The organism is Agrobacterium sp. 22-3639C2 (genome assembly GCF_053522105.1).
Genome location: NZ_JBNWDB010000002.1, coordinates 746488 through 802343, shown reverse-complemented (window position 1 = coordinate 802343; position 55856 = coordinate 746488). Strand labels below are relative to the sequence as shown.

Below are 55856 nucleotides of genomic sequence, written 5' to 3'. Positions count from 1 at the left end.
CAAAAGTAGCGGTTTGTTCGGTTTGCTTGGAATGTTGGGCGGAACTGCCCTCGAAATCACGCGTGCTTCCGTTACGGGGAAGGATTGCTGCTGCATCGCTTCCTGATAACGCTGCAGGAAGGTCTGATACATGTTCTTGTAAGTTTCCGCCTCACGCTGCAATTCGCGGAGCTGAACCTGGGTCTGGCTGGCCGAGTTGCTGACGCTGGTAGCCTTGGCAACGCTCTCCGCAAGTGATTTCTCTCTTGCTTCCGAAACCTCCAAATCGCTCTTGTAACTTTGCGCAATACGGCTGATTTCCTGGAACATCAGCCGGCGGTATTCCTGCATTTCGTTGCGCAGACGCACCGCCTGAACATGGTTGCTGCCAAGCCTGCGGGTGATTTCCGTTTCGATCTTCGAGGATTCGAGATATTTCTTGCGCAGATCGTTTGCAACCGAGCTCTCGAGAATGTCGGTGACGACGGCGTCGACATCGTCTGTGGCAAGGATATGTTCGATGCGTTGTACCCGCGCTCGCGACCTGGCTGTTTCCGACTGCGCCAGAATAAGCGCACTGTTGGACTCGGCCAGTTGCTGATCGGAAAGCAGGCCGTTATTGCCGGTCTCGATCAAGCCGTGTTCGGCGCGAAATTTCTGTACGGCAAGGTCGGTGTCGAGTGCCCGCTGACGCAACTCGGCAATACGGTCGGACAGCCAGTCGCTGGCCCGCTTCGTCGCCTCGTATTTGGAGTTCAGCTTGTCCACCAGATAGGCCGACGCCACCGCATTGACGATCTGGGCGGCTAGAACCGGTGATGTCGAGTTGTAGGTCAGTTCCAGCGCGTAGGTACGGCCGATACGCTTGACGCTGAGACCGTCCAGCAGCCGGTCCGACAGCGCCCGCTTCAGGGTGCCGTCATCGATGACGGTCTCTTTTGCCGGCGAGAACCACTGCGAAACGTTAACGAGCGAACGGATGGTGCCGAATATCGAACTCAGAAGCGAGGCACGGTTTGCCCTGAATTCCTGATTTTCCGTGAGGTTCAAACTGTCGACGACGGCAATCCCGATGGTTTCCGATTGCAGGACCTCGACCTGGCTGAGAATGGAAGCCTCGTCCTCCACGACGCCGCCGATCGTCGATAGCTGCTCGACGACCTGGCTGTTGTTGCGGTCGATCAAAAGGGTAGCCGAAGCTGAATAGATCGGAACGGCCGTCGCGGCATAAGCGAGACCGATTGTCCCGGCAATGGCGACTGCCGCGAGAACGACGCGCCACTGTCGGCGGACCGTGGCAAGAACGGCGTCTATATCGATAAAGTCGGCTGTAAATCCGCTTTTGTCGATATCGGCCATAGTCAGGGGATCGTGCCTTTGCAACAACTGTCAGCCTCGCTCTTTTTGGCGGGCGTGGCACCCGCCAAGTCTCGGTTGCATGGTAGGACAGGCGGCCGCCATTCCCGCAGGAAGGGCGGCAAAACCGGGTTCAAACGGGACTTGTGCTGACTGGCGTGCTGGTGCTGCCGGTTGAAAGGGGCGCGGCAAAGAAGTTGTTGGTTGTGGTGGTTCCGCCGCTGCCGGTGCTGCCACCGCTGCCGCCACCGCCAACCGGTGCGGCTCCGCCGCCGGCCTGTGCCGTACCGGCTGGTGAGCCCGCCGCTCCCGAGCCGCCAATGCTGTTGCCGCTTGCAGGTGAAGAGCCTGCGCCACCGATCGGTGAGGCAGCAGCTGCAGCTGCCGCAGGCGCTGCCGGACCGGCAGCCGTTCCCTGAATATTTTCGCTAAAGGCGATCAGAAGATCGGAGGGCACGCCGACACCCTTGGTCTGCAACTGGATTGCGGCGGCAAGTATCGTGTTGCCCCTCTGCATCGCCGTAGAATAGGCGAGTGCCAGACCTTCGCCGACAACTTCGGAGAAGTCCTTGTTGCCGACCTTCTGGGCCAGTGCGACGATGGTGGGCAACTGGCTGGAGTCGCTCAGGATCAGGCCAGAAAGCTGTTCGGAGAACTGCGCCGCGCTGGTGGAAACGGCAATGATCGGAAAGCCGTTCGTCACCTTTCCCGCCATGTCGGCGTTTGCCGCATCGGTGCTGGAAGCGATGCCGGCCAGATCCTTGACCGTTGCCTGCGTCGGAGACTGCTTGAACAGTTCCGCGGCAGCAAGGGAAACCGTGTCCGGATTGGAGCTGTTAACGCGAGCCAGAAATGCGGCGTTGGTTTCGTCGGCGGCCTTTACGGGTGCGCCAGTTGTCGCAATCTGTACCGGCGGCGTCTGCTGCCCGGCAGCTGGCGGCGCTGGTTCCACGTTCTGGGCGTTGGCGACTGCGGAAAAAAGACCGAGGCTGGTGATCAATACCGCACCAGTGAGCGCCGAGCCAATACGAAGGCGGGACATCACAACTCTCCAAAATTTTTAAAAAATACGATTTTAAGTAAGCTGAAATGCTGGATATGGTTATCCAACATCTAAAATTTTCTTTTTAAATCGCACAGCCCTAGCTAACGATCAAGTGCTAAAATAAACTTGTGAACGGAACTTCGGGGTATACTTAATAGTAGACACTAGGACTTCTCTCTGGGCGTCAGGACACGGCGACTTTTCGCCGGGGTGTTATCAGCCGGTCACGAAGCCAGATATTTGCGGGCGTTTCGACAAGGACGTGAAATGCGTGGGCGATGACGATGGTGCTGGCGACGACGATGAGATAGACGACATTTTTCCACTCCTGCGGCCAGGTGATGCCGCCGGAAGCAACCAGGAATGCCCGAAAGATGAATGGGTGCAGAAGGTAAAGCGCGTAGGAGGAATCGCCCAGTTTCGCCAGTGGCTGCGCAAAACGGGGCAGGGAGATGCCCCTGGTCAGGGTTGCCGCGGCCATCAGGAAAATCGCGCCACCGCCAAAAACGAGCAGCCGGGTATAGGAATAACAGCCCGGATTGCATTGGAATTCGAACCTTTTCAGATCGATAAGCGTCCAGATCGCCACGCCGCAAAGGGCCACCGCAATCCCCAGCAAGGGCGGCAGGCGCACGCCGCGCAGGAAAAGCACGGCGAGCAACATTCCCGCCACGAACTCCAGAATGATGGGCTGAAACCAGAAACTAAACGGCAAGGCGAGACTGAAGTTGGAGCCGATGAGCACTGCGGCGAGCAGCACAGCCGCTGTTGTCAGCACGGCGCGTTCCAGCGGCAGGAAGATAAAAACCGCGAATACGACATAAAAAAACATCTCGTAATTCAGCGTCCAGCCCAGATCGATGATTGGAAACGGATAGGCGTCACCATAACCCATGCTATCATAGGGAATGAAGAGGTAGGAGGTTAGGACTGCCTGCAAGGACGGTAAGGTTTTGGCGCTGAGAAGAACGGCGACCGCGGCCATGGCGAGCCGCATGGTCAACACGAACCAGTAAAGAGGAAGGATGCGGAGAAGCCGGCGCACAAGAAAGGCCGAGCGCCCTCCCTCCGCTGCGAAATACGGCCGGGAGGCATAAACGATGACAAAGCCGGAAATGACGAAAAACAGATCGACGCCCGCACCCAGCCTCAGGAGATGGAGGTTGACGAGCGAGAACTCCCAGTTCACCTGCGCGTGCAGCGCAACAATCATGATTGCAGCCAGGGCGCGCATCATTTGAAGAATATCGAGACGCTGCGCCCCGGAAACAGGCGCTTTTTCAATTTTTTGCATCGTCATCATCTATAAAAAGAAAAAATTTATACAGTAATATTTTGCGCTCGCAGCAGCGAGCAAAAGTGCTCTATTTCAGAAGGCTATCATGCAATAGGCTGACACGATATATAAAATTTGTCGGCCGGAAATTTTCGCCCGCACGCCGTTCAGAAAACCTCCAGCACCGTAAGCTGGTCGCTGACGGAAAGCCGGTATTGCCCACCTTCCCTTGCGATCACCCGCTGGCTTACGGAACCGTCATCGCCGAACCGGTGCGCGATGACTTGGCTATGCGGGCCGGTTACCGAAAAGGCCGTTACATGTTCGGCTGGCGGATTTTCGATCCGCGCCGGCCATTGCCAGCCGCGTATGCCAAGCCACACCGGAGCGAGCAGCGCGCCGTCTGGTCTTGTCAGGCGCAGGGAAAACCTTTCGGAATCATCGTTGAGGAAAGCGAGGCTGCGTTCCGCTGGCTCTGTTTGTCGACTTGCCTTGCAAAGCGCAAGAAGGGCACGAACGGCCCCGTACGCAGGGGTCCGGCTCAGATCGTGGCGTAGCAGGCCGAAGGACGATTCCGGATTTGTCTCGTCTTCGGCAAAGCTGGAGACCATTTCATAGATGTAAGCCCGGCGGATGCCGCTGATGAAGGACCACAGGAGCGTGCGCGGCATGTAGCGCGCCTTGATGCCTTCGGTGACGGGAAAATGGGAGGTCTTCGGTTGCAGTGAGGTGTGGTACCCGATCTCAGTGGCGAGCACCGGCCGGCCGGCTGCTATATGCGCCGAGGCCGCGACAGATTTGGAGAGCGCCCCCGGCCCAGTCGTTTCGGGATGTTCCATTCCGGCGTAGGGGTGAATATTGCCGAAGTCGCATACGTTCTGCAGGTTTAGCGCCAGCGCCGTATTCGCCTGGATATAGCTTGGCGCGACAAGCGGTACGTTGCTCACGGCCGGAGTTGAGCGGATCGTTGCAAAAAGTGCAGCCTGATGCTCTGCCGAAATGCGCGGCGCATTGGCCGGGTCTTTCGTCAGCGTCGGTTCATTGCTGCCTTCGAAAACTTCGATGCCGCCGTCGCACCAGTTGTAGAAATCGGCAATCCTGTTCAGTGGCGTTGAGACGTAGGGGTTGAGATTGTCGTAACAGATGATCGTGAGGCGAACGTTGGCCGCCACAATCCTGCGCAGGCGCTGGAAAGCCGGGCTGTTGCGGCTGTCCCTTGCGGTAATCAGTCCCTCGTCACGCAGGTGGCCCACACCAAGCGCTTCCAGTTCAGGCAGGATGCGCTCGAAGCTTTCCGGATAAATGCCGTTCGTGCGGGCGAAATGGCCACACACGCCCACACTGTCCACAAAGGCTTCCGTGCTGGCCGAAAAAACGGATTGAGTCTGCGCGAAAGCGGGGCGCACACCCGTGGCGGCAACCAGTGCGAAAGGTGCGGCTGAAAGCAGGCCGCGCCGTGTCAGGTGGCCCATGGTGACCGGCTGTTTTCCGTTCATCTGCGTCTCCTGGTCCGGCGAGATTATAAAAAGCAGCCGCGATCATATCGGCGGCGCCTCTCAAGATGTCAGATTGTCCTGGAAGTTTTTGGCATCTTCATTCGCCATCAAATCCATGTTTCTGAAATGAAATAAATATATAAATTAATGATATTATATGCGGACGAAACAGAATTCACCGCTTCCGCCCGTACGTTTTTTCATATGAGAATGAAGCTAACACGGGACAGGTTCTTTTCGCAACACGGCATGACTTTTGTCGCGCCGCGAAAAAAAGCACTTGAAATGCCGTCAGTTCCCGTGCTTTTTGAAAGTGGATTTTTGGTTATTCATATTTTCAAGCGTTAAATCTGCTCTGCCTTTTGTGTTTTTTGCACATGTCTCATTGGTCCCGGAGTATCCGGCAACATGGGCGAGGCCAAGCGGAAGTCATAAATTTTCGATAAGGAAATAGAGCGTATCCGTATGCGAATTCTCCATCTTAGCAGCCTTTATCCGCCGCATATCGTTGGCGGGTGCGAACGCTCGGTCGAACATCTTGCCGAGGAACTCGTCTCCATGGGACATGAGGTCGGTGCCGCCTGCATAGAGCGGCAGGCGGAACCCAAAACGGTGCGCAATGGCGTCAGCGTCTACCGCATGTTCCACAATAACGATTTCTGGCTGGAGGACTGGCCACAATATACGCCGCAGCAAAGGCGTATGCAGAAGATCAAGCAGCAATGGAATTTCAACGTCGAGAAGCAGTTCGAAGCCGTTCTTGACGATTTCAAGCCGGATGTTCTCAATACGCACTCGCTGCTGGATGTGACGACGCTGGTGTGGCGGGCGGCGCATAAACGCAACATTCCGATCGTCCACACGATCTGCGAATATGATCTTCTGTGCGGTAACGCCGCCATGTTCAAGGGCGGCAAGCCCTGCGAACACATCCATCTCGGCTGTCAGGTGGTGAATTTCACCAAGAAATTCACGCAGCGTTACATCGGTGCGGTCGCAAGCGTCGGCACGGAAATCCTTAAAACCCATGTCGATCACGGGCTTTTCCATCACCTCCCGGAAAGCATGCGCCGCGTCATCTTTTATTCCTGCACGGTTCCGGAAGGCGACCCGGTCGCACGCAGGCAGATCGACCGAACCGGCAAGCCGATGACCTTCGGTTATATCGGCCGCATCAACACGGAAAAGGGCGTCGGCAACATGGTCGATGCCTTCAGGGAAATCGGCCACGGTAACTGGCGCTGTCTTGTTGCCGGCCACGCGATGGACGATTCCATCGAACGCTTCAAGGCACAGTCCGGCGACCTGCCGATCGAGTTCGTCGGCTGGGCAAAGCCGAAGGAATTTTTCGAAGAGATCGATGTGCTCATCGTTCCCTCCTTCTGGGCTGAACCTTCGCCGCGCACCATCTACGAGGCTTACGCGATGGGGGTGCCGGTCATCGGCGCGGCCTCGGGCGGCATTCCGGAACTGATCGGCGAGACCAACCACGACTGGCTGTTCGAACCGGGCAACGCCACGGACCTTGCCGCACGCATTCGCCGGGTGTTGACGCTTTCGCGCGAGCAATTGCCGACGGAGGCCGATTTCGGAAATATCGTCGAGGAATCCACCTCGCGCCGGGTGGGTGAGAACTATGTGAAGCTCTACGAGGACGTGCTGGCGAAAAGCAGGGAAAGCCGAACCTTACGCGCATCTTAGACCGGCAACGGACCGGGTCCGTTGCAAGCGTTTCTTCCAAGGAAAGAGCACATGGTAGAAAGCAATATCGGCAAAGTCCGTTTCCCCAAGCTGGACTTCGATCGTTTTCTGGCCGCTGCGGTGGTCGGGCTGTCACGACCGGCTTTGCAGGCGGCAGGTTGATGGCGGAGCAAAGTTCGATAGGCAGCGCCGCGATAACAGGCGTTTTCTGGTCCATCGTCCAGAACTGGGGTGGAAAGCTTTTTACCTCCATTCTTTTCATCGTTCTTGCCCGGTTCCTCAGCCCCACCGACTACGGCATGGTCGCCACGGCGGGCCTGGTTCTGATGCTCATCCAGATGCTGTCGGAGTTCGGTTTCGCAGATGCGATCGTGCAGAAACGAAATCTGGAGCCAAGCGACGTCAATCTGCCATTTTATGTGTCCGTTGCGCTGGCAACGGTGTTTGTCATCGTTGTTTGTCTGCTGTCGCCCAGACTGGAAAGCTGGTTCGAGGTGGAAGGGCTGGCACCGATCATCGTGGCAATCTGCATATTGCTGCCGCTGAATACCGCCTCGCTTTTTCAGGAAGTCAATTATCGGCGTGCGCTCGCGTTCAGGCCGCTGGCAATAAGAACCTTCATTTCGAATATTATCGGCGGTGGCGTTGCGATTGCTTTCGCCATCATGGGCCTGGGCGTCTGGAGCCTCGTCGTTCAGACTTATGTTGCAACCATTGTGACGCTGATCTGGCTCTGGCGCAAACCGCACTGGCTTCCGGGCACCACGCTCAAGCCCGACACTTTTTTCGAATTGCTTCGCTTCGGCTCGTCGGCTCTCGGTCTGCGCATCGTGGATTTCGGAGCCACGCGGCTTATCGACGTCATGATCCTGGGGCGTTACGGGGTTGCTCTCTTTGGGCTCTACACCGTCGGCAGCAGGCTCTATCAGCTTCTCATGCAGCTGCTTCAGGCGGCGCTATATGATGTTTCGTTGACGGTGCTGTCCCGCATATCGCACGAGCGGGAGCGCATGGCGGAACTGTACAAGCAATCCATCACCATATCTTCGATCTTTTCGACACCGATCTTCGTGCTCTCCGCTGCGTTGGCGCCAGAGATCTGCAACGTCCTGTTCGGCGCGCAATGGCAGGGTGCCGACGCGGTTGCGCGGCCGCTGCTGCTGCTGGGTGCATTGCAATGCGTCCAGTTTCAAAACGGCCCGTTTCTGTCCGCACGCGGCAGGCCGGATAAGGTGCTGATTGCCGGGACGGTCAAGGCAATCTCTACCATCCTGTTGATATTGCTTGTCCCGACGGAAAACATCCGGGAAATCGTCATCGTGTTTGTCTTCGGGCAGCTCACTTCGACGCCTTTCACATTTTATTTTGTCGCCCGGGAACTCGGCATCAAGCTGTGGAGAATTCTCCTCCTGCTTTTGCCAAGCTTCGGTTCCAGCGGTCTCTGCTTCCTGCTCGTTCAGTGGATGCGACCTGAAGTTAAAATGCTGGGTGCGGGCGACCTCGTATCCGGCATCCTGCTCGGTGGTATGTTTGGCGTCGCATATCTGTTGCTTTTGGCTCTGACCGCGAGAAGCGAGGCCCGGTCCGCCATCGCCCTCATCATGAGCAAAATAGGTTCTCGAAAGGAAAGAAAATGCGCAAGCTCGTGAAAAAAATACTCCCTGCACCACTGCGTCGGAAGCTGGTGCAATATAACGAGCGGCGCAATCTGGATAATGCGGTCCAGCAACTCTTCAATGATCTGCAAGCGCTGAAGCACAGTATCAAGCCTATCAACGTCGGAGATCGGCTGAACCGGCTTTTGATCGTGGCTGGTGATCCCATCACGCTGTTCGGTTCCGCCGGCGATGACGCGATGATCACGGCGACCGTGCAGAATGCCCGTGCGAGCAATCCCAGTGTCGAGATAGACATCCTCGTCGACGGAACGAATTTTGGCGACTCTGCTTTGCAGAGAGGCTTTGTTACCGTCGATATCTTTGGAAAGCCTGACTTCATCCAGGCCCTTGCCCAGCAATTCGCGATGCGGAAGTACGATTGCATCGTCGTTGTCGGCGCCGACGTGATGGATGGCTATTATCATCCGCTGGTCAGCGCAAAACTTCTGGCAAGCGCTGATCTGGCTGCCGCTGCCGGGATCAAAAACGTTATCCTCGGTTTCAGTTTTAATGAAACGCCGCACCCCGCTTTGGCGAAGTTCTACAGCTCCCTTCATCCGGGGGTGTCGCTCAATGTGCGTGACGTTGTTTCCCTCGAGCGTCTGAACGCCTTTGCCACGGCCAAGGCGGCACTGGTTTCCGATTCTGCATTTAGTCTTGTCCCATCGGAACCCGATGAAGATACGATCTCGTGGATCGCGCGAAAGCGCGCCGAGGGATACAGGGTCATGGGCTTCAATCTGCATCCCATGCTGTTCAAGAATGCGGATAGCGCGCAGATCGCGGCGATCATCAGGCGCGGGGCAGAAGCACTGGAGTTCGTTGCCGATGCAAGACCGGTCTGCTGGCTGGTCATTCCGCATGACTACAGGAAAGACGTGGGCGATCAGGCCTGCCTCAAGGCCATTACCGAGCTTGCTCCATCTTCACAGACGGACAGGGTTCGATATCTGGATGGCAGATGGCCAGCCCCGGTTTTAAAAGGCGTTGCCGGTAAACTCGATGGCCTCGTCAGCGGACGCATGCATCTTGCGATCGCTGCGCTGGGCAAGGGCGTTCCTGTGATATGCATTGCGTATCAAGGCAAGTTCGAAGGGTTGTACCAGCATTTCGGTCTCTCCGCGGCTGAGCTGCTTTCGCCCGCCAAGTTCCATACGGATGATGGCATCAAGAATGCCTTGATCAATTTCGTGGATCAGGCCGATGAGATTCGCGAAAAAGTCGGGAAAAAGCTGCCTGAAATTCTGGACCTTTCCAAAAGGAATTTTCAGGTGTTCGAGACCTTCGCCAAGCAGCCTTGAGTCATTTTCATGAAAGTCGCTTTTGTTTCCGTATTCCCTGCCGTTCCCGCCAACGAGGGTGCGCGGAACAGGATTCTCCAGCTGACACGCGCCGTGCGTAGCCTCGGACATGAAGTGCATTTCGTCTATGTCGATACTCCGATGATAGCTGATTTCGATCCCGCGGCCCATGAGGTCGAGTTTGGGGCCGGACATATGCACGTCGTGTCCAGGGAAACATGCGGGTTTGCAGCACGGCTCATCGACGACTTCAGGTTCGAGATTGGGTTGACCGCATTTCGAACCCGTCGGAAAATTCAACGGCTCCTTGGCCGCGACAGCGGTTTCTACAATTACCTCGACGAGTTCTATTATCCGGAAATAGGCAGGCAGGTCCTGGATCTTCAGCGTCGACTCGGGATTAACGCCGTTATCGTCGAATATGCCTTTCATTCGAGAGCTTTTCTTGGGCTGCCGGATGATGTGCTTCGCATTCTCGACACGCACGATTCCTTCGCCGATCGTCACAAGGCGTTCGTGAACACGGCCAACAGATTTGGGTACTGGTTCTCGGTTCCGCCGGACGTGGAATGCAAGGCATTCCGCCGCGCCGATGTCGTTGTCGCCATACAGGAAGAAGAGGAACGTTCGTTCAAGCAGCGGCTGGCAGGAGAGCCGCCGGCGGTTGAAACGGTGAGCCATATTCTGGATCTCGGCCAGAGAGTGGAAGACTTCACTTCCGCTGATTTTCTGTTTCTCGGTTCAGGCAACGACGCGAACGTCATTTCTCTCAATAGTTTCCTTCACAATGTCCTGCCTTTGGTCAGGGCGGCCCGTCCGGACATTCGCCTGGTGCTGGCGGGCAGCATATGTGGCAAGGTCGAGGACATTGAGGGGGTTCTCAAGCTTGGCCGGGTGGAGAACTTGAAGGATGCGTTCACACGCGCGCCACTTTCTATCAATCCTATCACGCTTGGCACGGGCATCAATATAAAACTGCTTGATGCTCTGGCTGCGGGTGTCCCAACGATCAGCACCCAGACGGGTGTGAGGGGGCTTTCAGAAGGATATCGTGGTGGCGTAATTGTCGTTGAAGATGGAGATCATCAGGCCTTTGCCAATGCCATTATGAGGCTCTCTTCCAGTCGGGAGCAGCGGCAGGAATTGGGAAACAATGCGTTCCTTGACGCTGTCGAATGGAACCGCCGGCAAATGACGGTGCTCGGCAATATTCTGAAGGGCAAATAAATCGCGATTGTGATGCGTCTGGCTGGTGCAACCTGATCCAACGATGGCAAGCCATCAGGCAATAAGTCGCGGCCCCGCATCCGTGAGCTTTAGAATGGTAAGCCTGCCCGTCGTAAACGCGCCGGTGTCGATGCCGATCCGTTGCGGACCTGTCTGTGGTTCCGGCGCCGGCGTATGGCCGTGGATGATGAGAAGGTCCAGTCCCGCCCCTTCCGACAGGAAGGGTTCCCTGATCCACAACATGTCCTCATCGGTCTGCGCCTCAAGCGGCACCCCGGGTTTGAGGCCGGCATGAACGAAAAAATAGGGTCCCATGCGGACGCAGATAGGCAGGCTGACTAGAAGTTGCCGATGGGCCTGCGGGATCGCGCCAATCAGCGCATCCCTGAACGGCTGAAGCCGCAGACGGCCGTTGTTCATGAAGTAGCTGATATCGACCCCGTAGGACAAAAGCGTCTGGCGGCCGCCGAAATCCAGCCAGTGCATGTTGTCTTGCGGATTTTCGAGGAAATCGCTGAAGAGCTGTTCGTGATTGCCGCAAAGCGAGATGCGGCGCAGGGGCGCCGGCGGTGGTTGCAGCAGATGCTGGAGAACACCGCAGGAATCCCGGCCACGATCGACATAGTCGCCCAGAAGAATAACCAGAGCGGGGGATGGATTGCTTGCGAGATCGGCAAGGATTTTCTGTTCCGCCTGCAAAAGCAGATCGAGGCTGCCATGGACGTCGCCAATGGCATAGATCGGAAAAGACGGAGATTTGTCGCCGAGGTCTATTCTGCGCCGCCTCCGGTCGTCGCGGGGGGCTGGCTGTTTACGACCGCGAATCCAGTTGAGCACTTTAGGCATAGATGCCGATACTGTCTCTCTTGCACGAGGTCAAGAGTGTTGAAAGCCAACGCCACAGAGCCCGTAAATCCTGGGTCCATGCAACGGCTGCGGCATCCGCCAAAGCCCTGCCGACAAAGCTATCCGGGGCAGGGAATTGCGAAAGCCGGTGTCGATTTTCGCAAGGCGCGCCGCGGCAATTGAAGAGGAACGGATCGCCCCTTTCCTGTTCGAAAATGACTATCCTGTGCGCGATAGACCTAGAGTTTCAGCCAGACACGCGGGTTTTCGTGTGACTGGATCTTGATCCATTTCAGGTCAACCGCTTTCCAAGGCTTGACGACGTTGGTGCGGTTGTCCAGCACCAGATCGCCCTGGCTGGTGCTGACGACCAGAACGGCGTGGCCTATGCCGGTGGGGGTGCGGGCGGTGGCAATGCGCAGGGCGCCCGAGGGCCAGCCGGCGCGCAGAAGGCGTTGCCGCTTGGTCACCGCGTAGTCGTCACAGTCACCGCTTGCGGGGTTCAGATTCCATTCGTCCTGTCCGTCCGCTTCGCTTGTATAGATTATCGATGTGTTGATCTCGGCGTTGATGCGCTGGAGTTCCGTGCGCTTCTGCTTGGTCAGTTCAACCGTGTCGCGATCGCCAATCCGGACACATTGGTCGGCGGCGTCGTCGCAAAATTTTGCGAAGGCGATGGGTGCAATTGTCGGGCGGCTTGTCGTCATGAACAGGCCGGGGCGCGATGCGGTCGGGTTCTGCGCCAGGCCCGCAAGCGGGGCGGCCGATGCCATTGTCGCGATGCTTGCCGCCACGCTGACGGCAACTGCCAAAGTCTTTGCCAGACGGATTTGTCTCTTCGCCATGTCTCTGCCTCTGCCTCTGCCCGGTTGTTGTCTCTTGTGCATGGCAACATAGCGACCCTTCGTTGCGGGCCGTTTAAGTCGATAGATAGCTTTTTAGCGAAATCCAATTTTATTAAAGCGAGATAGAACAGCGGGGAAACCGGTGCGATTGCGCTTACTTGCAGCGGGTGCGGCCCTCGGCATCTATAATACATGTCTGCTGTGGCACAGCGTTTCGGTACTCACGCCGCGTATCGGTTGAGTTGCTGCGACTTGCCGGCGGCCGGTCGTAATTGCGGTAGACCTCGAAATTGCGCCCGCCGATCGTTCCCTGCGCACCGCCACGGCCATCCGGCGTGACTTCGAAATTCTGATATTGCTGGGCAGAAGCGGAAGCGGGCAGGACCATCAGCACGCCAAAGGCGCCAGCCGCCAGGCCCTTCCATAACGCTGCCGTTTGGTGCCTGCGCAAGATCATGGCCGTTTCCTTCCCTCGACAGAACGACAGATACGCATTCTGCTTTCCCAATCGTTCGTCGCGTTGACTATATCACTGATCTCGCATTGAGGGTGAGAACGAATATAGCGTTCATCGGCAGGCGAATCGCTTCGGTACCGCTGGGGGCATCACCAGATAGTGGCCAGACGACTATCTCGCCGCCCGATTGTCCGGAACGCAAAAAAGACGTTTTTAGAGCTGAAAAATTAAGCTCTTCTCCGCTGCATTTATGGGCTTCACAATCCTGTAACAACGGACCTAATATACAAGTGCAGATGCCGAATCGATCAGGAGAAGCCCTTGACGATTGCAGTTTCACCACAGGCCCTGCCGGCGCTCGTTCTGAACGCAGACTACAGGCCACTGAGTTATTATCCCTTGTCGTTATGGTCCTGGCAGGACGCGATCAAGGCCGTCTTTCTAGACCGTGTGAACATCATTGCAGAATATGATCACGCGGTGTCGTCACCCAGCTTTTCCATGCGGTTGCCGAGCGTCGTCAGCCTCAAGACCTATGTCCAGCCCACCCGCAACCCCGCCTTCACACGCTTCAACGTGTTCCTTCGGGACAAGTTCGAATGCCAGTATTGCGGCACGCGGGACGACCTGACCTTCGATCACGTTATTCCCCGCGCCCATGGCGGCGAAACCACGTGGCACAATGTCGTGGCGGCCTGCTCTCCCTGCAATCTTAGAAAAGGCAGCAAGCTTCCCAAGCAGGCGGGCATGTTCCCTGCGCAGAAGCCCTTCCAGCCGACGGTTCAGGACTTGCACAATAACGGGCGGCTGTTCCCGCCCAACTACCTGCACGAAAGCTGGATGGACTATCTTTACTGGGATACCGAGCTGCAGCCCTGATCCTGAGGACTGCAACGCGGCTTTTCCGTTTAACGGCTTTTCCGGCTCGCGCCAAAAAAGGCAACGGCCGCAAGCGCAACGCTTGCAATGACATTCCAACCGGCAAACGAAAGGCCGAGCACCCGAAGTGCAGCGTCGTTGCAGGAGGGTGCCTTGATGGCATTCAGATTGCCAAGCAGGTCACCGGCATTGGTGGTGATGGATGGCGCACCCGTGGCGCAGGTGATAGGCCCCGCCCAGAAACCCCATTCCACACCAGCGTGATAAACACCAAGCCCGGCGCCGATCAGCATCGCCACGCCAATGAGGGCTAGAAGCAGCCGCGTGATCTGAACCGGCAGCTTGAAGATGCTGGTCGCTATGGCCAGAATACCCAACGGAATGGCGTAGTAATAGGGATCGCGCTGCAAAAGGCACAATGCGCAGGGCGTATAACCGCCAATATGCTGGAAACCGAGGGCGGAGCCGACAGTAAAGATCATTCCCGCCGTTACGCCAAGAGCGGCGAGCGTGCGGCTGTTGTCGGCGGTTGTTGCAGTGGCCATGATGTTTTCCCCAAACTTCACGAAGAAGCAGATATCCCGAACGGGCTTTCAAAAAGGCGGGCGTGATGGCGAAATTAAGTCGCCGGTTCAACGGTGTATTCCCGGATTCGTCTAATCCAGTCCTTTGCATCTGGCAAATGAAAGCCCGGTAATATTCGAGGGGCGAATGAGCAAAGTTTCGTGAGTGTCTTGATGGCCGCGAAGCAATCGACCGGTCTTTTTGAAAGACCGGAATAAAACGAAGAAAATCAATGCGGTTTTGGAAATGGTACCCCAAGCCGGGATCGAACCAGCACTCCTTGCGGAACCGCATTTTGAGTGCGGCGCGTCTACCAATTCCGCCATTGGGGCAACGGTGGTAATGCCACGGCGTCTATCACGGCCAATGGCATGCGTGCAACCCCAAAGCTGATTTTTCCTGTCTAATGAGGTGCGTTTGCAGCCTTCATTTCAGAGCTTTTACCGGGCGGGAATGAAAGGAGAGTGGCGTTTGTCCGTCCCGTATCGGTACACCGACGGTTGTGGCGTTAAAGCAATATTAGATACCACTAATAAATTAGAATATACACAATTGCTAATTGAATTATGATGTTTGCGTGGAGTTTCCACGCGGGGCGGGAGAAGCCAGAACTCATAGGAGGAAATTATGAGGGCGCTTTCTCGCAATTTGTTACTGTCTGCCTGTCTGATTTTACCGGTCAACGCCCACGCGCTGGATATCGGGATTGGCGGTGAGAACGGGGTGAATGCCAGTGTGGGCGGCAATGGCAGCGGTGGGCTCGGTGTCGATGCTTCCGTTGGTGGCAGCAATGGCGTCAATGCCAGCGCTGATGTCGGTGGCAGAAGCAGTGGCGGACTGGGCGCGGATGTCAACGCGTCGGTCGGTGGCAGCAGCGGGGTCAATGCGGATGTCAACGCATCCGTCGGCGGCTCGAGCGGTGTCAGTGCGGGCGCCAATGCTTCGGTTGGCGGCTCCAGCGGCATCAATGCCAATGTTGGTGCGAATGTGGGCGGATCGAGCGGTCTTGGCCTTGGTGTCGGGCTTGGCATCGGCGGCTCCAGCTCACCAGGCAATCCGGGGAACCCCGGTAATCCGGGCAATCCTGGAAACCCCGGCAACACGGGGCCGGTATCGCCCGGTGGCATGCGCAATGCCATACAGGCCTATAACGACATGTCGCGAAACGAGCAGATCAAGCTTGCCCGTCGTTGTGTCGATATTCTCGGCGGCGGATATGACGCCGCACTGACCCAATTGTGCAAGATGATCCGGACGGCCTCGCGCTGACGCAGCGTCAGCCCCGTGGATAGTCCGATACCAAACCGAAGGATGCAGCGGCATCCTTCGGGATTAGCTGTTCTTGCGCCCGAAGGAGAGGATTTTCTGGCGCAGGCTGCGGGCGAGGTTGCGGGTGTTGCGATACATGTCCACCTGCGTGGAAACCTGTCGCACGTCACGGTCGCTGTTCTGCGCAAGCCCGACGACAAGAGTGCCCATTTCCTGCCGTTCCTGCCAGAAGCGGCTCATGATCGGATGATCGGGCACTGCGCAGCTGTCGCTGCGCAGAATATTGGCGTCGTCCAACTGCCAGTCGGTCAGTTTCTGCACCAAAAGTTTGCCGGGTGAAAACCGCGAATAGGATTCGTCAAAGGCGGTCTTCCACGTATAGGCCTCGCCAGCCGTCATGAAGACGATCATGGAGGCGATGGCGCTGCCATTGAGATCGATGGTGTGAATGCGCACCGCATCCGCTTCAGCCAGATTTGTGATTGCCTCACGGGCGAAGGCGGCGCGATAGCGGTCGTTCACCAGCGCGCTGCGTTTGCGGCCTTTCCAGCCACTCGCTTCCAGCGCCAGGAATTCCTCCATGCGGTAGCGTATGTCCTTCGGTTGCCGGGTAACGGTGTAGGAAAGGGCCCCGAGTTTTTCGAGCTGTCGCCACTGCCTGCGCATCTCCCGCAAATGATGCGGCGCAAGTGAATTACGCAGATAGGCTTCGCCGTCCAGAAGGCTCTCCAGCATCGGCCGCTGATAGTTACCAGTCGTCGTCACCGGCAGGTTGCGGCTGATTGCTATGGCCTTGAACATCCGGGCAAAAGGCCCTTCAAGCCGTACATCCGGCAGTACCAGAACATTCGGCAGGCGCATTTCCCGGTCGGAAAGCGCATCGAAAAGATTGTCGAGCGTCTCTGCGGCACCTTCGGTGTCGACCAGCGGCGTGCCGAGAGGGCCGAAGGGGTTGGCCCAGCCACGGATGATGGAGGGACCGATGGAAAAACCCGGCTTTTCCACGGTGAAGGGCATCAGAAAGCGCATGCGGCTTCTAGCGCCGTTCTCGTCGCGAATAAGGGCGAAGCGCACGGACTTGTCATCGATACGTGGCATGGCGGGTGCAAGAAGCCGCCCTGTGAAGAAGACATTTGCCTCCATGACGCGGTTGGACAGGAAGTCGAGTTCTTCCTGCATGTCGTAACCGAGCCGGCCAGGATAGATGCAGAATTCGCGGCCGTCGCGTCCCACGCGCCGGCTGCTGTCGGCCACGGGGCGGTCACGCTCCGTAGACGCCATCAGCGCAGCGATGCGCGGGTCCTGAAAATCCGGATTCTTTGGGTCGCTGGACATGCTTATCGTTACACCGCCTTCCCAGTGTCTTGACCCGCCCGGGGATCGTTGAAGGCAAAAAGGACGATCCCGAGTGTGCGGCGAATGGCAATATGCAATAGCACAGCTTCTATGCACATTGCTATCGCGACAGCTGCCGCAGCGCCTGTCAGACCATAGACCGGAATCAACACCATGTTGAGTATAATGTTACAACCGAAGATAATAATATAAAGAGCTACGCACAATTTTTGTTTGCCGGCCATATTCAGCAGCGTTTCTCCCGGGCCGATCAGTGCTTTTGCGAGGAAGCCGGCAAAGAGGAAGAACATCAGCTTGTAACCCTGTACGAAGCCGGGACCGAACAGGGACAGCAGAAACGGCCCTGCCAGAAGCACGAGACAGCCAACGGCAAGCGATGGCCAGAAGGCCCAGCGCGCCGCCTGGCTGGCGAACCCGGCCAGCCCCTGCCTGTCATTGGCAGCAATGAGCGCGGCCAGACGTGGGGCCGCAGCCGCCTGCACGGAAAAAAACACGAATTGCATCAGCACGATGGTTTTTGCCGCGGCAAAATAGATGCCGACCTGATCCGGCGGCAGATATAGACCGACGATTACCACATCTGAATTGGTCATCAAAAAACCGATGCCGTCGATCAGGAACATCGGAAAGGCAAACCGTATCCACGGACGGAAATGCACCCTGCGGGCAACGCTGCGGAAATGCCGGTTGAGCCGGCGGTTCATGAACACGAAGTGGAAAAGCGTGGTGACATAGGTGGCCAAAAGGGCCGCAAGCATCGCTGTCGTTGCGGTTTTTTCCGCGCCGAGAAGGATCGCCACCAGCATGAACAGCAGGATCAGCACCGGGCGGATGATATAGGTGGGGCTGAGGGCTGAAACCGCCCAGCCGTTGGCACGCGCGGTTCCGTTCAGCACATCGCCAAGCGCCACCATCGGCAGGGTGAAAAGCGCCAGCGAAACCGGAATGAGGTAATAGGCAGAGATGCGCTCGCCGAAGAAATACAGGAAGACGAAACCGAAAAATGCAAGCGCGCTGGCCGAAAGCATGGCGAAGAGGCGCGCTGTCGAGGTCAGACCCATGATCTTGTCATGGGCATCCTCCAGGCGGTAGCCGGGCAGAAAGCGGATGACGGTGGTGTGAAAGCCGAGACAGGAGAGGTTGCCGAACAGGATGACCAGAACCCAGACAAAGGCGAACAGGCCATATTCGAATTCGCCCATCAGGCGGGCAAGGATGATCTGGGAGATGAAAGCGATACCGGCGCTGATGATGCGCACCGCAAAGGCGACGAGCGCCATGCGCTGGGCCCGGGAGACATCGTCTCTGCCGGAAACGACGACGGCGATTTTTGCCCCCAGCGGCGCCAGTTTAGCGCGCAGGCCTGCGGGTAAGGCTTTTTCCGCCGTGTTGAGGATAGCCATAATCCACACGCCATCATTTCCAGTTGAGTAGGCAACTGGATTATAAGCACCTTATCATTAACGAAGGGTTTGGGAGACAGGCACCTGTGTGCCGATATTGGCCACCTGCCTCGGTTTGCGGATCCCGTTGAAGAGAAAAAGGGCAAGCGGACTACGGCGTATCGCCTGATGCAGCAGATAGGCCGTTATCGTGGTGGCGACGACGATGATGGTGAATTCCAGGATCGGCGGCAGCGAGATCAGGATGAAGAGGGTGCCGAAGGCATAAATCAGCGGGTGGTGAAACAGGTAGATGGTGAAGGAAGCGTCGGTCATTCTCTTGGCATGCCGGCTTGGCCGGTCGAAAAAGCGGCAGGCGATGTCGATCAGCAGGCGGCTTGCCGCCACGGCGGCGATTGTGGAGACGAGTACCAGCAGGGCCGAGTTCGAAAAAGGATATTCCAACCGCAGCGTAACCGCTGCCGCGATCGCGGCAAACGCGATGACGCCCGTGAGGATGCCCGTCTGGCGGAAGCGGTGAAAAAGAGCCCGATCGCGATGAAGCAAAGCCCCGATAAGGAAGAACGGTACGTAACGTGCGTAAGGGTCGGAGGCTCGTTCATAGAGAACGAGAAGGCTGTTCCCATTTTTGCCAGCAAGCAGGCCCGAACCGTAAACCGTCAGCTCCCATAAAACAGGGAAGGCGCAGAGCGCTGCGAAAAACGCGGCTGGATATTGACCCCGCATCCTGCCGAACCAGTCTCTTGCATAGGCGAGGGGCGGGCGCCCCGCCAGAAATAGCAGGCCGGCAAGCAGACCCGAATAGGCGATAAGGGCGGGTAGGAACCATAGATGCATGATCCATTGCTCACCCGGAAGCAGCAAATCCGGCAGGTTCGCGAGCAGCCGGTCGGCGGGAATATTACCTTTGGCGATACCTGCCAGTTTCAGCAGGAAAAGCTGCGATGGCCCAAGCAGGAGCACGGCCACGATGAAAGGGACGCCAAGGCGAAGGAAGCGCTGTCTGAGCCATGGCATCTTGCCCTTCCTGCCGATGACCATGGTGGAAAAATAGCCGGCCACCAGAAAAAACGAAGGCATGCGGAAGGTGACGAGCGCTGCCCCAAGCGCGGTCAGGACTGGGCTGGTCTCGAAATCCTTGATGTCCCAGGGCAAAGCATAGCTGTAGAGCAGGGAGGCGTGATAGGGTATGCCGAGCAGCATGAGGAGTGCCCGCAACGGGTCCCAATAATGCTCATAGTCTGATTTGCCCGGTTGCATTTTCCCCTCGCGTGACGAACGCGATCCCGCCTGATCCGTAACGATCAACACGACTATTGGTGGAAAACGCTAATAAACCCTTCATGCACCCGACGGGGTGGGCGGGGCCTTTTTCTTGGGCATGAGGTCAAGCACCAGTGCGCAGCCCAGAATGATGATGCCGGCACCGAACAGCTGGGGAAGCGACAGCGGTTCGTCGAGCACCAGGGCGCCAACAAGCACCGCCACAACGGTGACGGCAAATTCCACGCTGATCGCCTTCGTTGCGCCGATCGAGGAGACCAGCTTGAAATAGGTGATGTAGGTCAGGCCGCTCATGACGACCGCCTGTATCAGAAGATAACCGTAATCGACGAGATCGGGCGTTCCGGGCAAGGGCACCGCGAAAAGAAGCGGCAAGGTCATCAGGCCGCCTGTCAGGAAGGAACCGATGGTTATTTCCCAGGATCCAACCCCCTTGAGGTGCAGGCTCGCAAAATTGCTGCCATAGGCGGCACAGATGCAGGCGGCGACAGCGGCAGCACAGCCAATGACAAAGCCGTATGTGACAGGAACAGCGGGAAAACCAACGAGCAGGACGATGCCGGCAAAGCCGATGACGAGACCTGCAATACCCTGCCGCGTCAGGCGTTCCAGACCCCAAATCTGCGAGATTAGCATTGAAAAAAGCGGGATGGTCGCCACCAATATGGCTGCCATCGCAGTGCCGATCTGAGGCGTCGCATAGGACAGGCCGATGAGTTGCCCGGCGACCGTCGTTGCGCCGACGATTGCGAAAGCGCGCCAGCTTGCGGAGAATGCCAGCTTCCGGCGTGCCGCACGCGCAATGAGAAAGAGTGCTACAGCGGTTATGAGCGAGCGAAGCGTGACTGCGCCAATCCAGCCGAAGGCTGAGACGACATGTAGAAGCAGCAGGAAAGACACGCCCCACGTAATCGCGAGAAAAATATAGGCGGCAAGATCGCGAGGGGCCATGAAAGCAGTTTCCGCAGGATGATCCGGCTCCCATATGGAAAGTGCCGATACCAGTCAACACCCCGACCAGCAGCAATGATCCTGCCCAAACAAAATCGCCCGTAACGCAGGTTACGGGCGATCGATTGCTGGCATAAAGCCCTGGCCTTTTACGCCTGTTCGTAAACGCCGTGGCAGTGCTTGTACTTCTTGCCCGAGCCGCAGGGGCACATTTCGTTGCGGCCGATACGGCCCCAGGTGGCGGGGTTGTTCGGGTCGCGGTCCTCGGCCGGTACGAAAGCGACCGGCACGCCCTGCGCCATCTCATCTTCCCCGGTGACGGGGTCGAGGTGATGCGCGGTCATTTCCGGCAGCTCCGGCTGCTGCGGTTCCTGCTGCACCAGTTCCACGCGCATCAGCTGGGCGGTGACGGCTTCACGCAGGTTGGTAAGCAGCGACTGGAACAGCTCGAAGGCTTCCGCCTTGTATTCCTGCAATGGATCGCGCTGGGCGTAACCGCGGAAACCGACGACGGAACGAAGGTGATCGAGGTTGACGATGTGTTCGCGCCACAGATGGTCGATTGTCTGAAGCACGACCGAGCGCTCGACATAGGTCATGATCTCCGGGCCGAAACGTTCCGCACGTTCAGCGGCGTACTTGTCCGCGGCCTCGGTAACGCGCTGAAGAATGTCGTCCTCGGCGATGCCTTCTTCCTTCGCCCATTCCTCCACCGGCAGGTCGAGGTTCAGGAACTGGGCGATACCGGCCTTGAGACCGGCGATATCCCACTGTTCGGCATAGGCATTTTCAGGAATATGCTTGGTGACGAGCGCTTCGATCACTTCGTGGCGCATGTCGGCTGCGGTTTCACCGATATTGTCGGATTCCATCAGCTCAAGGCGCTGCTCGAAGATGACCTTGCGCTGGTCGTTCAGCACGTCGTCATATTTCAGCAGGTTCTTGCGGGTCTCGAAGTTACGGGCTTCGACCTTCTTCTGGGCGCGTTCCAGCGCCTTGTTGATCCACGGATGGACAATGGCCTCGCCGTCCTTCAGGCCGAGCTTCTGCAGCATGCTGTCCATGCGCTCGGAACCGAAGATGCGCATCAGGTCGTCCTGAAGCGACAGATAGAATTTCGAGCGGCCGGGGTCGCCCTGACGGCCGGAACGGCCACGCAGCTGGTTGTCGATACGGCGGCTTTCGTGGCGCTCGGTCGCGATGACGTAGAGACCGCCAGCGGCAAGCGCCTTTTCCTTGAGAACCTTGATCTCTGCGCGGATGGCCGCTTCCTTCGCATCACGCTCCGGACCCGGCTCCATGCCTTCCAGCTCGCGCTCCAGACGCATCTCGACGTTGCCGCCGAGCTGGATGTCCGTACCACGACCGGCCATGTTGGTGGCGATGGTGACCGCACCGGGAACACCGGCCTGCGAAACGATATAGGCTTCCTGCTCGTGGTAACGGGCGTTCAGAACCTGGAAATCGGTAAAGCCGGACTGGCGCAGCATGTGGGCCAGAAGCTCGGATTTCTCGATGGAGGTCGTGCCGACGAGAACCGGCTGACCACGATCATGCGCCGCCTTGATCTCGGCGATGATGGCGAGGAACTTCTCTTCGCCGGTACGATAAACCTCGTCGTCCTCGTCGATACGCTGGATCGGCAGGTTGGTCGGCACCTCGATGACATCGAGACCGTAGATGTTGCCGAACTCTTCCGCTTCCGTCGACGCCGTACCGGTCATGCCGGCAAGCTTTGCATACATGCGGAAGTAGTTCTGGAAGGTGACGGAAGACAGCGTCTGGTTTTCCGGCTGGATCTGCACCTTTTCCTTGGCTTCCAGCGCCTGGTGCTGGCCTTCGGAATAACGGCGGCCCGGCATCATGCGGCCGGTGAATTCGTCGATGATGACGATTTCGTCGTTGCGGACGATGTAGTCCTTGTCGCGGGTGAAGAGCTTGTGGGCCTTCAGCGCATTGTTGATGTGGTGAACGATGGCGACGTTTTCGATGTCGTAAAGCGATTCGCCCTTGAGCAGGCCCGCCTGCCGCAGCAGGTTTTCGAGCTTCTCGGTGCCGTCTTCGGAGAAGTTGGCCGAACGCTGCTTCTCATCGATTTCGTAATCTTCCGGCGACAGAAGCGGAATGAAAGCGTCGATGGTGTTATAGAGATCGGAGCGGTCGTCCAGCGGGCCGGAGATGATAAGCGGCGTGCGCGCCTCATCGACCAGAATGCTGTCCACTTCGTCGACGATTGCGTAGTTGTGGCCGCGCTGCACCATCTGGGCGCGATCATATTTCATGTTGTCGCGCAGATAATCGAAGCCAAGCTCGTTATTCGTGGCGTAGGTGATGTCGCAGCCATAGGCCTCGCGGCGCTGGTCGTCATCTAGCCCGTGCACGATCACACCGGTCGTCAGACCGAGGAAACGGTAGAGCTTGCTCATCGTGGCCGCGTCGCGCTGGGCGAGGTAGTCGTTGACGGTTACGACATGCACGCCCTTGCCGGCCAGCGCATTGAGGTAGACCGCAAGGGTCGCCACCAGCGTCTTGCCTTCACCGGTCTTCATTTCAGCGATGGCGCCCTGGTGCAGGATCATGGCACCGGTCAGCTGCACATCAAAGGGTCGCATGTGCAGAACGCGGCGCGACGCCTCGCGGGCGACGGCAAAAGCCGGGATCAGCAGATCGTCCAGCGATTTGCCGTCCGCAAGCTGCTGGCGGAACTCCGCCGTCTTTGCCGCCAGCGCGTCGTCGGAAAGAGCCTTGGTGGCTTCCTCCAGCGCATTGATGGCTGCGATCTTGCTTTTATAGGAGCGGACGCGGCGTTCATTTGCCGAACCGAACAATTTGCGGGCTATTCCGCCGAGGCTGACCATCTTACTGGCCCTTTCTGAAATTCCGTTTTCGCAGGCGGTTTTTTCCATCACGCCGATTTCGGCAACAAATGACGGACTTCGCCCTTCAACGTATCTGGACGCGAGGTTGCGTGACAGATAAGAGGGGGGGCAAATGATGTCAACGGTTCTGCCCGTTACAGAATGGCCACAATCCGGTGTTTGGAAGTTTTTTCAGAGCCGGAAACCATGTCTGGAGCCGGCATTGTCCCCGAAAGGTTCAAAATGTTGCGCTATAATAAAATTGCGGCTGCGGTGATTGTGGCCACGCTCGGCCTCCAGTTTCCTGCCTTTGCACAGGAAGACAAGGTTGTCGCCAAGGTTGGCGATCTGGAAATCCACCAGTCCGAACTCGACCTTGCCATGGGCAATCTCGATCCGCAGCTCGCACAGCTTCCCGACGAGCAGAAGAAGGTCGCAGCCCTTTCCGGCGCGATCGACGTCAAGCTTCTCGTGAAGAATGCCAGCGCCGAAGGTCTGGAAAAGACCGAAGACTTCAAGAAGCGCATGGAGTTCATTCAGGACCGTGAGCTGCACAACGCCTATTTCCGCAAGCATGTGGTTGACGCTGTCACCAATGAAGAGGTGAAGGCGCGCTACGACAAGGAAGTCGCAGCCTTGCCGAAGGAAGAAGAAATCAAGGCAGCCCATATTCTGGTTGCAAGCGAAGACGAAGCCAAGGACGTCATCAAGCAGCTTGATGCGGGCAAGGATTTCGCAGCACTTGCCAAGGAAAAGTCGACCGACTCCAACAAGGATGATGGCGGCGATCTCGGCTGGTTCGGTAAGGGCCGCATGGTTCCGGAATTCGAAGAGGCCGCTTTCGGTCTCGAAAAGGGCGCCTACACCAAGACGCCTGTCAAGACGCAGTTCGGCTTCCACGTCATCAAGCTGGAAGACAAGCGCATCGCACCGCCGCCGGCTTTCGAGCAGGTCGAGCCGCAGGTTCGTCAGCTTGTCATGCGTGACAAGTACGTTGCCCTCATCGAGAAGGCAAAGGCTGACCAGAAGATCGAAATCATGGATGAGACGCTGAAGAAGGGCTACGACGAAGCCACGAAGGAACAGCAGGCACAGCCGCAGCAGTAATAAAACCATGTTACGGGGCGGCCACAGGCCGCCCCGCTTCATCTCAGGCACTTCCAAACCTTCCCCGTTTCCAGAATCTCAGGCGCTTTCCCATGTCCGTTGCCGTTTCCCCGCTCGCTCCGAAATCCTATCCCGACATGCCCGCGCTGCGTGGTGTTCGCATGGCGACGGCTGCCGCCGGCATCAAGTACAAGAACCGGACCGACGTTCTGTTGATGGTGTTCGACAAGCCGGCAAGCGTGGCTGGCGTTTTCACAAAATCGAAATGCCCCTCGGCCCCCGTTGATTTCTGCCGCGCCAATCTCGGCGGCGGCGTGGCACGTGCCGTGGTGGTCAATTCCGGTAACGCAAACGCCTTTACCGGCGTCAAAGGCAAGGCCGCGACCGAATTGACGGCGAAATCCGCAGCCGCTGCCGTCGGCTGCTCTGAAAATGAAGTGTTTCTGGCATCGACCGGCGTAATCGGCGAACCGCTTGATGCCACCAAGTTCGCCGGGGTTCTGGGCGACATGCAGGGCATGGCCGAAGCCGATTTCTGGCAGGAAGCCGCCAAGGCAATCATGACGACCGACACTTATCCCAAGGTCGCGACCCGCACGGCCGAAATCGGCGGTGTCGTGGTCACCATCAACGGTATCGCCAAGGGTGCCGGCATGATCGCGCCCGATATGGCGACGATGCTTTCTTTCGTGGTTACGGATGCCGATATTGATCCGGCCGCGCTGCAATCACTGCTTTCCGCCGGTGTCGGCCCGACCTTCAATTCCGTGACTGTTGACAGCGACACCTCCACCTCCGATACGCTGATGTTGTTTGCGACAGGTGCGGCGGCTGAGGACGGTCAGGTCAAGGTGACGCGCACCGATGACGAGCGGCTTTCCTCCTTCCGCGCCGCCTTGAACGATCTCCTGAAAGATCTGGCCCTGCAGGTGGTTCGCGATGGCGAAGGCGCACGCAAGATGGTCGAAGTCACCGTTACCGGCGCGGAAAACGATGTCGCTGCCAAGAAGATCGCCCTTTCGATTGCCAACTCACCGCTGGTGAAGACCGCGGTTGCCGGCGAAGATGCAAATTGGGGTCGCGTCGTCATGGCTGTGGGCAAATCCGGTGAAATGGCCGACCGTGATCGCCTTGCCATCTGGTTCGGCGGCGTGCGCGTTGCCGTCAATGGCGAACGCGATCCGGATTATTCGGAAGCGGAAACCACCGCCGTGATGCGGCTGGAAGACATCCCGGTGAAGGTTGACATCGGTCTCGGTGAGGGCAAGGCCACCGTATGGACGTGCGACCTGACCAAGGAATATGTTGCGATCAACGGCGACTACCGGAGCTGACCGTTGGAGCCGAAGAGAATGCAGGACAATAAAATCGTCAATCTGCCGCTGGTTCGCCGTCTGGAAGCAGTCAGCTTTCGGGCATGGCCGGCCTCGTCGGTGATTTATGACGGTAGCTGGCAAATCCGCCTGACGGGGTCGCATCCATCCAAACGCATCAATTGCGTGGTGCCGCTCGATCCTTCCGATTATGGAAACTGCGCGGTGCGGCTGGAAAAGGCGCGCAAGCGCTTCGAGGATTTCGGCCGTCCGCTGGTGGTGCGCGAAACGACGCTGATGCCGCCGCAGCTCAAGGATTTTCTGGTAAAGGACGGCTGGTCCATGGTTGAGGAGGTCAAGGTCATGACGGCCGATCTCGCTGGCATGGAACTGCCGGAAACGCTGGTCAGCCTGCCGAGCCACGATATTGGCCGTTTTGTCGAGGCGAGCATCAAGGTCAGCGATGGCGACCCGACCCTGCGCCCGGCGATCGCTGAAATCCTCAGTTCGATCAAGCCGACCCTTGGCCTGTTCATCAACGAAGAAGCAGGGGGCAGCGCACTTGCCACCGTTATCTGCGTGCAGGATAACGATCTTGCCGGCATTCTTTCCCTCGATGTCGAGAAGTCGCAGCGGAAAAAGGGCCTCGGCACGCAGCTGCTGGCGTCAGCACTGCGCTGGGCCCGCATCAGCGGCGCCAAAAGCGCCTGGTTGCAGGTCGTCTCCACAAATGCGCCCGCGATTGCACTTTATGAAAAATTCGGCTTCACCGAGGCCTATTCCTATCGCTACTGGCGCAAGGCTGGTGAAGAATGAGCGAAGCGGGCAAAAAAATCCTGCTGGTTGCCGCCTGCGCCCTTCTCGATCAGGACGGCCGTATTCTTCTGGCGCAACGACCTGAGGGCAAGTCGCTTGCCGGCCTGTGGGAATTTCCAGGCGGCAAGGTGGAACAAGGCGAAACACCGGAGGAGACCCTTGTCCGCGAGCTGGACGAGGAGCTGGGTATCAAGACCAAGATAGCCTGCCTTGCGCCGCTGACGTTCGCCAGCCATACCTACGAGACTTTTCACCTGCTGATGCCGCTTTACGTGTGCCGTCGTTATGAAGGCATGGCCCATGGGCGCGAAGGACAGGCAATTAAATGGGTAAAGCCGCAGGCTCTGCGTGATTATCCGATGCCGCCGGCCGACGAGCCGCTCATCCCCTTCCTTCAGGATTTGATTTAAAGCGACCTACCTGGCGGGTTCCATCCCCTCGCGCAGCCTGTTGAAAACATCCCGTAACTCCGCTTTACCGTGCCAAAACGAGGCTGTGTTAACAGATCGTTCAGCACCCTCTGGCAGATTGTTAAGCTAAAGAAGCGGTAAACTGCGCGTATGAGGTTGGCTATGAACGAGGATTTCTGGAAGACGGTGGAAGGTCGTCAGTCTTACTCCAACAAATCCCGTCGCACCGGCGTTCTTAATGTCGCGCTGCTTTTCGGGACGGCTGTGATTGCTCTTTCCTTGATAGTCACCCCCATGCTTGCCGGAAAATCATCAACGCGCGTCGCGCAGTTCTCCGACAATTACGACATGATAAGCACCGGCTCCATCAAGAAGACCGATGCCGGCAAGACCTATTCCATCCGCCGCAGCATAACCCAGCCGATGCCCGAGATGCCCTGTGTCGTGACGGGCTATAGCAGCGAGAGCGGTTGCTGATCGTTTACCATCATCGGTAACGGATTCCTCATGCCCGTGGCATAGTATAAATTCGATTTTAGCAATATATAATGCCGGTTAGCGTAATCACCGGATGGCGGATGGCGGATGGAGAATATCCCGTGCTGCATTGTTTTATTCGTTTCTTTAAAGACGAAAACGGCGCGACCGCAGTCGAATACGGCCTGATCGTCGGCGTTATTTCCGCCACCATCATCGGTGGCGGAGCCACCATCGGCAGCAACATCAATGCTGTATTCCAGTTCCTCGCCGATACTTTTGCCAACATCTGAGGCCTGCGCTACGCCTATCAGGAAAGCTTGACTTCGGTCGTCTTCAAGGCATCGGCAAGGCGCATTTTGGCGGAACCAGGTTTCAGCGGTTTCTGCTGGCTCTCGTGCGGTGCCCAGCCTGAGACATAGATGATGGAAAACGTGGCTCTGATCCGCCCGTCCGGATCGGAATAACGTTCGGCGTAAAGCTCCGCTGCCCGCAGGAAAAAAGCGCGATTGAGCGGTTTTCTGCTGCGGCTTGCCAGCGGATTGGCCATGCCCATGGCGCGCAGATCGCGCATCAGCGGAAAAATCGAGTCGTAACGCACCGTATAAGTTTCCGCGTCGGTGACGGGAAGCGCAAAACCGGCACGCTGCAACAGTGCGCCAACATCGCGCACATCGGCAAAGGGAATGACGCGCGGGCTGGCGCCGCCGGTCAACTCGGCTTCTGCCGTCAACAGCACGTCGCGCAGTTCCTGCAATGTGCCGCTGCCGGGAATGGCTCCGAGAAACAGCCCGTCCGGCTTTAACGCCCGCCTTATCTGGATCAACGCACCGGGGGTGTCGTTGGTGAGGTGGAGGGCAAGCGGGGAAACAATGAGATTGGCGGAGGCTTCTTCGAGCGGCAGATGCTCCATGGAGGCCACCTGCGGCAGATTCCCATCCGTCGCAAAGGAGGTATCCGTCTCGATACGGCGGATAGCATCCACCTTGCCCGTCTCAGTCACACGCCGGGCGGTGATGCCCGTCCCGCCGTGCAGTTCGATTGCGGTCTCGAAACGGCGCTCGACGATGGCGAGCCTGTCGGCAAACTCGTCGGCGGCCATGTCGAGAAGAAACAGGGCCTTGTCGTCACGCCGGTTCCACGCCCGGCGGCGATTTTGTTCGATCAGGGCCTGGTCAAAGAGAATATCCATCGTCGTGCCTGCTCGGCCTGTAGCGCCTTTGGGATCGGCGGGCCGCATCGTTGCTGTCATGCCGCTTCGGGCATTGTTTTTCCGGTCAGAGGCCGAAACATATCTCTCTCGCAAAGGCACCCGTTCGGCGCTAAAGTCAACCTCATGGGCGCTGGTGAAGATTTGTTTTCGGGATTGCTGTCGAAGTCCGCGACGGTGTCGATGGCGGCACGCAGCGTGTTGCACTCGGCCTTCCGCATGGTCTATCCTCCCACTTGCGCAGGGTGTTCCCGCATGACCGGCGGCGAGGGTGCCCTGTGTGCGGATTGCTGGCGGGATGTGGCCTTTATCGATCGGCCTTTTTGCGAGGTTCTGGGTATCCCCTTCGCCCGGGATCACGGCGCGGGTATTGTGAGCGCACAAGCCATCGCCGACCCACCGCCTTTCGACCGTTTGCGTGCTGTTGCCAGCCATGAGGGAACCGCGCGTAAACTCGTACACCGGCTGAAATATCAGGACCGGACCGATCTTGCGCGTTTCATGGCGCTGTGGATGCTGCGGGCAAGCGACGGAACGGTTGATAGCTGCGACTGTATCTTGCCGGTTCCGCTGCATCGCCACCGCTTCTGGCGTCGCCGTTTCAACCAGTCCGCTGAGCTCGCACGGCATCTGGCCAAGGCCACCGGCAAACCGCTGCTTGCCGGCACGCTGTTGCGCGTGAAGCCGACCGAGCGGCAGGTGGGGCTTTCAGCGCTTGCCCGGCAGGACAATGTGCGGGGTGCTTTTGCAATAGCGCCCGGCCGAAAAACCGATGTTTATGGCAAGCGAGTGGTGCTGGTGGATGATGTTTATACCACTGGTGCGACGGTGGGCGCGGCAAGTCGCGTCTTGCGGAAGGCGGGTGCCACGGATGTGACCGTTTTGACCTTTGCAATGGCCATTTCCGGCCCTATATGAAGCCTGAATGAAACGAGGATATCGTGCGTTTCAGCACACGTTTGCGAGGCTTCGAAATACATGGCACCGGTAACGATCTATACACGGGATTTTTGTGGTTATTGCGCGCGCGCCAAGGCGTTGCTGGACAGCAAGGGCGTCGATTACGCCGAATATAACGCGACGACGACGCCGGAATACCGGCAGGAAATGATCGAGAAATCCGGCGGAACCACCTTCCCGCAAATCTTCATCAACGGCCAGCATATCGGCGGTTGCGACGATCTGCATGCACTGGAGCGTGCTGGCAAACTCGACGTTATGCTTGCCGCTTAATCGGCTCGATTTTCGATACGGAGGACGTGATGATTTTCAAGGCTGCCGCCATTCAGATGCGCTCGGGTGTCGATACGGTGAAAAACGCCGCCGATATGGAGCGCCTGGTACGTGTTGCTGCGGCTGCGGGCGCTGTCTATGTTCAGACGCCGGAAATGACCGGCGCTCTCCAGAAGGACAGGCAGGCGCTTCGCGCCCAGCTGCGTGACGACGATGGCGATATCATCGTTGCGACCGCCGCCCGGCTGGCACGCGAACTCGGCATCCATGTCCATGTCGGCTCGACAGCGATTGCCCGCCCGGATGGCAAGATTGCCAATCGAGGTTTTCTGTTTGCGCCTGACGGTTCGCGTATCTGCAGCTATGACAAGATCCATATGTTCGATGTCGATCTCGACAATGGCGAAAGCTGGCGCGAAAGTGCGGCTTACGAACCCGGCGCTGTCGCTCGCGTTGCCGAACTGCCGCTGGGGAAATTCGGCTTTGCGATCTGCTACGATGTGCGCTTCCCGCAGCTTTTCCGGGCGGAGGCACTCGCCGGCGCCGAGGTTCTGACGGTTCCGGCCGCCTTTACCCGCCAGACGGGTGAAGCCCACTGGGAAATTCTGCTGCGTGCCCGCGCCATTGAAAACGGCGCTTTCGTCATTGCCGCCGCACAGGCCGGCCTGCATGAGGACGGGCGGGTCACGTTCGGCCATTCCATCATCATCGACCCCTGGGGCAAGGTGCTGGCAATGGCCGGTGGCGCCGGGGAAGAGATCATTTTCGCAGAGATCGACACGTCTCTCGTGGCTGCCGCGCGCGGAAAAATCCCCAATCTGCGCAATGCCCGCGAGTTCGGACTGGACACGGTTATTCCTGCTGGAGGTGAGGCGGCGTGATCCGTTATGCGCTGGCCTGTGAAAAGGGCCATGAGTTCGAAGGCTGGTTTTCCGGGAGCGACGATTTCGATAATCAGTTGCAGCGCGGCTTCCTGTCCTGCCCGATGTGCAATTCCCCGCAGGTTTCCAAACTTCTGATGGCGCCTTCGGTCTCCACCGCCCGCAAAAAAGACGAACGCCAGTCGCTCGCCATGGACATGGCCAAAAAAGAGGCTATCGCAAAAATCCGCGAGGCGGTCGCAAATATCCGCGCGAATGCGGAAGATGTCGGCGATAAATTTCCCGAAGAAGCCCGCAAGATCCACTATGGCGAGGCCGACGAACGCGGCATCATCGGCCACGCGTCTGCCCAGGACGCGAAGGCCCTGATTGACGAGGGCATCGAGATTGCACCGTTGCCAGTGCTGCCCGATGATGTGAATTGAGTTTGCCTACGATTTTGATGACGTCCGCCACTCAGGGCGACGTCATCCGTCGTTCATGACCGGAGAATTGGGTGCGCTAGCTTTACGCGGGTCTTTTCGCCAGCATCATGTAGTTGACTTCCATGTCCGGCGAGAGGTTCCAGCGGTCCTGCAATACGTTGTAGAAGACGCCGGTACGGTGGACGATATCCATGCCGCTGGCCACCAGCGGTCGTTCAAGCTCATCCGGGCGAACCAGCTTCTCATATTGGTGGGTGCCGCGCGGCAGCCAGCGCAATACGTTTTCGGCGGCAAAGATCGCGAGCGCGCGGGCTTTCAGCGTGCGGTTGATGGTGGCGGCGAACATCAGCCCGCCGGGACGCACCATTTTCGCGCAGGTGGTGACGAAGAGATCGACATTGGCCACATGCTCGACCACTTCCATGTTGAGGACGACGTCGAAGGTTTCGCCCGCCTCCAGCAACTGTTCGGCGGTCACGGCGCGGTAGTCGACGCTGACACCGCTTTCACGGGCGTGGGTGGAGGCGATGCCGATATTCTTTTCTGAAGGGTCGGCGCCCACCACGTCCGCGCCCATGCGTGCCACGGGTTCGGAAAGCAGGCCGCCGCCGCAGCCGATATCCAGCACACGCAGCCCTTCAAGCGGGCGGTGCGCCTTCGGGTCGCGGCCGAAATTATCGCAGATGCGGTTGCGGATATATTCAAGCCGCACCGGGTTGAATTTGTGCAGCGGCCGGAACTTGCCCGTCGGGCTCCACCATTCCGCAGCCATCGCGGAGAAGCGATCCACTTCGCTCTGGTCGACGGTCGTCTGTGCGGTTTCGCTCATGGTTATGCTCCATATTGCTGTTGCATTGAAGTCGGATGATTGATCCCCGAAGTCAAGACCGGCGGCACATTCCGTCGGCAAATTCCCGGGTGCTTCATTGCCGCAGGTGGAACTGAAACGGGCTGCGATTTGTTTCATGCTGCGTTCATGGAACACGGCGTATTTTCCAGCCATGGCAGTATGTGGAACGCATGCTCGTCCATCGAAATCGATGGACGCCGACAAGGGCAAAGCGGGCTTTTGCTTGAGGAGAAGTAAGTGAAGAAAAAACTGTTTGGCGCAATTGCGCTGGTGGCCATGCTCGCCGCGCCGGCCCTTGCCGAAGCTGCGACTCGCGGCTTTGCCACCGCGAATGTGAATATGCGCTCCGGTCCGAGCACAGCCTATCCGGCCGTGGTCGTGATCCCGGTCGGCGCACCATTGACGGTACATGGCTGCCTGTCCGATACGCCGTGGTGCGACGTCTCTTTCGTCAGCGGTCGTGGTTGGGTCGCCGGTCGTTACATCCAGACGACGTTCAGGCAGAACCGGGTCTACGTTGAACCGCGTTATTACCGCGATCTCGGCGTTCCCGTGATCACCTTCGAAGCCGGTCGTTATTGGGACCGTTATTATCGTGACCGTGACTTCTACCGCGAGCGTGACCGCTGGCGTCGTCCGCCGCCATCAGGCGGTTACTGGAATGCTGCGCCTCCGCCGCCGCGCGGTGACTGGGAACGCCCGCGTCCGCGCGACGAATGGCGTGATGGCCGCCGGGATGAATGGCGCGATCCGCGTCAGGGCGGTGGACCGAATGATGGCCGCTGGGAGCGCCGTTACGGCGACTGGAACCAGGGTGACAGAAACCGGGGCGACGGAAACCAGGACAGGCCGCGTCGAGATGGTGACCGTCCTCGGTTCGAGGAAGAAAATCGCGACCGCAATCGTGATCGCCAGCCAAATCAGGACGAAGGCCAGCGTCGTCCGGAGCGCCGCCAATGGGATGATCCACGCCGCGCGCCCGCCTCGGAAAACTTTCAGGGCGGTTGCCGGGTCGGTGATCCCGGTTGCGATCCGCGATAAACAGACAAAGCCCGGCGAGATTTCGTCGGGCTTTTCATTTGCCGGTTCAGATTATCACGAGAGTACTTTTATTTCGCGGTTGCTGCCTTGCGTGCACGGGCCTTGGGTTTTGCGGGGGCTTCTGCCTCCGGCTCTGCAGCAGCGGTCTTCGGCGCTGCTTTCTTGCGCTGGGCAGGCTTTGTCGCCTCCGATGTCTTCAGCAGCGAAAATTCATGCTTTGCCTGTTCCCAATGGTCCGCGTCACGGCCATGTGGATGGCCTTCCTTTTCCCAAAGTGTATAGGCCCGTTTGCTGATCCACTCTTGTTCCGAAACCTGCATGCTCGTCTCCCGTTGCTGTTGACAACGCCTTTGACAAGGCGACATTCCGCTTGGTCCGGCACACGCTCGACAGGAATCAATGCCGGCATTTCAAACTCCATTACATGCCATGATTTTCCGGGCGTCAAGCAAACATGCTGCATTGCGAAAGCGGATTTCAGGCATTTTACGCGGGTGAAAGCGGTTTGAGCGAAAGACGTTCCTGAAGGACAAGATCAACGTTGCGTGATCGCGCCCGGACCTCCAAGATGGGCTGGTGAACGGTAGCGGAGGAGGCGACCTTGGAAGTTGCAACGGAAGCGGAGACGCAGGTCGTCATCGGAAGACGGGGAGGGGCCGGCATCATCCACCTGAACCGTCCGAAAGCCATCAACAGCCTGACGCTGCCGATGGTTCGTGCCATGCTCCAGGCGCTTCACCGTTTCGAGGATGACCCTGACGTTTCCTGCGTGGTGCTGACAGGGGAAGGCGACAGGGGGCTGTGTGCGGGGGGTGACGTTCGCATCATTCACGATCTCGGCAAAGCGGGCGATCCGCAGGTGCTGGATTTCTGGCGCGAAGAGTTTCCGCTGAATTATCGTATTGCCCGCTTTGGTAAACCTTATGTTGCGTTGATGGACGGCATCGTCATGGGTGGCGGCGTCGGCATTTCCGCCCATGCCAGCCACCGCATCGTCACCGAGCGGACGAAGCTTGCCATGCCGGAAACCGGTATCGGCTATTTCCCTGACGTCGGCGGTACATGGCTTTTGCCCAGAGCGCCGGGCGAATGCGGCACCTGGCTGGGGCTGACAGGCAATGCGGTCACTGCTGCCGATGCGATCTATGCCGGTTTTGCCGATTGTTTCGTCCCTTCTGCGCGCCTTACAGATTTGGTGAAGAATCTATCACAAGCGCTCGATCCTGATGGTGTCGAGGCGGTAATCGGAACTTATGCCGTCGAAGCTGGTGAGGGGGTCCTGTCGGCACACCGTGAGATCATCGACGCGGCATTCCGTTTCGACACGGTCGAGGAGATTTTCGCAGCACTTTCGGAGCGTGACGATACGTTTTCGCGCGAGAGTCTGGAAATTCTCAAAAAACGCTCCCCTACCAGTCTCAAACTAACCCTGAAGCTGCTGCGCCTGGGGCGGGAAAGCGCCAGCCTCATCGAATGCCTCGAACGGGAATTTGCCGCCGGCACGGAGATATTGCGGGGTCATGATTTTTATGAGGGCGTGCGTGCGGCCCTGGTCGACAAGGACCGCAATCCGCGCTGGCGACCGCCACAGCTGGAAGAGGTGCGTGAAGAAGACCTTCTGCCATATTTTACCAAACATTCCGGTAATCTCTTTCCCGAGCACCGCCTTTAGATTGCGCAACGCAAAAGAAATCCGGCTTGCGGACATATATGAAATCATCACCTTTCGAATTGATGTTGCTTGGGTGAAATTTCTAATGCCCTTCTGCTTAACGCACGGCTGTTGCTCGCAGGCGTTGTCGCCCCCCGTTATGTTGACGACCATTCGATTTTCCGGGGGTATTCATGAAACGTCTTCTCATCATCGGCACTGCCATTGCCGCTCTTTTTGCAGGTGCGGCGCAGGCGCAGTCTCCGACCACCATTCTCAACGCCTCCTACGATGTTGCCCGTGAGGTTTTCGCAGCCGAGAACGAGGCTTTCATCAAGCTGCATCCGGGTATCACGGTTGATCAGTCGCACGCCGGCACCTCCAAGCAGGCGCGTGCCATCGTTGAGGGTCTGGAAGCTGATGTCGTCACCTTCAACCAGGTAACGGATGTCGATTTTCTGGTGAAGCAGGGTTTCGTTTCCGCCGACTGGCAGAAGGATTTCGCGAACGACGCCTCGCCGTTCTATTCCTTCCCTTCCTTCCTCGTGCGTGCCGGTAATCCCAAGCACATCAAGGACTGGGACGATCTTGCCCGTGACGACGTGAAGGTGGTTTTCCCCAATCCGAAGACCTCGGGTAACGCCCGTTACACCTATCTCGCCGCCACGGCCTATGCCAAGGAGAAGTTCAACGGCGACGAGAAGAAGGTTCAGGAATTCGTCAAGAAAATCTTCGACAACACCCCTGTTTTCGACACCGGAGGCCGCGCCGCCACCACCACCTTCGTGGAACGTGAAATCGGCGACGTGCTGATCACCTTCGAAGCCGAGACCCGCGGCATTGCCAAGCAATATGGCGCCGACAAGGTTGAGGGCGTGGTGCCTTCCGTCAGCCTGCTCGCCGAATTCCCGGTCGCCGTGGTGGACAAGGTGGTCGACAAGCGCGGCTCGCGCGATCTGGCGAAGAGCTACCTCGATTTCCTCTACACCGAAGAGGGCCAGCGCATTGCTGCCGAATTCGGCCATCGCGTTCACAACGAAAAGGTTGTCGGCGAGTTCAAGGACAAGTTCCCGGCCATTCGCCTCGTCAATGTCAATGACGTCTTCGGCGGCTGGAATAAAATCCAGAAAGAGCATTTTGCGTCCGGCGCGACGCTTGATACGCTCTACGGCAGCCGTTAATCACGACGATATGCAACAGGTAAAAGACCCGGCGGGAAACTGCCGGGTCGCTTTATGATGAATTGGGGGCGGGGTTTGAAGCGGAATGTTCTGCCGGGGCTTAAATTGTCCCTCGGCGTTACCCTCACTTACGTCGCCATCATCGTGCTTCTGCCGCTCTCGGCGCTGGTGTTCAAGGCGGCGAGCCTCGGGCCAGCCGAATATTGGGCCATTATCTCTTCGCCGCGCGCTGTTGCGAGCTATCGCGTCACGGTGCTCTGCGCTCTCGCCGCGACCTTGTTCAACGTCGTTTTCGGACTGGCGCTCGCCTGGGTGCTGACGCGTTACCGTTTCCCCGGCTGGCGCCTTGTCGATGCCATTGTCGATCTGCCTTTTGCGCTTCCCACCGCCGTTGCCGGCATTGCGCTGACGACGCTGTTTGCGGGTAACGGCTGGTTCGGCTCGGTGCTTGCGCAATTCGGCATCAAGGTTGCCTATACGCCGCTCGGCATCATGGTGGCGATGGCCTTTACCAGTCTACCCTTCATCGTGCGCACCGTGCAGCCGGTGCTCGAAGACCTCGATCCGGCATTGGAGGAGGCGGCGCAATCGCTCGGCGGTTCCGATCTAGAAATCTTCCGCAAGGTCATCCTGCCGCTTCTGACGCCAGCTCTGCTGGCCGGTCTCTCGCTCTCTTTCGCGCGCAGCCTCGGTGAGTTCGGCGCCATCATTTTCATTGCCGGCAACCAGCCGTTTTCAACGGAAATTACGGCACTGCTGATCTTCATCCGGCTGGAGGAATATGATTATCAGGCCGCCGCCGCCATCGCCTCCGTGCTGCTCATCGCGGCCTTCGTCATGTTGGCGGTGACCAATTACCTGCAGGCGCGTGCGCTTCGTTATACGGTGAGGAGCTGAGACATGAGCGCCATTTCCTCGCATCGCAAGCCACCGCGCGTCGGTGACGCGCCCTGGGTTCGCCGTAGCCTGATCGCTTTTGTGCTCGTCATCGGCGCGTTCCTGGTTGTCGCTCCTCTGACCATCATCGGGGTCGAGGCTTTTTCGCAGGGGTGGAAGGTCTATTCAGCGACCATCACCCACCCCGATACCCGCCACGCCATCATGCTGACGGTGCTGACGGCGCTGATTGCGGTGCCGATCAACACGGCCTTCGGCGTCGCAGCCGCATGGGCGATCACTAAATTCGATTTTCCCGGCCGGCGCTTCCTGCTGGTGCTGATCGAGATACCCTTCTCCATCTCGCCGATCGTCGCCGGTGTCGCCTATCTCTTCGTTTATGGGCTGCAGGGGCTGTTTGGGCCGTTCCTCGATGCGCACAATATCAAGATACTCTTTGCACTACCCGGCATCGTCATCGCGTCGATGTTCGTCACGGCACCCTTCGTGGCGCGCGAGCTGATCCCATTGATGCAGGCGCAGGGCCGCGATCTGGAGGAGGCGGCCACCTCGCTTGGCGCATCCGGCTGGCGCACCTTCTTTTCGGTGACGCTACCGAATATCAAATGGGCACTGCTCTACGGCGTCGTTCTGTGCAACGCCCGCGTCATGGGTGAATTTGGCGCGGTGTCGGTCGTGTCAGGCAATATTCGCGGCCAGACCAACACGCTGCCGCTGCATATCGAGCTGCTTTATCACGATTACCAGACGGCGGGCGCCTTTGCGTCGGCCTCCATCCTCGCTCTGCTCGCTGTCATCACCATCATCGCCAAGGTGGCGCTGGAACGGCGCGGCGCCGGGCGCGGGGCCAAGAAGACCAGCGGCGGTGCCGCCATCGCCACGGAGACCTGATTCCCATGAAAATCCGCCTCGAAAATGTGGTGAAGACTTTCGATACCTTCCGCGCGGTGCGCGATGTTTCGCTCGATATTGAAAGTGGCGAGCTTCTGGCGCTGCTCGGCCCCTCCGGTTCAGGCAAGACGACGATCCTGCGCATGGTCGCCGGTCTCGAATATAGCGATGGCGGCCGCATCTTTTTTGGAGACGAAGACGCCACCAATATTCCGGTGCGCGATCGCGGCGTCGGTTTCGTGTTCCAGCACTACGCACTTTTTCCGCATATGACGCTGCATGAAAACATCGCGTTCGGCATGAAGGTGTCGAAGGTGAAGCGCGACAAGGCCGCGATCGATGCGCGGGTCAGGGAACTGTTGAACTTGGTCAAGCTTGACGGTCTGGGCGACCGGTTCCCGGCGCAGATTTCCGGTGGGCAGCGGCAGCGTGTGGCGCTGGCCCGTGCGCTTTCGGTCGATCCCAAAGTGCTTCTACTGGATGAGCCCTTCGGCGCGCTGGATGCCAATGTGCGCCGCGACCTGCGCCGCTGGCTGCGTGAAATTCACGGCGCGCTGGGCATTACCACGATTTTCGTGACGCATGATCAGGAAGAGGCACTGGATCTCGCTGACCGCGTCGTCATCCTCAATCAGGGCGAGATCGTGCAACAGGGCACGCCGAAGGAAGTCTGCCGCCAGCCGAACAGCGCCTTCGTCATGCGCTTTCTCGGCGATGCCAACCGTGTGTCCGGCGTGGCGCGCGGCGGAAAGGTCTATGTCGGTGACAACGAACTGCCTTTCTCCTACGGTCAGGCAGATGGCGCCGTCGAGATCTATGCCCGTCCCTCCGACCTGGAATGGGAAGATCTGCACGAGGGCATTCCAGCCTCGGTTTCGCGGGTTCTCGACCGGGCAGGCGAGCGGCGGGTGATCGCCAGCACAGATGGCGGCGATCTCCTGGAATTCGACGTGCCGCCGGAAAATGATGTCGCGGCAGGCGATCGCGGTTCCGTCATCATCCGCCGTGCGAAGATTTTCCCGGCGGCTTGAGGGACGCTCTCGCCAGCTTCATATCAGCAGTTCGAAAGAGGCCTCGGCCGCCAGCCTGCCGTTGACCATCAGGTCAACCTTGTGAACACCCGCATAGTGCTTGCGGGTGGTGAAATCACGCATGGCGCGGCTTATCGAGAGCGCGCATGTTTCGCCCGGCTGCAACTCGATTTCTTTCCACTTGAAGACTTTCGCGGAGGCGTCACCGCTCTTTTTCACGTAATGCACGGCATAATCGATCACCAGCTTCTGCGGGCTTTCTGCCGTCGAGGTGAAAGAAGCTGAAATCCGCACCGGATTACCGAGAGCGACCCTTTCAGGAGAAACCTGAAACGCCGAGAGTGCGATCTGAGCCTCCTTATGGGCACCGAAATGGGCGAGCGCGGCAGCGTCACCTTTCTTGACCAGAGTGCGCAAGGCCTGCCGCACGATCCAGCGTGTATGCGGGTTTTCCTTCGGCCATGTGTCGATGAGCGCCAGCACGAAAGCGGGATTGTCCTTGGTGATGTCGTTCAGATGATTGGCGACGGATTTGCGCACGTAAAGCGCCTCGTCAGCTTTCATGGCATCAAGGATCGCGGTGACCGGTGAGGGATCATCGATCAGGGCTTTGAGCTGGAACGACCAAGGCAGGCGCGGCCGGCAGCCTTCGCTCGCCAGCCTCCGCACATGCTCGTTGTCATGTTGCGACCATGTTTCCATCACGGCAAGTGTTCGGGCCAGATCCCTTTGCAGGAAATGGCGGATGGCAAATTCCGAGGAGCCGAAACGGGTGAAATATTGCAGCGCCTGCATGGAAAGATCGAAATCGTCGAGACCGTAAAGCGCCACATATTCTGGCAGCGAAATGGATGCGAAACCGTTGCCTATTCCGGGTGCTGCGGCTGTCAGAATTTCGATGTTGCGGGCATAGTCGCCGGGAAGCGTGGCGTGCAGGCTGGTCGCCACCTGCCGCATGCGCTGCATGATGCCCAGCGCTTCGAGATTTGTCGTGGCAAGCGCCATGAAGGCGGGAACATCGAAAGGCGCATGAACGGCTTTGGTCTGATCGGCGATGTGTCGCAGTTTTTCGTGGTTGAAGATTTCCTTCAACGCGGGTGCCGCTGTCTCGCTCATAGTGCCTCTCTAAGTTCACTTTTTGTTCTTTTAGGGCATGATGAGGACGGAGGCAAGGGAAGGTGGTACTACCGAAGAAAAGACATAGCAGATCTTGCTTCTTCACAGATTGACGAAGGTCTTTCACTCCGTCATTCCGGGCTTGATCCGGCATCCGGCCACTGGGCGCCTGCGCGGTGAGTAGTCTTTTGCGGTCAATGACTTGATCGCGCTGGACCCCGGATCTAGTCCGGGGTGGCGACGCGTGGAGATTCCGGGTTCGCCAAATTCAGGTTCAGGGCGGATATTGTCACCCGCCCTGAGCTTGCATCCAAAGCTTCAGCTCATCTGGCTGACGAATTTCGTCTCCAGATAGGCCTGAACCGCCTCCGAACCGCCTTCCGTGCCATAACCGGAATCCTTGACGCCGCCGAAGGGGACTTCGGGAAGGGCAAGGCCGTTGTGGTTGATGGTCAGCATGCCCGCCTCGACCTGGTGGCCGAGCGCATGCGCTGTCTTGACCGAGCTGGTAAAGGCGTAGGAGGCAAGGCCAAAAGGCAGGCGGTTCGCTTCGTTGATGGCATCATCGAACGTCGAGAAGCGGTTGATGATGGCGACGGGACCGAAGGGCTCGTCGTTCATGATCTTGGCTGTCACTGGCACGTTGGCGAGCACCGTGGGCTCGAAGAAGTTGCCCTTGTTGCCGATGCGGCGGCCACCGGTCTTCAGTTCCGCGCCATGGGAAACGGCGTCGTTGATCAGGCCTTCCAGCGCTGGGATGCGGCGCTCATTGGCGAGCGGCCCCATGACGACACCTTCTTCCAGGCCGTTGCCGACCTTGATCGCCTTCGTGGCTTCCACGAAACCTTCAAGGAAGCGATCCGCCACACCGTCCTGCACGAGGAAGCGGGTGGGAGCGACGCAGACCTGACCGGCATTGCGGAACTTGGCAAGCGAGGTCACCTCGATCGCTTTTTCGATATCGGCATCGTCAAAGATCATCACTGGCGCATGACCGCCGAGTTCCATCGTGGCGCGCTTCATGTGCTTGCCGGCAAGCGCTGCCAGATGTTTGCCGATCGGCGTGGAGCCCGTGAAGGAAATCTTGCGGATGACCGGATGCGGGATCAGATATTCCGAAATCTCGGATGGCACGCCGTAAACGAGACCGATGACACCCGCCGGCACGCCCGCATCCACAAACGCTCGGATCAGTTCCGCCGGCGATGCCGGTGTTTCTTCCGGGGCCTTGACGATGATGGAGCAGCCCGTGGCAAGGGCAGCCGAAAGCTTGCGGACGATCTGGTTGATCGGGAAGTTCCATGGCGTAAACGCCGCGACGGGACCAACCGGCAGCTTGATGGCAAGCTGGGAAACGCCGGTTGCGCGCGCCGGGATGACCTGGCCGTAGGTGCGACGTGCTTCTTCGGCGAACCAGTCGATCGTATCGGCGGCGCCCATGATTTCGGTTGCCGATTGCGACAGCGGCTTGCCCTGCTCGCGGGTCATTATATAGGCGATCTTGTCCTTGCGCTCGCGCAGGATATCGGCTGCCCTGCGCATGATCTTGGAACGCTCGAAGGGCGAGGTGTCGCGCCAGACCTTGAAGCCACGCTCGGCGGCGGCAAGTGCCAGATCGAGGTCCGCCTTTTCGGCATGGGCGATCGCGCCGATGATTTCGTCGGTCGCTGGGTCGGATACGGCGATCGTCTTGCCGGAAACGGCGTCTCGCCATTCGCCATCAATGAGAAGTTTGATGTCGGGATAGGTGTGCATAGGGACTACCTTCATGATGCGGCCGATACGGCAGGGTGCCGTCCAGCCCGGAGACGTGAACAGAATTTTCCTGACCGGACTATATCCGGTATCGCCGCTTGCGCTGCGCGGAACGGGCGTCTGGGCATTTCCGGCAAGGGGAAGCAGAAAATGCCGGAAACGGAAATGACAGCTCTTATATTAAGTTGCGTACGGTATGTTTCAACCGTTCGCTCTGGCAATCGCCATGATTTTTCTGTGATGCGAAACTTGTCTCTCGGCTTTCCTGCCTGACAGGCAGGCGGATGCCGAACGCGCATTGGTCTTGTCCGATACGCGCGAATCATGTGTCGCTATTATTAAGCAATCACGCATATGCCGCAATTTGGCCTTTGTCGCACCAGACGGATTGATACGAAGACGTAACTTGTAGTGTTGCTTGCGTCATAACAGGGCGTGAAGTGTAAAAAAGTACAATAAGACGGAAAAATTATCCAAACGGTTTACTCAAAACCTAGAGAAAATACGGATAAAATCTCACTAAGGATATAACATTCATTCCTGATATATATTGCGAGCGTCGGTTCCCTTGACCCTCAGAGGTTGGCGAAAACCCCTCGACCTGAACGCTAGATGGAGAAAGAGTATGAGTTTCGCCCGGGTACTTCTCAGTGCGTTTCTGTCGCTCATGTGGCTTTCCTGTGCCGAGGCCGGGACGATCGCCAAGCCGCAAGGCAAGCCGATATTGACCATCTCCGGAAACATCACCAACACCAATGCCGATGGCGCTGCGGTATTCGATCGCGACATGCTGGAGGGATTGGGCATGGTGACAGTGGAGACCACGACGCCCTGGCACGATGGCCGCGTTCGTTTTGACGGCGTGTCACTGGCAAAGTTGATGGATCTCGTCGGTGCAAAAGGCACCAGCGTAACGGCAGTTGCACTCAACGATTATGTGAGCACCATACCGGTTGAGGATTTTAAGAAATTTAACGTTATCCTCGCGATCAAGCTGGATGGCAACTACATGACAGTTCGCGAAAAGGGTCCGCTGTTTGTCATCTATCCCTATGATAGCGACCCGGAATTGCAGAAGCAGACCTATTATTCGCGGTCCGCATGGCAAGTTGCCAAATTGATAGTGGAATAAAGGTGCCGTTTGCGAAAACTTGTGGCGGTGATCATCTGTTGCTTCGTCCTGGCAACGGGCTATATCGCTTTCGTCATTGCCGAGCGTCAGACCGCTCTGCAGAAATTTGCCCGCTATAACGATTCGTGGGCGGTCAGTCAGACCGTGGCGGAGTATCTCCGCCTTCAGAACAAATTGGCCGTTTTTGCGCTCAGTCCCGGTGTCATAGACCGGGACGAATTGCAGCTGCGCATGGACATCATGCTAAGCCGCCTGGAGCTCTTGAAGCAGGGTAACCTCGGCGCTTTCATCAATGAAAAACAGCAATGGCGGGATCTCGTAACCCGCCTTGACGCGGTTCTGGCCCGCCTGGAACAGCAGATGAACACCCTGGAGCCAAGGGATGTTCCGGATCTGCTCTCCGAGATGAGCTCGCTCGATGCGCCGATGACGACGCTGGCTTCGTCGTCGGTCGCCTATGACGTCAATCTGATCGATACGGCCCATGAGGACGTGCGCAAGCTGCATATCGTCTACACCGCGCTTGCGGGCGGATTGATCCTGTGCGGCATCGCGCTGGTGATATTGCTGCTTCGCCAGAACGATCTGTTGAACCGTGCGCAGAAAAGCATGCGCGGGCTGACCGATGATCTGCGCGCCGCCACGCTTGAATTGCAGGCCAAGAATGTCCGGCTGGAGCATGATGCCTATCATGATGCGCTGACGGGCCTTCCGAACCGCTCGCTGTTCCGGCAGGAACTTATCGAGCGGTTGCGCCGCTCTTTCGGCGGCAATGGAACGACGGCCATTCTTCTGCTTGATCTCGATGGGTTCAAGGACGTCAACGACACGCTTGGCCACGATTCGGGCGACGCCTTGCTTCAGGCCGTGGCACAGCGCCTTTCGGGGATCGGCGGTGATTACGACATGGTTTGCCGCCTTGGCGGCGATGAATTCGCTGTCGTGTCCGATGATCTCAATGAGGACACGGCGCGCCGTCTCGCCTCCAAGCTTATCGAGCAGATCAGCCGGACCTACCAGCTAGGCGAGCAGGAGGTGAAAATCGGCACCTGCATCGGCATCGCCATATCGCATGGTACCGTCGATGCGGATGAATTGTTCAAGCGCGCGGATCTGGCGCTTTATGAAGCCAAGGCCATCGGCCCTGGCCGGGCGAGTGTTTTCAAGGTCCGCATGCAAAAGCAGCTGACCGAAAAGAAATCCTTCGAGGCCGATCTGCAGACGGCGCTGCAGAACGACGAGATGGAGGTCTATTACCAGCCGCAGGTGGCGACGCAGACCCGCAAGCTTTGTGGCTTCGAGGCACTTTTGCGCTGGAAACATCCAGTGCGCGGCGATGTTCCGCCCAGCGTGTTCATTCCCGTTGCGGAACGAACCGGCCTTATCCATTCGCTCGGAAAATGGGTGATGGAGACTGCCTGCCGCGAGGCGATGCGATGGGATGAGGACATGAAGGTGGCGGTCAATCTCTCGCCGGTTCAGTTCCACAGTACCAACCTCATTCAGAACGTGATGGGTGCCCTTGATAAAAGCGGGCTGGAGCCGAGCCGGCTCGAGCTTGAGATCACCGAATCGATCCTGCTGAACAAGAGCGACCAGACGATCAACACGCTGACGCGGCTGAAGGCCGTCGGCATCCAGATCGCCATGGACGATTTCGGCACCGGTTACTCCTCGCTTGCGAATTTGCGCGGCGTGCCGTTCGACAAGATCAAGATCGACCGGTCATTCCTGCGCGATATCACCAGCGACCGCGACGCGCTGGCGATCGTCGAATTCGTGGTCGGCGTCGGGCGCAGCCTCCGAATGACCACCATCGCCGAAGGCATCGAGACGGAGGAGCAATATGAGCTGGTCAAACGTCTGGGATGCGATCTGGTACAGGGCTATCTGATCAGCAGGCCGTTGCCGGCCAAGGAGCTTGTGGCCTGGAGTTCCGTTTGAACGGGTTTGCTTTCGAACAGGGCAAGCCATGTTAAATTTCAGTGGGATACATCGTTGACGGCGAAAACCAATACCGGTTGTCGCACCGATACTGTAGAGCATTCGCGGTCTATGCGGGATCGTTCTGTTGACGAGGCCGGGTTTTGAGAAAGGGCTTGGGAAATATGGAAATTCTGGATGTGCATGGAGTAGCCCTGCCTCTTTCTTCCGATGAGGTATCGCCCGTCATATGGCAGGCGCTGACCGACGGCAGCTATGAGGCGAAAGAGGCCCGCAGCGTCCTGAAAGCCATCAAGCCCGGCGACCGCGTATTGGAACTGGGGTCCGGCATCGGCATCATAACCTCGATCATTGCCGGTATTCAGGATGTTTCCGTTTGGGCATTCGAGGCCAATCCGTCCACAGCGGCGCTGGCGGAACGGGTGATCAAGGCAAATTGCCGTGGCAATGTCGTGTTTTCCCAAGGACTTCTCACGGCCGACGAGCCGCGTACCTATCCCTTCTATGTCCGCAAGGATCTCTGGATGTCGTCCATGGACGAAAATCAGGGTCCTTATGAAAGGCGCATCGAAATCTCGTCCGAGAATATCGATGCGTTTGTCGCCAGCCGGGGCATCACGGCGCTCGTGATGGATATCGAGGGCGCGGAACGCGATCTGCTCGGCAATGCCGAGCTTGCTGGCGTGGAGCGGATATTCGTCGAGCTGCACGATCACCTTTATGGCCTCGAAGGTGTTCGCGACATCATGCAGGCACTGACCGCCAAGGGATACGCCTATGATCCACGCGGTTCACGCGGCCCTTGCGTGTTGTTTTCCAAGGACGACAGCCCGAGGGAATACGATCCCGACGTGGATTGAGAGTTCGAACAACTTAGCGAGTTTCGTTTCCGGCGGTGTGCAGTCGCGACCGCGCCCGTGCGCCGTTGATTACAATTTAAACCGCAACTTATCCGGTTGGTTATTTCAATCCGTTTGCGTCTTCTGTCGCAACTTTTCGGTCGCGGTGCCGTTTAGCGCCGGTAACGGGGCATAAGACAGCGGGCGGCACGGCCATTATTACCAGATCAGCAATTCATTCAGAATTATTGTTGCAATTGTTGCGGATGTTTTCCTGCGTCATCATCCCTCCATCAAACCGGCGCACAACATAGATCGCACCGGAAGATGCCAACGCAACCGAAGGAGAAACAATCATGGGCTTTGTTAAGACGACAGATGGAACGGACATCTTCTACAAGGACTGGGGCCCGAAGGATGCTCAGCCCATCGTGTTTCACCACGGCTGGCCACTCAGCTCCGACGACTGGGATGGACAGATGCTGTTTTTCCTCTCGAAAGGATATCGTGTCGTCGCCCATGATCGCCGTGGTCACGGCCGCTCCGCGCAGGTTTCCGAAGGTCACGATATGGACCATTATGCCGCAGACGCCTTTGCGGTTGCAGAAGCGCTGGACCTGAAAAATGCCGTGCATATCGGTCATTCCACCGGCGGTGGCGAAGTGGCGCGTTATGTTGCCAGACACGGTGAACCCGCAGGCCGCGTCGCGAAGGCCGTTCTGGTTTCCGCCGTGCCGCCGCTGATGCTCAAGACCGAGGCCAACCCCGAGGGCCTGCCGATGGAGGTTTTTGACGGCTTCCGTTCAGCACTTGCCGCAAACCGCGCGCAGTTCTTCCGCGATGTGCCCTCCGGCCCGTTCTACGGCTTCAACCGCGATGGAGCGACCGTTCAGGAAGGCGTGATCCAGAACTGGTGGCGGCAGGGTATGATGGGCAGTGCCAAGGCGCATTACGATGGCATCAAGGCATTCTCGGAAACCGACCAGACCGAAGACCTGAAGGCCATCAGCGTGCCTACACTCGTGCTGCACGGTGAAGATGACCAGATCGTGCCGATTGCGGACTCTGCGCTGAAATCGGTGAAGCTCCTGAAAAACGGTACGCTGAAGACCTATCCCGGCTTCTCGCACGGCATGCTGACCATCAATGCAGACGTGCTCAACGCCGATCTTCTGGCCTTCATCAAGGCTTGATCCTTTTGCAAAACGGAATGCGGCTGGATACCCGGCCGCATTTTGTCGTCTTGCGTCAAGCCAGACGGGCCTGCCATTCGCTGTGATAGGCGGGAAGCCCTGCAATGGCATCGGGAGCGAAATGACGCTCGCGACCGGCAAGTGGTTTGATACCGGTGAGGAGTGCTGCCCCGGCACTGGTGCCTGTGGAACCGCTGACGGCGATGACCTCAGTTTCGGCAAAACCTGCCAGCGCCTTGAGATAAAGCGCATTGCTGGCGAATGGCCCTTCGACCAGTATCGGGCCTTTCCGCCCGATGAGCGATAGGCTGAACTCCGTCATCAGGGCGAGATAAAGCGCCGCTGCCGCGTGCCGTTCCGCAACAGTGGCATTGTCGTCGGCAATCCAGCGCGCTGTTTTGCCGGGGAAGGGGCCGGAACCGCTGACGACGCTGGGCAACAGCATCATGCCTCTTGTGAGCACGCCGCCGAGAGCGGCTTCGGTTTCTTCGCCCGGAGCAGGCCCGAATTGGTGCGTCAGCATTTCATATTCCCTGCCGCCCATGAAGCGGGAGGAGGGAACGGGACGCCCGAGGGCATCGACATTCAAAAGCGTATCACGGGCGGGATCCAGCGCCTCTGCCGTACCGCCGATGGCGAAATTCACCACCCAGGTGCCGGTGGAGACGACCGAAAAATCACCCTGCCGCCGCAGCAGATGCGGCAGGAGCGAGGCGTTGGAATCATGGATGCCGCAATAGACCGATATATCCCCCGAAAGCCCGGTTTCCAGCGCCACCGATTCGCGGACTGGCCCGAGTACATCGAAGGCGGAGCGCACCGGCGCCATCAATTGCGCAATGCCCAAGCGCTCGACCAGCGATGAAAACGCCTTCAGCCGCGGATTCCACAAATCCGTATGGCAACCGAGCGAGGTCGTCTCGGTGGCCTGAACGCCGGTCAGCCGCCCCGCCCAATATTGCGCGTAGGTGACGATGCTGCGCACCCCAGCGAATTCCTGCGGAAAGGCGGTTTTCTGGAAATGGATTTGTGCGCCAAGGTTCAATCCGGCTGGAAGCGAGGGCGAGCCGGTTTCAGCAAAATCTGGCCTGATGCGGAGATAGGCTTCCGCAACGCTTGCGGGGTAGCTGTGCTCGTAATCCAGCACAGGCATGGCAAGATCGCCGTTTTCGTCAAGAAGTGCGGCAGACGCGCCATGGGTCGTGATGGAAATCGCGTCGAAACCCGGCTCTTCCGCGAACCGCCGCAGAGAGGCGAGAATGAAGCTCCAGAGCATCTCCACATCGTAATGCGGATAAATGCCGTCACGAAGGACAGGGTTGGAACGTCTGTCACCGGTTATCTCTTCGCCGCTTCGGGTGTCGATGACAACGACCTTGGCATTGGTCTTGCCTATATCGATGACCGCGACGCGGCGTGGCTTTGTCATGTCATTCATGGCAGTTGGAACACTGTCACAAGGTCAGTCGCGACAGGCGAACTATCGGGGTTGCTTTCCATGATGTCAGCCATATGCGCCCACCATTTCTTCATCACGGGATGCTCGGGCAAAGCTGCCATACCGTGGTTCTTCGGGCGGGTCAGCACGCCGAACAGGATGTCGGTTTCCGGGTCGAGGTGGATTGAATAGTCGCTCACACCCGCTTCGTGCAGTAGAGCAACCAGTTCCGGCCATATCTCGTCGTGGCGCCGTCTATATTCGGCTTGCTTGCCGGCGAAGAGTTTCATCTTGAAAGCGTGTTTTTCTAATTCCGGCATGGCTTAGCCTCTGATGGCGCGAAGGCGGCGCACAACGATGGGTATGGCGATGGTGATGATCAAAAGCAGGCCGACGAAGATCGACATGACGATGCCAGGCACGTTCAGAAGACCGAGGCCGAAGGTGACGAGGCCCATGACGAAGGCAGCGATGACGACACCTGCAATGGTGCCGGAGCCGCCGAGAATGGACACGCCGCCGAGCACCACCATGGTCACGACTTCAAGCTCCCAGCCTTGAGCAATCGAGGGGCGGGTGGAGCCGAGCCGCGAGGTGAGGCAGATGGCGGCGATGCCGCTCATCAGGCCGGTCAAAAGGAAGAGGATGAATTTCACCCGCTCGACGGGGATACCGGAAAAACGGGCGGCAAACGGATTGTTGCCGATCACGTAGACCTGCCGGCCGAAATTGGTGGCGTGCAGCAGAATGGCGAAGATGACGGCCATGGCGAGGAACAGCACGAATTCGAAGGAGATGACCGAGTATACGTAACCCTGACCGAAATAGGCGAAATCCGCCGGATATTTGCCATAGGCCTGGTCACCCAGCACCATATAGGAAATACCGCGAAACAGGCTCATCGTGCCGATGGTGACGACGATGGATGGCAGTTTGAGGCCAGCGACGAGAAAGCCGTTGAACGCCCCACAGAGTAGCCCGGTTCCGATGCCGATGGCGACGAGTCCCGGCGTGCCAACACCCATCTGCACCGCCGCACCCATTGCGGTGGAGGCGAGAGCGATGACGGCGGCGACTGAGAGATCAATCTCGCCAGCGATGATCAGAAGCGCCATCGCAAAGGCGATGATCGCCTTTTCGGTGAAGTTGAACGTCGCGTCGGACAGGTTCCAGGCATTGAGGAAATAGGGCGAGGCAAACGAATTGGCGATGAAGATGAGGATCGCGACGCCGAGCAGCAGCACTTCCCAGCTTGCCAGGAGACGGCGCAACGGCGTGCCGAGCTTGTCTGGAATGATACGTGGCTTCTGCGCCGGTTGAGAATTCGTACTCATGCTGCGGCCTCCTTGGCCTGATCGCTTGCCGCCCGGTCGCGCAGGATGATGCGCCCTTTTCGAGCTTCGGCGCGGGCGTTGAAGACGACGGCGAGCACGATAACCACGCCGGAAATCGCCATTTGCGCGAAGGGAGAAATGCCGATGACGGGCAGGGCGTTCTTAATGACGCCGAGAAACAGTGCGCCGAGCACAGCGCCTGCCACCGAGCCAATGCCGCCGGCAATGGAGATGCCGCCAATCACATTTGCCGCAACGCTATCGAGTTCGAAACCGGCGGCGATATCCACATAGGCAACGGCATAACGCGATACCCAGAGATAGCTTGCAAGTCCTGCCAGTGCACCCGACAGAACGAAAGCCAGAAAGCGCGTGCGGCCGACATCGATGCCGGCATAGACCGCAGCGCCCGGATTACCGCCGGAAGCGTAGGCGGAGCGGCCGAAAGAGGTCCGGCTGAGCACCAGCCAGGCACCGGCGATGATGAGGATGGCGACCCAAGATAAAACCGGCATGCCGAGGATCATGGTGCGCGGCACGTTGAGAAAAGTCGGCGAAAGCTGGTGCGCATTCACCCAGCCGCCGCCCGACAGCACGAAGGCCATGCCGCGATAGATGGTGAGCGTGCCGAGCGTGACGACGATGGGCGGAATGCCGAGCCACCAGACGAGAATGCCGTTGATCGATCCCAGAAACGCACCGATGCCGACCGCCATGGCGATGAGAAGCGGCAGTGGAATTCCCGGGAAGGCGGCATTGGTCATCGCCACTGCCATGCCGGTGAAGGCGAGGTTGGCGGCAACCGAAAGATCGATGGATTTGGTGAGAATGACCGCCATCTGGCCAAGCGCCAGGATGATGAGGATGGAGGTATCGTTGAAGATATTGACGAGATTGGCCAGCTTACCGAAACCGGGCGCGCGCAGCGCAAAGCCTGCGATCATGATGACGATGATGCCCGCCAGCAGCCATTCGCGATTTTTGAGAAAACGTTGCATGGTTTTGCCCCTCTCAGGCGTTGCCGGTGGCGGCGCGCACCAGCTTTTCCGGAGAAAAATCGGCGCGTTCGAACTGACCTGCCATCAGGCCTTCGCGCATGACGATGGCGCGGTCGGACATGCCGAGAATTTCGGGAAGTTCGGATGAAATCATGATGATGGAGAGACCTTCGGCTGCAAGCTCGCTGATGAAGCCGTGCACGGCGGCCTTGGAGCCGATATCGATGCCCTTGGTGGGTTCATCGAGAATAATGACTTTCGGCTGCGTGGCGAGCCATTTGCCGATCACCACCTTCTGCTGGTTGCCGCCGGAAAGCGTGCCGACGGGCACGGACAGGGCGGCGGCGCGCAGGTCGAGGCGGGAGGCATATTTGCGCGCCAGAGCAAATTCGTTTGCTGCGGCGAGAAAGCCCTTGCGAGAGGTGCGGGCAAGAGAGGGCAGCGACATGTTCTGGTAGATCGGCATGTCCAGCGCCAGCCCATGCCGTCCACGCTCTTCCGGCACATAAACGATGCCGGCGCGGATCGCATCCTCCGGCGAACGGATGACGAGCGGTTGGCCGTTGAGGGTAATCTGTCCTGAGGCTGGGCGGGTGATGCCGAAAAGCGACTGGCACAGTTCCGACCGCCCGGCGCCGATCAGCCCATAAAGGCCAAGAATTTCGCCTTTGCGCAGATCGAGAGAAATATCGCGAAATTCCGTCTGGTGTGAATAATTTTGGACCGAAAGAACCGTCGGGCCGAGCGCGACCGCCTGCTTGGGAAAGGCGTTCGTGACGTCGCGGCCAACCATCAGGCGCACGATCTCATCCTGCGGGGTGGCGGCGAGATTACCCGCGCCGACCATCTTTCCGTCCCGGAATACGGCGTAATTTTCAGCGATTTCATATACTTCATCGAACTTGTGGCTGATGAACAGGATGGCCTTGCCCTGCCGCTTCAGGTTTTCAACGATGCGGAACAGATCATCGATTTCCTTGCGGGAAAGGGCGGCTGTCGGTTCGTCCATGATGACGATGCGTGCCTCGACGGAAAGCGCTCTGGCGATTGCCACGAGGTGGCGCTGCGCGATGGAAAGGTCCTTCAGCCGAATGGACGGATCGATGGTGCTTTCGAGCTGTTCAAGCAGGACCCCGGCGCGCGCATTGATGGTCTTCCAGTCAATGAGGCCGAAACGGCCTTTGGGCGCATGACCGAGGAAGATGTTTTCTCCCACGGAAAGCTCGTCGAACAGCACGGTTTCCTGATGAATGGCGGTCACGCCGGCATCGATGGCATCCTGTGCGCCGTGAAAGGTGACGGGCCGGCCATCGAGAAGGATTTCCCCTTCATTCGGGCGGTAGATTCCGGTGAGAATTTTGACGAGCGTGGATTTTCCAGCACCGTTCTCGCCGATCAGCGCCGTGACCTTGCCGGGATAAAGCGCGATATCGACGCCATCCAGCGCCTTCACGCCGGGGAATATCTGGCTGATGCCGCGCATTTCCAGAATGGGCGTCGCGCTGTAAGTCTCGGTAACGTCTAAGATTTTGGTTTCAGCACGCATCATTCCGTCTTACCGGTTGGTTTTGAGTGAAGCGGCGAGAGGCACCCCCCTCTGCCCTGCCGGGCATCTCCCCCACAAGGGGGGAGATCGGCAAGCGGATACACCCTGCCTATGGAACGAGCGGGTGCGGCATATCGATCTCCCCCCTTCAGGGGGAGATGTCCGGCAGGACAAAGGGGGTTAGCCTTCGCACTGCCGGAAATTATTCAGATCAGAAAATCTTCGAGAACTGATCGATGTTCTTGGCGTCATAAATGAAGGGATCGGCCATGGCCGCTTCGCTATTTTCGCCAACCTTGATCTTGCCCATGCGGCCGGCTTCGATTTCCGAGCCCGGTTTGCCGTCTGCTTCACCCTTCACAAGGCGGTAGGCAATCTGGGTGGCGGAATAACCGAGGTCGATCGGGTTCCAGATGGCGAATTCCTTGGTTGCGCCTGATTTGATGGCGCCAGCCATCTCCGAGGGCAGGCCAAGGCCCGTCACAAAGACCTTGCCGATCTTGCCCGCATCCTTCACGGCCTGAGAGGCCGCAAGAACGCCAACCGTCGTCGGTGCGACGATGACCTTTACATCAGGATGGGAGGAAAGCAGGCCCTGTGCTTCGCGGTAGCTCTTGTCGGCAAGGTCGTCACCATAAACGGTGGTAACGAGGTTAAGGCCGGGGAAGTCCTTCAACTGCTTCTTCATCTCATCGATCCAGATATTCTGGTTCGTGGAGGTGGTGGTGGCCGAAAGGATGGCGAAATCGCCCTTGCCGCCTTCCAGGTGCGATGCGGCAAGCTGCAGGCACATCTTGCCGATCAGCGCGTTGGACGAGGGGTTGAGCTGCAGAATGCGGCCTTCAGGTGCCACGCCGGAATCCCAGGAGATGACCTTGATGCCGCGCTGCGCCGCCTTTTTCAGCGCCGGAACTACGGCGTCCGGGTCATTGGCGGAAATGGCGATGGCATCCACGCCCTGCGCGATCAGCGAATTGATGACCTCGATCTGGCCTTCCGCAGTGGTGCTGGTCGGGCCCGTATAGATGATCTCGACGCCACCGAGGTCTTTTGCAGCCTCCTGCGCGCCCTTGTTGGCGGCTTCGAAAAAGCCGTTGCCAAGTGATTTGACCACCAGCGCGATCTTCACATCGGCTGCTTGGGCAACGCCGCCAAGGCCCGCGACGGAGAGCGCCGCGCTAAGTGCCAGGACGCTCGTCAATGTTCTGCGTGTAAGTTTCATGTTCCTTTTCCTCCCGTTTTTGAACCTGTTCCTCTCTTCGGTGCTTCCTCAAGCGACCGAAGAGGAATCCTCCTCATCAGGCGGGTTGGCTATCTTGCCATCCCCCGCTGCGCCGGCGATCAGCAATTCGACGCCGGCATTTTCAACCATCCGCGCTGCCTCATCCGAAATCCCGTCATCGGTGATGATGGTCGAGACGTTTTCGAGTGGGCATAAAATCAGGCTGGATCGTTTTTTGAATTTCGAGGAATCCACCATCACGATCAGCTCTTCCGCCTGCCGCATCAGCTTCTGCTCGCTCTGGATCACCAGCGCGTCCGATTCCATGATGCCGAGTGCGCCGATGCCCTGCGCGCCGAGAAAAATTCGCCTTGCGTAAAAATTGCGGATGGCATCGTTTTCGAAGGGCGACAGGATAAGGCTTTGATCGCGATAGATTGCGCCACCCGGCACGCTGACATTGCATTTGGAATGTTTGACCAGATGCTCCGCAATCGCGAAGGAATTGGTCATCACCTGCAGCCGTCGCGCCGCCATGTAGTGCACCATCTGGAATGTGGTCGTGCCGCCATTTAAGATGATCGCATCACCGTCATTACAGAGATCAACCGCCTTGCGCGCAATTGCGCGTTTCTTGTCGATGTTGACCGATTCGGACACGCGGAACGGTCGCGCGGCCAGATTACCCAACTGCGGTGGATGCACCGCTTCGGCACCGCCACGCACGCGTCGCAACTTTCCCTGAACATGCAGGGACGCGATATCCCGGCGGATCGTTGCTTCCGACGCATCCGTCAGTTCGGCAATATCCTGCACCGTCACGACAGCTTTTTCCTGTGTGGCGCTCAAGATGATGCGATGGCGTTCGCGTTCGTGCATGTGGTCCTCCTGATTGTGATTATTCGCAATCTCTTTACGTTGTCAATCAAGAACGATCAAATTAATCAATATCGCGCTGCAACATGAAAATTTATGATCGTTTTTGATTGACATTACGCTTTTGTATGCGCGATATCTGCCGTCAACGGAGGCGGACCGATCTCGGCACCCGCGAATGCAGACTTGACTTGGGAGGAAGACATGACGGGAAAATCCCGCCTTCTCGAAAGCCGTTGGGACGATGCCTATGCCAAAACGCTCGATGAGCCTGGCAAGCTGCTTTATCGCTCCAATCTGCTTGGCGCCGACAAGCGCATCACCAATTATGGCGGCGGAAACACATCCGCGAAGGTGCTCGAAACCGATCCGCTAACGGGCGAGAAAGTCCGCGTCATGTGGGTTAAAGGGTCCGGCGGCGATGTCGGTACCATCAAGCTCGATGGTTTTGCGACGCTTTATCTCGACAAGCTGGAAGCGCTAAAGGGCATTTACAAGGGTGTCGAGGATGAGGACCGCATGGTCGGCTTCCTGCCGCATTGCACTTTCAACCTCAACCCACGCGCCGCCTCCATCGATACGCCGCTGCACGGCTTCGTGCCTTTTGATCATGTCGATCACATGCATCCGGATGCGATCATCGCGATTGCCGCCTCCAAAAATTCGAAAGAACTGACGCAGCAGATCTTTGGCGATGACATCGGCTGGCTTCCTTGGCGCCGTCCCGGTTTCCAACTGGGTCTCGATCTCGAGGCTTTCGTAAAAGCCAACCCCGAGGCCAAGGGCGTTGTGCTGGAAAGCCACGGTCTGTTCACCTGGGATAACGACGCCAAAACATGTTACGAACTGACGCTCGCCATCATCAACAAGGCAATCGAATGGTTTGCGGCCAAGACCGAAGGCAAGACGATTTTCGGCGGTGCCGTTGCCAGGAGCCTGCCACTTGCCGAACGCCGCGCGATTGCTGCGCGGTTGATGCCGGAAATCCGTGGTCGGATCGGCCGCGAGGAGCGCAAGCTCGGCCATTTCGATGATCAGGACGCGGTTCTGGAGTTCGTCAATTCGAAGGATCTGAAGCCGCTCGGAAATCTCGGCACCTCCTGCCCGGATCATTTCCTGCGCACGAAAATCCGCCCGCTGATCCTCGATCTCGATACAGCAAATCCCGATGTGGATGCGCTGACAGCCGCTCTCGACAAGGCGCTAGAGGCCTACCGCGCCGACTACGTCAGATATTATGAGGCGTGCCGCCATGATAATTCGCCTGATATGCGCGACCCGAACCCGGTGATTTTCCT

53 protein-coding genes and 1 tRNA gene (2 of these 54 only partly in view) are annotated in these 55856 nt (G+C 58.2%); 28 read left to right on the top strand and 26 right to left on the bottom strand.

Translation table 11 applies throughout. The features are described from left to right. The 4 genes from ACQZ6D_RS11330 to ACQZ6D_RS11315 form a co-directional block, all read right to left on the bottom strand. On the bottom strand, positions 1-1338 hold the 5' portion of the coding sequence (locus tag ACQZ6D_RS11330) for a polysaccharide biosynthesis tyrosine autokinase (protein WP_065704374.1). It extends 918 nt beyond the left edge of the window; 1338 of the gene's 2256 nt are visible here — the first part of the coding sequence; its start codon is at positions 1336-1338; the stop codon falls past the left edge of the window. A 130-nt stretch (positions 1339-1468) separates the two neighbouring features. After that, entirely contained in the window at positions 1469-2377 is a 909-nt protein-coding gene (locus ACQZ6D_RS11325; protein WP_448729937.1) for a hypothetical protein, read from the bottom strand. 187 nt (positions 2378-2564) lie between these two features. Next, entirely contained in the window at positions 2565-3683 is a 1119-nt protein-coding gene (locus ACQZ6D_RS11320; RefSeq protein ID WP_448729936.1) for an acyltransferase family protein, read from the bottom strand. 140 nt (positions 3684-3823) lie between these two features. After that, a complete protein-coding gene (locus ACQZ6D_RS11315) occupies positions 3824-5152 on the bottom strand; it encodes a hypothetical protein (protein ID WP_448729935.1) in 1329 nt (442 codons plus the stop codon). 465 nt (positions 5153-5617) lie between these two features. On the opposite strand from ACQZ6D_RS11315, the gene ACQZ6D_RS11310 reads away from it, so the two are divergent. From ACQZ6D_RS11310 to ACQZ6D_RS11295, 4 genes are all read left to right on the top strand, one after another. Beyond that, on the top strand, positions 5618-6853 hold the full coding sequence (locus ACQZ6D_RS11310; RefSeq protein ID WP_448729934.1) for a glycosyltransferase family 4 protein: 1236 nt from the start codon (positions 5618-5620) through the stop codon (positions 6851-6853). Between the two features lie 161 nt (positions 6854-7014). Further along, a complete protein-coding gene (locus ACQZ6D_RS11305; RefSeq protein WP_035199578.1) occupies positions 7015-8502 on the top strand; it encodes a lipopolysaccharide biosynthesis protein in 1488 nt (495 codons plus the stop codon). After that, positions 8487-9812 carry a polysaccharide pyruvyl transferase family protein gene (locus tag ACQZ6D_RS11300; protein ID WP_448729933.1) on the top strand — a complete coding sequence of 442 codons (1326 nt, stop codon included), beginning with the start codon at positions 8487-8489 and terminating at the stop codon, positions 9810-9812. Before ACQZ6D_RS11305 ends, ACQZ6D_RS11300 begins: the two co-directional genes overlap by 16 nt. A 9-nt stretch (positions 9813-9821) precedes the next feature. Further along, positions 9822-11039 carry a glycosyltransferase family 4 protein gene (locus ACQZ6D_RS11295; RefSeq protein ID WP_448729932.1) on the top strand — a complete coding sequence of 406 codons (1218 nt, stop codon included), beginning with the start codon at positions 9822-9824 and terminating at the stop codon, positions 11037-11039. A gap of 54 nt (positions 11040-11093) precedes the next feature. On the opposite strand, the gene ACQZ6D_RS11290 is transcribed toward ACQZ6D_RS11295, so the two are convergent. The 3 genes from ACQZ6D_RS11290 to ACQZ6D_RS11280 all read right to left on the bottom strand — a co-directional run bounded on the left by ACQZ6D_RS11290 (position 11094) and on the right by ACQZ6D_RS11280 (position 13187). Next, on the bottom strand, positions 11094-11885 hold the full coding sequence (locus tag ACQZ6D_RS11290) for a metallophosphoesterase family protein (RefSeq protein WP_003511251.1): 792 nt from the start codon (positions 11883-11885) through the stop codon (positions 11094-11096). A 239-nt stretch (positions 11886-12124) separates the two neighbouring features. Beyond that, positions 12125-12730 carry a transglutaminase-like cysteine peptidase gene (locus ACQZ6D_RS11285; protein WP_025595463.1) on the bottom strand — a complete coding sequence of 202 codons (606 nt, stop codon included), beginning with the start codon at positions 12728-12730 and terminating at the stop codon, positions 12125-12127. Positions 12731-12884: 154 nt separating this feature from the next. Then, a complete protein-coding gene (locus ACQZ6D_RS11280; RefSeq protein ID WP_065662509.1) occupies positions 12885-13187 on the bottom strand; it encodes a hypothetical protein in 303 nt (100 codons plus the stop codon). Between the two features lie 321 nt (positions 13188-13508). Here ACQZ6D_RS11280 and ACQZ6D_RS11275 point away from each other — a divergent pair, with 321 nt between their 5' ends. Continuing rightward, the gene (locus ACQZ6D_RS11275) at positions 13509-14066 is read left to right on the top strand and encodes an HNH endonuclease (protein WP_003511248.1); all 558 of its coding nucleotides are present in this window, start codon (positions 13509-13511) and stop codon (positions 14064-14066) included. 29 nt (positions 14067-14095) lie between these two features. Here ACQZ6D_RS11275 and ACQZ6D_RS11270 read toward each other — a convergent pair whose 3' ends face one another. Next, a complete protein-coding gene (locus ACQZ6D_RS11270) occupies positions 14096-14611 on the bottom strand; it encodes a disulfide bond formation protein B (protein ID WP_013761732.1) in 516 nt (171 codons plus the stop codon). Positions 14612-14877: 266 nt separating this feature from the next. After that, positions 14878-14962: transfer RNA gene (locus ACQZ6D_RS11265), tRNA-Leu, on the bottom strand. Positions 14963-15257: 295 nt separating this feature from the next. On the opposite strand from ACQZ6D_RS11265, the gene uppQ reads away from it, so the two are divergent. Then, positions 15258-15899: a polysaccharide biosynthesis GNAT family N-acetyltransferase UppQ gene (gene uppQ, locus ACQZ6D_RS11260; protein ID WP_003511246.1), complete on the top strand. Its 642-nt coding sequence runs from the start codon at positions 15258-15260 to the stop codon at positions 15897-15899. Positions 15900-15962: 63 nt separating this feature from the next. Here the strand turns inward: uppQ and ACQZ6D_RS11255 are convergent, their stop codons facing one another. From ACQZ6D_RS11255 to secA, 5 genes are all read right to left on the bottom strand, one after another. Beyond that, complete coding sequence (locus tag ACQZ6D_RS11255; RefSeq protein ID WP_003511245.1) at positions 15963-17234, bottom strand: GNAT family N-acetyltransferase; 1272 nt, start codon at positions 17232-17234, stop codon at positions 15963-15965. Positions 17235-17242: 8 nt separating this feature from the next. Then, positions 17243-18658 carry a Wzx-type polysaccharide biosynthesis protein UppV gene (gene uppV, locus ACQZ6D_RS11250; protein WP_019564817.1) on the bottom strand — a complete coding sequence of 472 codons (1416 nt, stop codon included), beginning with the start codon at positions 18656-18658 and terminating at the stop codon, positions 17243-17245. Between the two features lie 57 nt (positions 18659-18715). Next, a complete protein-coding gene (locus ACQZ6D_RS11245; protein WP_111795403.1) occupies positions 18716-19918 on the bottom strand; it encodes an acyltransferase family protein in 1203 nt (400 codons plus the stop codon). Positions 19919-19999: 81 nt separating this feature from the next. After that, positions 20000-20893, bottom strand: a complete 894-nt coding sequence (locus tag ACQZ6D_RS11240) for a DMT family transporter (protein WP_111795402.1) — start codon at positions 20891-20893, stop codon at positions 20000-20002. A 149-nt stretch (positions 20894-21042) separates the two neighbouring features. After that, positions 21043-23751, bottom strand: a complete 2709-nt coding sequence (secA, locus tag ACQZ6D_RS11235; protein WP_038495808.1) for a preprotein translocase subunit SecA — start codon at positions 23749-23751, stop codon at positions 21043-21045. A gap of 243 nt (positions 23752-23994) precedes the next feature. On the opposite strand from secA, the gene ACQZ6D_RS11230 reads away from it, so the two are divergent. The 6 genes from ACQZ6D_RS11230 (at position 23995) to ACQZ6D_RS11205 (ending at position 28167) form a co-directional block, all read left to right on the top strand. Beyond that, a complete protein-coding gene (locus ACQZ6D_RS11230; RefSeq protein ID WP_013761725.1) occupies positions 23995-24858 on the top strand; it encodes a peptidylprolyl isomerase in 864 nt (287 codons plus the stop codon). Between the two features lie 92 nt (positions 24859-24950). Beyond that, positions 24951-26192 (top strand): bifunctional glutamate N-acetyltransferase/amino-acid acetyltransferase ArgJ, encoded by a 1242-nt coding sequence (gene argJ / locus ACQZ6D_RS11225; RefSeq protein WP_065704349.1) that lies wholly within the window; start codon positions 24951-24953, stop codon positions 26190-26192. A gap of 18 nt (positions 26193-26210) precedes the next feature. Further along, complete coding sequence (locus ACQZ6D_RS11220) at positions 26211-26987, top strand: GNAT family N-acetyltransferase (RefSeq protein WP_013761724.1); 777 nt, start codon at positions 26211-26213, stop codon at positions 26985-26987. Then, positions 26984-27397: an 8-oxo-dGTP diphosphatase MutT gene (mutT, locus tag ACQZ6D_RS11215; RefSeq protein WP_065704347.1), complete on the top strand. Its 414-nt coding sequence runs from the start codon at positions 26984-26986 to the stop codon at positions 27395-27397. Before ACQZ6D_RS11220 ends, mutT begins: the two co-directional genes overlap by 4 nt. Before the next feature lie 162 nt (positions 27398-27559). Beyond that, entirely contained in the window at positions 27560-27874 is a 315-nt protein-coding gene (locus ACQZ6D_RS11210) for a hypothetical protein (RefSeq protein ID WP_003511234.1), read from the top strand. A 101-nt stretch (positions 27875-27975) separates the two neighbouring features. Further along, positions 27976-28167: a Flp family type IVb pilin gene (locus ACQZ6D_RS11205; protein WP_153793397.1), complete on the top strand. Its 192-nt coding sequence runs from the start codon at positions 27976-27978 to the stop codon at positions 28165-28167. Between the two features lie 17 nt (positions 28168-28184). Here the strand turns inward: ACQZ6D_RS11205 and ACQZ6D_RS11200 are convergent, their stop codons facing one another. Beyond that, on the bottom strand, positions 28185-29066 hold the full coding sequence (locus ACQZ6D_RS11200) for a methyltransferase domain-containing protein (RefSeq protein WP_111800378.1): 882 nt from the start codon (positions 29064-29066) through the stop codon (positions 28185-28187). A gap of 201 nt (positions 29067-29267) precedes the next feature. Between ACQZ6D_RS11200 and ACQZ6D_RS11195 the strand changes: the two genes are divergently transcribed. From ACQZ6D_RS11195 to ACQZ6D_RS11180, 4 genes are read left to right on the top strand one after another with little or no spacing between them, the layout of a single operon-like run. Continuing rightward, complete coding sequence (locus ACQZ6D_RS11195) at positions 29268-30002, top strand: ComF family protein (protein WP_376909369.1); 735 nt, start codon at positions 29268-29270, stop codon at positions 30000-30002. A gap of 60 nt (positions 30003-30062) precedes the next feature. Then, positions 30063-30317, top strand: a complete 255-nt coding sequence (gene grxC / locus ACQZ6D_RS11190) for a glutaredoxin 3 (RefSeq protein WP_003511229.1) — start codon at positions 30063-30065, stop codon at positions 30315-30317. A gap of 29 nt (positions 30318-30346) precedes the next feature. Next, positions 30347-31198, top strand: coding sequence for a carbon-nitrogen hydrolase family protein (locus tag ACQZ6D_RS11185; RefSeq protein ID WP_003511228.1), 852 nt, complete (start codon positions 30347-30349; stop codon positions 31196-31198). Continuing rightward, a complete protein-coding gene (locus tag ACQZ6D_RS11180; RefSeq protein ID WP_019564809.1) occupies positions 31195-31623 on the top strand; it encodes a DUF1178 family protein in 429 nt (142 codons plus the stop codon). Before ACQZ6D_RS11185 ends, ACQZ6D_RS11180 begins: the two co-directional genes overlap by 4 nt. An 82-nt stretch (positions 31624-31705) precedes the next feature. Here the strand turns inward: ACQZ6D_RS11180 and ubiG are convergent, their stop codons facing one another. Further along, positions 31706-32452, bottom strand: a complete 747-nt coding sequence (gene ubiG / locus ACQZ6D_RS11175) for a bifunctional 2-polyprenyl-6-hydroxyphenol methylase/3-demethylubiquinol 3-O-methyltransferase UbiG (protein ID WP_026330704.1) — start codon at positions 32450-32452, stop codon at positions 31706-31708. Between the two features lie 39 nt (positions 32453-32491). On the opposite strand from ubiG, the gene ACQZ6D_RS11170 reads away from it, so the two are divergent. Together ACQZ6D_RS11170 and ACQZ6D_RS11165 are read left to right on the top strand one after the other, a co-directional pair. Further along, positions 32492-32710: a hypothetical protein gene (locus ACQZ6D_RS11170; RefSeq protein WP_139104343.1), complete on the top strand. Its 219-nt coding sequence runs from the start codon at positions 32492-32494 to the stop codon at positions 32708-32710. Then, positions 32711-33514, top strand: a complete 804-nt coding sequence (locus ACQZ6D_RS11165) for an SH3 domain-containing protein (RefSeq protein WP_003511225.1) — start codon at positions 32711-32713, stop codon at positions 33512-33514. Between the two features lie 68 nt (positions 33515-33582). Here ACQZ6D_RS11165 and ACQZ6D_RS11160 read toward each other — a convergent pair whose 3' ends face one another. Further along, positions 33583-33834 carry a DUF2934 domain-containing protein gene (locus tag ACQZ6D_RS11160; RefSeq protein WP_003511224.1) on the bottom strand — a complete coding sequence of 84 codons (252 nt, stop codon included), beginning with the start codon at positions 33832-33834 and terminating at the stop codon, positions 33583-33585. 281 nt (positions 33835-34115) lie between these two features. Between ACQZ6D_RS11160 and ACQZ6D_RS11155 the strand changes: the two genes are divergently transcribed. The 5 genes from ACQZ6D_RS11155 (at position 34116) to ACQZ6D_RS11135 (ending at position 39165) form a co-directional block, all read left to right on the top strand. Further along, a complete protein-coding gene (locus ACQZ6D_RS11155) occupies positions 34116-35186 on the top strand; it encodes an enoyl-CoA hydratase/isomerase family protein (RefSeq protein ID WP_111789711.1) in 1071 nt (356 codons plus the stop codon). Positions 35187-35359: 173 nt separating this feature from the next. Beyond that, complete coding sequence (gene cysP, locus ACQZ6D_RS11150; protein WP_065659633.1) at positions 35360-36346, top strand: thiosulfate ABC transporter substrate-binding protein CysP; 987 nt, start codon at positions 35360-35362, stop codon at positions 36344-36346. Between the two features lie 54 nt (positions 36347-36400). Continuing rightward, a complete protein-coding gene (gene cysT / locus ACQZ6D_RS11145) occupies positions 36401-37243 on the top strand; it encodes a sulfate ABC transporter permease subunit CysT (protein WP_083211639.1) in 843 nt (280 codons plus the stop codon). A gap of 3 nt (positions 37244-37246) precedes the next feature. Continuing rightward, positions 37247-38134 carry a sulfate ABC transporter permease subunit CysW gene (gene cysW / locus ACQZ6D_RS11140; RefSeq protein WP_065704334.1) on the top strand — a complete coding sequence of 296 codons (888 nt, stop codon included), beginning with the start codon at positions 37247-37249 and terminating at the stop codon, positions 38132-38134. A gap of 5 nt (positions 38135-38139) precedes the next feature. Then, the gene (locus tag ACQZ6D_RS11135) at positions 38140-39165 is read left to right on the top strand and encodes a sulfate/molybdate ABC transporter ATP-binding protein (RefSeq protein ID WP_003511215.1); all 1026 of its coding nucleotides are present in this window, start codon (positions 38140-38142) and stop codon (positions 39163-39165) included. Positions 39166-39183: 18 nt separating this feature from the next. Here ACQZ6D_RS11135 and ACQZ6D_RS11130 read toward each other — a convergent pair whose 3' ends face one another. Then, positions 39184-40281, bottom strand: a complete 1098-nt coding sequence (locus tag ACQZ6D_RS11130; RefSeq protein WP_065704332.1) for a DNA alkylation repair protein — start codon at positions 40279-40281, stop codon at positions 39184-39186. Positions 40282-40599: 318 nt separating this feature from the next. Further along, positions 40600-42036, bottom strand: coding sequence for an NAD-dependent succinate-semialdehyde dehydrogenase (locus ACQZ6D_RS11125; RefSeq protein WP_003511213.1), 1437 nt, complete (start codon positions 42034-42036; stop codon positions 40600-40602). A 625-nt stretch (positions 42037-42661) separates the two neighbouring features. Here ACQZ6D_RS11125 and ACQZ6D_RS11120 point away from each other — a divergent pair. The 4 genes from ACQZ6D_RS11120 to ACQZ6D_RS11105 all read left to right on the top strand — a co-directional run bounded on the left by ACQZ6D_RS11120 (position 42662) and on the right by ACQZ6D_RS11105 (position 47144). Next, positions 42662-43168 (top strand): putative pterin-binding protein, encoded by a 507-nt coding sequence (locus ACQZ6D_RS11120; protein ID WP_003511212.1) that lies wholly within the window; start codon positions 42662-42664, stop codon positions 43166-43168. A gap of 9 nt (positions 43169-43177) precedes the next feature. Next, on the top strand, positions 43178-45112 hold the full coding sequence (locus ACQZ6D_RS11115; protein WP_003511211.1) for a putative bifunctional diguanylate cyclase/phosphodiesterase: 1935 nt from the start codon (positions 43178-43180) through the stop codon (positions 45110-45112). 164 nt (positions 45113-45276) lie between these two features. Next, positions 45277-45972 (top strand): FkbM family methyltransferase, encoded by a 696-nt coding sequence (locus ACQZ6D_RS11110; protein ID WP_003511210.1) that lies wholly within the window; start codon positions 45277-45279, stop codon positions 45970-45972. 335 nt (positions 45973-46307) lie between these two features. Further along, on the top strand, positions 46308-47144 hold the full coding sequence (locus tag ACQZ6D_RS11105; protein WP_065659631.1) for an alpha/beta fold hydrolase: 837 nt from the start codon (positions 46308-46310) through the stop codon (positions 47142-47144). Between the two features lie 55 nt (positions 47145-47199). Here the strand turns inward: ACQZ6D_RS11105 and ACQZ6D_RS11100 are convergent, their stop codons facing one another. From ACQZ6D_RS11100 to ACQZ6D_RS11070, 7 genes are all read right to left on the bottom strand, one after another. Then, positions 47200-48582: an FGGY-family carbohydrate kinase gene (locus ACQZ6D_RS11100; protein ID WP_065704331.1), complete on the bottom strand. Its 1383-nt coding sequence runs from the start codon at positions 48580-48582 to the stop codon at positions 47200-47202. Then, positions 48579-48902, bottom strand: coding sequence for an L-rhamnose mutarotase (gene rhaM, locus ACQZ6D_RS11095; protein WP_065704329.1), 324 nt, complete (start codon positions 48900-48902; stop codon positions 48579-48581). Before rhaM ends, ACQZ6D_RS11100 begins: the two co-directional genes overlap by 4 nt. A gap of 3 nt (positions 48903-48905) precedes the next feature. Beyond that, the gene (locus tag ACQZ6D_RS11090) at positions 48906-49916 is read right to left on the bottom strand and encodes an ABC transporter permease (RefSeq protein ID WP_065704328.1); all 1011 of its coding nucleotides are present in this window, start codon (positions 49914-49916) and stop codon (positions 48906-48908) included. Further along, the gene (locus ACQZ6D_RS11085) at positions 49913-50914 is read right to left on the bottom strand and encodes an ABC transporter permease (RefSeq protein ID WP_065704326.1); all 1002 of its coding nucleotides are present in this window, start codon (positions 50912-50914) and stop codon (positions 49913-49915) included. The genes ACQZ6D_RS11090 and ACQZ6D_RS11085 overlap by 4 nt, the downstream gene beginning before the upstream one ends. Positions 50915-50927: 13 nt before the next feature. Next, a complete protein-coding gene (locus ACQZ6D_RS11080; protein WP_065704323.1) occupies positions 50928-52463 on the bottom strand; it encodes a sugar ABC transporter ATP-binding protein in 1536 nt (511 codons plus the stop codon). Between the two features lie 208 nt (positions 52464-52671). Further along, complete coding sequence (gene rhaS, locus ACQZ6D_RS11075) at positions 52672-53682, bottom strand: rhamnose ABC transporter substrate-binding protein (protein WP_003511200.1); 1011 nt, start codon at positions 53680-53682, stop codon at positions 52672-52674. 48 nt (positions 53683-53730) lie between these two features. After that, the gene (locus ACQZ6D_RS11070; RefSeq protein ID WP_003511198.1) at positions 53731-54561 is read right to left on the bottom strand and encodes a DeoR/GlpR family DNA-binding transcription regulator; all 831 of its coding nucleotides are present in this window, start codon (positions 54559-54561) and stop codon (positions 53731-53733) included. A gap of 201 nt (positions 54562-54762) precedes the next feature. Between ACQZ6D_RS11070 and ACQZ6D_RS11065 the strand changes: the two genes are divergently transcribed. Then, positions 54763-55856, top strand: partial view of a bifunctional rhamnulose-1-phosphate aldolase/short-chain dehydrogenase gene (locus ACQZ6D_RS11065; RefSeq protein WP_448729931.1) — the 5' portion only. Its footprint extends 1003 nt past the window's final position; the window shows 1094 of its 2097 coding nt (coding positions 1-1094); it begins with the start codon at positions 54763-54765; its stop codon lies off the right edge, out of view.

What these genes read in the sequence shown, in the direction of transcription:
- ACQZ6D_RS11325 (WP_448729937.1), bottom strand. Translation starts at nt 2,377, where the DNA reads ATGTCCCGCCTTCGTATTGGCTCGGCGCTCACTGGTGCGGTATTGATC.
- ACQZ6D_RS11320 (WP_448729936.1), bottom strand. Translation starts at nt 3,683, where the DNA reads ATGATGACGATGCAAAAAATTGAAAAAGCGCCTGTTTCCGGGGCGCAG.
- ACQZ6D_RS11315 (WP_448729935.1), bottom strand. Translation starts at nt 5,152, where the DNA reads ATGAACGGAAAACAGCCGGTCACCATGGGCCACCTGACACGGCGCGGC.
- ACQZ6D_RS11310 (WP_448729934.1), top strand. Translation starts at nt 5,618, where the DNA reads ATGCGAATTCTCCATCTTAGCAGCCTTTATCCGCCGCATATCGTTGGC.
- ACQZ6D_RS11305 (WP_035199578.1), top strand. Translation starts at nt 7,015, where the DNA reads ATGGCGGAGCAAAGTTCGATAGGCAGCGCCGCGATAACAGGCGTTTTC.
- ACQZ6D_RS11300 (WP_448729933.1), top strand. Translation starts at nt 8,487, where the DNA reads ATGCGCAAGCTCGTGAAAAAAATACTCCCTGCACCACTGCGTCGGAAG.
- ACQZ6D_RS11295 (WP_448729932.1), top strand. Translation starts at nt 9,822, where the DNA reads ATGAAAGTCGCTTTTGTTTCCGTATTCCCTGCCGTTCCCGCCAACGAG.
- ACQZ6D_RS11290 (WP_003511251.1), bottom strand. Translation starts at nt 11,885, where the DNA reads ATGCCTAAAGTGCTCAACTGGATTCGCGGTCGTAAACAGCCAGCCCCC.
- ACQZ6D_RS11285 (WP_025595463.1), bottom strand. Translation starts at nt 12,730, where the DNA reads ATGGCGAAGAGACAAATCCGTCTGGCAAAGACTTTGGCAGTTGCCGTC.
- ACQZ6D_RS11280 (WP_065662509.1), bottom strand. Translation starts at nt 13,187, where the DNA reads ATGATCTTGCGCAGGCACCAAACGGCAGCGTTATGGAAGGGCCTGGCG.
- ACQZ6D_RS11270 (WP_013761732.1), bottom strand. Translation starts at nt 14,611, where the DNA reads ATGGCCACTGCAACAACCGCCGACAACAGCCGCACGCTCGCCGCTCTT.
- uppQ (WP_003511246.1), top strand. Translation starts at nt 15,258, where the DNA reads ATGAGGGCGCTTTCTCGCAATTTGTTACTGTCTGCCTGTCTGATTTTA.
- ACQZ6D_RS11255 (WP_003511245.1), bottom strand. Translation starts at nt 17,234, where the DNA reads ATGTCCAGCGACCCAAAGAATCCGGATTTTCAGGACCCGCGCATCGCT.
- uppV (WP_019564817.1), bottom strand. Translation starts at nt 18,658, where the DNA reads ATGGCTATCCTCAACACGGCGGAAAAAGCCTTACCCGCAGGCCTGCGC.
- ACQZ6D_RS11245 (WP_111795403.1), bottom strand. Translation starts at nt 19,918, where the DNA reads ATGCAACCGGGCAAATCAGACTATGAGCATTATTGGGACCCGTTGCGG.
- ACQZ6D_RS11240 (WP_111795402.1), bottom strand. Translation starts at nt 20,893, where the DNA reads ATGGCCCCTCGCGATCTTGCCGCCTATATTTTTCTCGCGATTACGTGG.
- secA (WP_038495808.1), bottom strand. Translation starts at nt 23,751, where the DNA reads ATGGTCAGCCTCGGCGGAATAGCCCGCAAATTGTTCGGTTCGGCAAAT.
- ACQZ6D_RS11230 (WP_013761725.1), top strand. Translation starts at nt 23,995, where the DNA reads ATGTTGCGCTATAATAAAATTGCGGCTGCGGTGATTGTGGCCACGCTC.
- argJ (WP_065704349.1), top strand. Translation starts at nt 24,951, where the DNA reads ATGTCCGTTGCCGTTTCCCCGCTCGCTCCGAAATCCTATCCCGACATG.
- ACQZ6D_RS11220 (WP_013761724.1), top strand. Translation starts at nt 26,211, where the DNA reads ATGCAGGACAATAAAATCGTCAATCTGCCGCTGGTTCGCCGTCTGGAA.
- mutT (WP_065704347.1), top strand. Translation starts at nt 26,984, where the DNA reads ATGAGCGAAGCGGGCAAAAAAATCCTGCTGGTTGCCGCCTGCGCCCTT.
- ACQZ6D_RS11210 (WP_003511234.1), top strand. Translation starts at nt 27,560, where the DNA reads ATGAACGAGGATTTCTGGAAGACGGTGGAAGGTCGTCAGTCTTACTCC.
- ACQZ6D_RS11205 (WP_153793397.1), top strand. Translation starts at nt 27,976, where the DNA reads ATGGCGGATGGAGAATATCCCGTGCTGCATTGTTTTATTCGTTTCTTT.
- ACQZ6D_RS11200 (WP_111800378.1), bottom strand. Translation starts at nt 29,066, where the DNA reads ATGGATATTCTCTTTGACCAGGCCCTGATCGAACAAAATCGCCGCCGG.
- ACQZ6D_RS11195 (WP_376909369.1), top strand. Translation starts at nt 29,268, where the DNA reads ATGGCGGCACGCAGCGTGTTGCACTCGGCCTTCCGCATGGTCTATCCT.
- grxC (WP_003511229.1), top strand. Translation starts at nt 30,063, where the DNA reads ATGGCACCGGTAACGATCTATACACGGGATTTTTGTGGTTATTGCGCG.
- ACQZ6D_RS11185 (WP_003511228.1), top strand. Translation starts at nt 30,347, where the DNA reads ATGATTTTCAAGGCTGCCGCCATTCAGATGCGCTCGGGTGTCGATACG.
- ubiG (WP_026330704.1), bottom strand. Translation starts at nt 32,452, where the DNA reads ATGAGCGAAACCGCACAGACGACCGTCGACCAGAGCGAAGTGGATCGC.
- ACQZ6D_RS11160 (WP_003511224.1), bottom strand. Translation starts at nt 33,834, where the DNA reads ATGCAGGTTTCGGAACAAGAGTGGATCAGCAAACGGGCCTATACACTT.
- cysP (WP_065659633.1), top strand. Translation starts at nt 35,360, where the DNA reads ATGAAACGTCTTCTCATCATCGGCACTGCCATTGCCGCTCTTTTTGCA.
- cysT (WP_083211639.1), top strand. Translation starts at nt 36,401, where the DNA reads ATGATGAATTGGGGGCGGGGTTTGAAGCGGAATGTTCTGCCGGGGCTT.
- cysW (WP_065704334.1), top strand. Translation starts at nt 37,247, where the DNA reads ATGAGCGCCATTTCCTCGCATCGCAAGCCACCGCGCGTCGGTGACGCG.
- ACQZ6D_RS11135 (WP_003511215.1), top strand. Translation starts at nt 38,140, where the DNA reads ATGAAAATCCGCCTCGAAAATGTGGTGAAGACTTTCGATACCTTCCGC.
- ACQZ6D_RS11130 (WP_065704332.1), bottom strand. Translation starts at nt 40,281, where the DNA reads ATGAGCGAGACAGCGGCACCCGCGTTGAAGGAAATCTTCAACCACGAA.
- ACQZ6D_RS11125 (WP_003511213.1), bottom strand. Translation starts at nt 42,036, where the DNA reads ATGCACACCTATCCCGACATCAAACTTCTCATTGATGGCGAATGGCGA.
- ACQZ6D_RS11120 (WP_003511212.1), top strand. Translation starts at nt 42,662, where the DNA reads ATGAGTTTCGCCCGGGTACTTCTCAGTGCGTTTCTGTCGCTCATGTGG.
- ACQZ6D_RS11110 (WP_003511210.1), top strand. Translation starts at nt 45,277, where the DNA reads ATGGAAATTCTGGATGTGCATGGAGTAGCCCTGCCTCTTTCTTCCGAT.
- ACQZ6D_RS11105 (WP_065659631.1), top strand. Translation starts at nt 46,308, where the DNA reads ATGGGCTTTGTTAAGACGACAGATGGAACGGACATCTTCTACAAGGAC.
- ACQZ6D_RS11100 (WP_065704331.1), bottom strand. Translation starts at nt 48,582, where the DNA reads ATGAATGACATGACAAAGCCACGCCGCGTCGCGGTCATCGATATAGGC.
- rhaM (WP_065704329.1), bottom strand. Translation starts at nt 48,902, where the DNA reads ATGCCGGAATTAGAAAAACACGCTTTCAAGATGAAACTCTTCGCCGGC.
- ACQZ6D_RS11090 (WP_065704328.1), bottom strand. Translation starts at nt 49,916, where the DNA reads ATGAGTACGAATTCTCAACCGGCGCAGAAGCCACGTATCATTCCAGAC.
- ACQZ6D_RS11085 (WP_065704326.1), bottom strand. Translation starts at nt 50,914, where the DNA reads ATGCAACGTTTTCTCAAAAATCGCGAATGGCTGCTGGCGGGCATCATC.
- ACQZ6D_RS11080 (WP_065704323.1), bottom strand. Translation starts at nt 52,463, where the DNA reads ATGATGCGTGCTGAAACCAAAATCTTAGACGTTACCGAGACTTACAGC.
- rhaS (WP_003511200.1), bottom strand. Translation starts at nt 53,682, where the DNA reads ATGAAACTTACACGCAGAACATTGACGAGCGTCCTGGCACTTAGCGCG.
- ACQZ6D_RS11070 (WP_003511198.1), bottom strand. Translation starts at nt 54,561, where the DNA reads ATGCACGAACGCGAACGCCATCGCATCATCTTGAGCGCCACACAGGAA.